The organism is Roseobacter weihaiensis, assembly GCF_020622345.1.
In the GTDB taxonomy this organism is placed as follows: Bacteria; Pseudomonadota; Alphaproteobacteria; order Rhodobacterales; family Rhodobacteraceae; genus Roseobacter; species Roseobacter weihaiensis.
On the sequence record NZ_JACNMO010000007.1, the window covers coordinates 168681 to 224636 of the forward strand.

Below are 55956 nucleotides of genomic sequence, written 5' to 3' on the forward strand. Positions count from 1 at the left end.
GGCCGGCTGCTCGATCTGATGGATCGCCGGGCCGTGCGCCTGGATGAGGCGGTGTTTCTGGTGCTGGATGAGGCAGACCAGATGCTGGACATGGGCTTCATCCATGATCTGCGGAAGATCGCAAATGTGATCCCGAAAGAGCGCCAGACGATGCTGTTTTCCGCCACGATGCCAAAGCAGATGAACGAGCTGGCGCAAAGCTATCTGCGCAGCCCGATCCGGGTGGAGGTCTCGCCCCCCGGCAAGGCCGCCGACAAGGTCACCCAAGAGGTGCATTTCATCGCCAAGGCGGAAAAATCGAACCTGCTGATCGAATTGCTGGACAAGCACCGCGAAGAGCGGGCGCTGGTTTTCGGGCGTACCAAGCACGGCTCCGAAAAGCTGATGAAGTCGCTGGTCAAGGCGGGCTATGCGGCTGGATCCATTCACGGCAACAAAAGCCAGGGTCAGCGGGACCGCGCCATCGCCGCCTTCAAATCGGGGGAGATCAAGGTGCTGGTGGCCACGGATGTGGCGGCGCGGGGTCTGGATATTCCGGATGTGAAACACGTCTACAACTACGATTTGCCGAATGTGCCGGACAACTATGTGCACCGAATCGGGCGAACCGCGCGGGCGGGCAAGGACGGGGCCGCGATTGCCTTTTGTGCGCCCGATGAAATGGGCGAGCTGAAAGCGATCCAGAAGACCATGGGGGTCAGCATTCCCATAGGCTCTGGCAGGCCTTGGGAGGGGGCGGATATTCCGGCCGGCGAAACGCCCAAGGGGCGCGGACGGGGCCGGCGGCCCGCCAATACCGGCGGGCGTCCCGGCACCCCCGCCGGGCAGCCCAAGAAACCCGGCAGCCGTCGGCGGCGGCGCAGGGGCGGCAAACCGGGGGGCGCTGCGGCCTCCTGAAAGCGGCATAGGGGCGGCACGTCGGCGTGAGAGGGGCAATTGACATCCGCGCGCACGCGTCTTTGATGCAGCCATGGACCGCAAATCGCACATGGACACCTTCGGGGCTGTCGTACTGATCGCCTTTGCGCTGCATCTGGCGTTCAATCAGGTGGTCATCAAGGTCACCAATGGGGGGTTCGGGCCGATTTTCGCCGCCGGGCTGCGCTCTGCCGGGGCGGTGGCTGTGCTGCTCCTGTGGATGCGGCTGCGGGGGATTCCGCTCTGGGTGCCGCGCGCGGCTGTCCCCGCCGGAATTCTCGCGGGGTTGCTCTTTGCGCTCGAGTTCATGGTACTGTTTTCCGCGCTGGATTTCACCACGGTCAGCCGCGCCTCGGTGATCTTTTACTCCATGCCGGTCTGGCTCGCGATTGCGAGCCATTTTCTGATCCCCGGCGACGCGATGACGCGGCTCAAGGGGCTGGGGCTGGTAATGGCCATGGCCGGTGTGGCGCTTGCCCTTCTGGACCGCAGTGATGTCAGCGCCAGCCTTGCGGGAGACCTGATGGCGCTGACCTCGGCCCTGTGCTGGGCTGCCATCGCGCTCTGCGTCAAGATCACACCGCTGAGCACCGTGCCGCCGGCGCAGCAGCTGATGTTTCAGGTTGTGATCTCCGCGCCTGTGCTGCTTTTCGCGGCCCTGCTCACGGGCGATCTGATGCGCGACCCGCAGCCGATCCATTATGCCGGCATCGCCTTTCAGATCATCGCTGTCGCGAGCCTGGGGTTTCTGGCGTGGTTCTGGCTGCTGACGATCTACCCTGCGTCCTCGGTCGCCTCTTTCAGCTTTCTGTCGCCGATTTTTGCGGTGATCCTGGGCTGGCTTTTGCTGGATGAGCAAGTCGGGCCGCAGGTCTGGGGGGCGCTCGGGCTGGTGTCGGGCGGCATTTATCTTATCAACCGCCGATCCCGCAGGGTTTAAGTGCCGCAGAAGGTGGCGGCGACGCGTTCGTCCTTGGTGGGCGCGCGCATCAAACCTGTATCCTGCGTGTCAAAGGGATCCGTCAGGGCCGCCATCAGGCGGTGAAAAGGCGCGTAGTCCGCGGCGACGGCGGCCTGGATCATTTCTTCGATCCGGTGGTTGCGCGGGATCACGCGGGGCGAGGCCGCCTGCATGGTAGCTTGCGGGTCTTGCTCCGTTGCGAGCCGGGCGCGCCATCCTTCGGCCCAGGCGTCAAAGGCATCCCGGTCCACGAACTGGTCTCTCGCGTCTGACCGGGCCAGCGCGTCAAAGGTATTGGTGAAATCCGCCCCCTGGTCCTGCATCAGGGTCAAAAGCCCCTCGATCAGCGGCACGTCCTCGGGCGTGGGGCCCGTCAGACCGATCTTGGCCCCCATCCGGCGCAGCCACGCCGCCTCTGTCTGGCCCGGCATGGCATGCACGATCTGCGTGGCTTCCGCCACGGCGGCCTGTGGATCGTCGAGCTGTTGCAACAGGGACGTGGCCAGCTGTGCCATGTTCCACACCGCGATATGCGGCTGGTTGGAATAGGCATAGCGCCCGGCCCGGTCGATGGAGCTGAACACCGTATCGGCGTGATAGTCGTCGATAAACGCGCAAGGCCCGTAATCGATGGTCTCGCCCGAGATGGCGCTGTTATCGGTGTTCATCACCCCGTGGATGAAGCCCACCGACATCCATCCGGCGATCAGCTCGGCCTGTGCGGCACAAACCGCGCGCAGCAGGCCCAGCGGGCCGTCCGCCTGCGGATAGTGCCGCGCGATGGCGTAATCGGTCAGTTGGCGCAGCTCGTCGATCTGGCGGCGGTGGGCAAAGACCTGGAACGTGCCCACGCGCAGGTGGCTGGCGGCCACGCGCGTCAGCACCGCACCGGGCAGCACGGTTTCGCGGATAACGTCTTCTCCGGTCAGCGTGGCGGCCAGCGCCCGCGTTGTGGGAATTCCCAGCGCATGCATCGCCTCGGAGACGACATATTCGCGCAGCACCGGCCCAAGCCAGGCGCGCCCATCGCCCATCCGCGAATAAGGCGTGGGGCCGGAGCCCTTGAGCTGAATGTCATAGCGGCGACCGTCGCTGCCGATCACCTCGCCCAGCAGCAGCGCCCGCCCGTCCCCAAGCTGCGGGTTGTAACTGCCAAACTGATGACCGGCGTAAAGCTGCGCCAGCGGGGCGGCCCCCTCGGGCAGGTCCACGCCTGAAAAGACGGCGGCGCGCTCGGCCTCTGTGGCGGCGGACAGACCCAACAGCGCGCCGAGGCTTTCGTTATAGGCAATCAACTGCGGCGCGCGCACCGGAACCGGGTTCTGGCGGGTGTAAAAGCTGCGCGGCAGACGGGCGTAGCTGTTGTCAAAAGGGGCGGTAATGCTCATGGCACCAATATAGGGCGCGGGCGGAGCCGCCGCTACCCGCCGGTCTCAGAAGGTTTTGGTCATCAGCATGTAATCCGCCCGCGGCGTGAACCCGGCACGGGCGTAGAGGCGCTGGGTCGCCTCTGCGGTGCGGTTCACCTCAAGGTGCAGGGCTTTCAGACCGGCCCCGGCCAGTGCGCGCGGCAAGGCCTGCAGCGTCTCTGTCGCAATGCCGCGGCCGCGCACACCGGGCCGCACGTAGATCTCGTCGATGAAACCGTCAAGGCCGCCGAATTCCAGGGACCAGCCGAAGGTGACGACAAGATACCCGATGGGCGCGCGCGGCGGCCCGATCAGGTAGGCGGCCCCATGCGGGATCCCCTCCAGCAGCGGCTGCAGCCCCTTGCGACGCTGGTCGGCGGGCAGGGTAATGCCCTCTTCGGCGTGGAAGGCCCCCACCAGCGCGTCGAGCTTTTCAAGGTGATCGGGCCGGGCAAGGGTCAGGGCGGCACTCATAACCGGGCCAGCCGCTCTGTCAGCAGGTCAAAGAAGCCATCCGCGTCCAGATCACCGATGAAATACGCATTCTTTTGGCGGTCCGTGACGCCCCACCAATCGGCAACGGTCATGCCGAGGGTCAGCTCCGAGCGGGTTTCGATTTCGACATTGACGTGCCGCCCGGTGAAGAGGGCCGGTTTGATCAGATAAGCGGTGACGCAGGGGTCATGCAGGGGCGCCCCCGCAGAGCCGTATTTTTCCTTGTCGAACCGTTCGAAGAAATCGGTCATTTCGGCCACCGCGATGCCGACGGGGGTGCCGAGGGCGCGAAAGGCGTCATTGCGCGGCGCGGTGACCAGCGCCTTATGCGTAACGTCCAGCGGCATCACCACAGTGGGAGCGCCGGATTTGAACACGATATCAGCGGCTTCCGGGTCGACGTAAATGTTGAATTCTGCGGTTGGCGTGATGTTGCCCACCTCGAAATAGGCCCCGCCCATCAGCACGATCTCTTGCACCTTCTGCACGATATCGGGGGCTTTTCGGAACGCGGTGGCGATGTTGGTCAGCGGGCCCAGCGGGCAGAGCGTGACCGTGCCGGAGGGGGCCGCGCGCAGGGTCTCGATGATGAAGTCCACACCATGCATCTGCTGCAGAGGCATTTGCGGGTCCGGCAGGTCCGGGCCGTCGAGCCCGGTTTTGCCATGCACATGTTCTGCCGTCACAAGGGCGCGCGCCAGAGGACGATCACACCCCGCATAGACCGGGACATCGGTTTTGCCCGCCAGTTCACAGATGATCCGCGCATTCTTGGCCGTGAGGTCCAGCGGCACGTTCCCGGCAACACAGGTGAGGCCCAAAACGTCCAGTTCCTGCGGGCTGGCGAAGGCCAGAAGGATGGCGACTGCGTCGTCCTGACCGGGGTCCGTATCGATGATGATCTTGCGAAGTGTCATGCGCTCTCTTTGCCGACCGGGCGGGAAAGAGTCCAGCGGCCATGCACGCCAAATCCGCGCCACATTGCATCGCTAGACCTGACCGGGTGGAAGAGATTTACGCATATCGGCTGCCAGAAAGGCGGCCTTTTACTTGGTTTGCGATGATTGTGTTTTTGGTGCTCTTTGCGCTGGGGCTGTATCACGACGCGCCCGGCCCGTTCTACCTGCCATTGGTCGCGGGCGGCGCTATGGCATTCTACATATTGATAAAAAACCACAGCAACGGGCTGAAACTGACGCAAGAGCATCTGATCCTTCCTGCCGGGGTGTCCCCGCGCAAGGTCCCTCTGGCGGAGATTGCCAAACTGGACTGCGTCACGCGGAGCCACAGGACGGATATGACGGTATATCTGATTTCAGGCGCGGTGCTGCACGTGTTTTCGAGCGATATCCCGCCAAGGCGGTTCTTTGTGCGGGCCTTGCGGCGGGCCGGGGTGCCGGTGGTTGAACGCTAGCGCTTGCGGGTCTCTGCCTTGACCGCCTCCCAAAGCGCATCCATCTCTGCCAGATCGCTGTCGGCCGGGGTTTTGCCCCGTGCCGCAAGCCTGGCCTCGACCCCTTCGAAACGACGGGTGAATTTCGCATTCGCCGCGCGCAGGGCAGCTTCCGGATCGAGCCCGAGGTGGCGGCCAAGATTGGCCATGACAAAGAGCAGATCGCCGAACTCCTCCTCGATCTCCGCCTGGGTCAGGCTGTCGCGCGCCTCGACAAGCTCTGCGGCCTCCTCGGTGATCTTGTCGAGCACCTCATCGGTCGAGGGCCAGTCAAACCCCACCCGGGCGGCCCGTTTTTGCAGCTTCAGCGCCCGCAGCAGCGCCGGCAGCCCGATTGCCACCCCGTCAAGCGTGCCCTGTTGTGCTTTCCCGGCACGCTCGGCGGCCTTGATCTTTTCCCAGTCCGCAGTTTGCTGGTCGGCGGATTTATCGCGGGCCTCATCGCCGAAAACATGCGGGTGCCGGGCCACCATCTTGTCGCTGATCGCGCGGACCACGGACTGGAAGGTGAAATGGCCGGCCTCTTCGCCCATGGCGGTGTGATAGACGGTCTGCAACAGCAGATCGCCCAGCTCGCCCTCCAGCTCGGGCCAGTCGCGGCGTTCTATTGCATCGGCCACCTCATAGGCTTCTTCGATCGTGTAGGGGGCGATGCTGTTGAAATCCTGCTCAATATCCCACGGGCAGCCGGTTTCGGGATCCCGCAGGCGGCGCATAATCTCCAGCAGGCGGTCAATTCCGGCGTTGGGATCGTGGATCAGATCATCTGCCATTGCAGCTTGTGCCTCTTCGGTGTCAGATGCAGATGACAGAACATTCTCCAAGGAGTCCAGACCATGCCCGTTGTTAACCGGATTGCCGACATGAGCGATGACATGACCGCGTGGCGGCGGCACCTGCATACCATCCCGGAACTGGGGCTGGAGTGTCACCAGACGGCGGCCTTCGTGGCCGCGCGACTGCGCGACTTTGGCGTCGATGAACTGCATGAGGGGATCGCCAAGACCGGCATCGTGGCGATCATCAACGGGCAGGGGCCGGGGCCCACGATTGGCTTGCGCGCGGATATGGACGCGTTGCCGATCGAGGAGGAAACCGGGCTGGACTATGCCTCGACCCATCCGGGCAGGATGCACGCCTGCGGCCATGACGGGCATACCGCGATGCTGCTGGGTGCGGCGAAATACCTGGCGGAGACGCGCAATTTTTCCGGTCGTGTGGCGCTGATCTTTCAGCCCGCCGAGGAATTTGGCGGCGGCGGCGAGGTGATGGTGCAGGAAGGTATCATGGACAGCTTTGAGATCGGTCAGGTTTACGCCATTCACAACGCGCCGGGCAAGGACTTTGGCAGCTTCAACACGCGGCCAGGGCCGATCATGGCGGCCGCCGACACGTTTCACATCCACATCACCGGCAAGGGCGGCCATGCGGCCCGGCCCCATGATGCCGTCGATCCGGTGGTGGCGGCCTGTGCCATCGTGCAGGCGCTTCAGACCATCGTCAGCCGCAACCGCAACCCGCGCGACTCGCTGGTGATCTCCGCCACGCAGATCCACACCGGCACCACCGACAACGTGATCCCCGAGACCTGTTATATCAACGGCACCGTGCGCACCTTCGACAAAGCGGTGCAGGCGCTCGTGGTGCGCCGGATGGAGGAGATCATCGCGGGCCAGGCCGCCAGTTTCGGGCTTGAGGCGCGGCTGGAGTTCGAGTTCGGCTATCCACCCACGGTCAATGATGCGGCGAAGGCGGCGTTTGCCGCCGAGGTGGCGCGCGAGGTCGCGGGCGAGGCGGGCGTCAACCCGGAGGTGGAGCCTGTCATGGGGGCCGAGGATTTCTCCTACATGCTGGAGAAGCGGCCGGGTGCCTACCTGATGCTGGGCCAGGGCGACACCGCAGGCGTGCACCATCCAAAGTACAATTTCAACGATGAGATCGCCCCCATAGGGGCCTCGTTCTTTGCGCGCATGGTGGAGCGCGCCCAGCCCGCGACCGGAGCCTGATGGATGGCGCTGGAAGACGCAAAGACCCAGATGGATCACGCCTTCACGCGCGACGACCCCAAAGGCCCGAGCTTTGAGCTGACCTTTGGCGGCGCGCTGTCGTTTCTGCGGCGCAAGTATACCAAGGATCTGACGGGTGTGGACATTGCGGTGACCGGGGTGCCGTTCGATCAGGCGGTGACCAACCGGCCCGGCACAAGGCTGGGGCCGCGCGCGATCCGCGAGGCCTCCAGCCTGCAGGCACCCGATGCGCCCTACGGTTGGCCCTTTGATGTGCTCAGCGAGCGGGTGGTCGTGGATTACGGGGACCTGGCCTTTGACTATGCCAATGTGCCGGCCTTTCCCGAGGCGCTGACCGCGCATATTCGCGGGATTCTTGACGCCGGTGCGGCCAGTGTCGTGCTGGGGGGCGATCACTATATCAGCTTTCCGATCCTCAAGGCCTATGCGGAGAAATACGGCCCGCTCAGCCTGTTGCAGTTCGATGCGCATACCGACACATGGGCGGACGAGGACCTGTCCCGCGTGGACCACGGCACGATGTTCTACAAGGCGGTGAAATCGGGGATCGTCGACCCGGCCACGTCGGTACAGGTCGGCATTCGGACCACCAACGCCGATACGCTGGGTGTGAACATCATCGACGCACGTGAGGTCCACGGGAGCGATCCCGCCGCGGTGGTGACCAAGATCAAGTCCATTCTCGGCGACCGCCCCTGTTATCTGAGCTTTGACATTGACGCGCTCGACCCGGCCTATGCGCCGGGCACGGGCACCCCGGTCTGGGGCGGGCTGACCAGCGCGCAGGCGGCGGCAATGCTGCGCGAGCTGGCGGGGATCAACATCGTCGGTGGCGATATTGTGGAGGTCTCGCCGCCCTTTGATACCACCGGCGCGACCGCGATTGCAGGCGCGCATGTGGCCACCGAAATACTCAGCCTGCTGGGCTGGCGGATGCGTGAAGAGACATAAGCATGAGTACCAAGAACCAACCTATCAGCGGCAATGATCTGGCGCGCTTTTCCGGGCCGGGCAGTTTTATGCGGCTGCCGATGGTCAATGACCTCAAAGGGCTCGACGTGGCCTTTCTGGGGGTGCCCATCGACATCGGCACCTCCTGGCGCTCGGGCACGCGGTTCGGCCCCAAGGAGGTGCGGTCGCAAAGTGCGATGATCCGGCCCTATCACATGGGCACTGGCGCGGCCCCCTTCGACAGCCTGCAGGTGGCCGATATCGGCGATCTGGCGATCAACACCTTTTCGCTGGCCCAGAGCCTGAAGATCATCGAGGAAAGCTACAACGCCATTCTGGACTATGACGCCATGCCCATCGCCATCGGGGGCGATCATTCGATCACCCTGCCGATCCTGCGGGCGATGCACAAACGCCACGGGCCGGTGGCACTGGTGCATGTGGATGCCCATGCGGATGTGAACAACGATATGTTCGGTGAGCGTGAAACCCATGGCACGGTCTTTCGCCGCGCCCACGAGGAAGGGTTGATCCTGCCTGAAAAGACCTATCAGATCGGTCTGCGCGGCACCGGCTACACGGCCGAGGATTTCGCCGAGGCGCAGGGCTGGGGGTTTCAGCAATTCCCGGCGCAAGAGCTCTGGCATCGCAGCCTGTCCGGCCTGGGCGGCGAGATCCGGCGCGACATCGGGCCCGAGACGCCGGTCTATGTCACCTACGATATCGACAGTCTCGATCCGGCGTTTGCGCCGGGCACCGGCACGCCCGAGATCGGCGGGCTGACCACCCCGCAGGCGATGGAACTGATCCGCGCGCTCAAAGGGCTTAATATCGTCGGCTGTGATCTTGTAGAAGTCTCGCCCCCTTACGATATATCAGGAAACACGGCGCTTGTCGGGGCAAACATCCTCTTTGAGCTGCTGTGCGTTCTGCCGGGGGTCCGGTACCGCTAGGCAGGGTTCTGGCGGAAGGTCATGAAAGGGGTCTTGAAACATGCGCTTTGTGCTGCTGATTTTGATTTTGCTGGTTGTCGCCGGGCTGGGGTACATCCGTCTGGCCCCGAGTGATGCGGCGCGCTGGCACGTGCCGGTCGAGGAGACGGAGAGCGCCGATTTCGACGGCGGTGCCGTGCGGGTGGTTGAAGCCTCGCCAGAGGATTTCGCCGCCGCGGCGGCCTTCATGGAGGCGCTGCCGCGCACGCAGGTTCTTGCCGGCAGCACGGACGCAGGCCGGGTGACATACATCACACGCTCCGCAGCCTTCGGATTTCCCGACTACACCACGCTGGAGTATGCGGACGGCACGCTCAAGGCCCATGCCCGGCTGCGGTTTGGCCGGTCAGATATGGGCGTCAATCGCGAACGACTCGAAGGGTTGCTCGCCGCGCTCCAGGGATGAGGACAGGCAGCCCTGCTGGACCTCGCGCCACATCGGCACATTCAGCGACATCTGGCACTGCGCCATGAACATACGCCCGTCGACGTTCAGGCAAATCGTCTCGCCCAGTTCAATGCGGCCGCCGGATCGGTCGGTGCAATAACACTCGACGGTTTTCCCGCTGGGGTAGGTCACGTCTGCGGCGGCAGGCAGGGCCGCGAAAAAAAATATGAAAGCAAGTCGTTTCATGGGGTAATGCTAGCATGGAATGTGCCCTTGACCAAAGGCTTTCAATATCGGATTGCAGGGGCATGATCCCACGCTCAAGACTTAAGCAGATTACCGATCGTTTTCAGTATCTGGAGGCGGCGATGGCGGCCGGAGACGGGGCGGCCGATATCGCCGCACTGGCCAAGGAGTATTCCGATCTGCGCCCGGTGGTGGAGCAGATCAGTGCCTACGAGCAGTTGCTGAACGACCTGGCCGAGGCGCAGGAGATGCTGGCGGACCCTGACATGGCGCCGCTGGCCGAAGAGGAACTGCCGCGCCTCAAGGCGGCGCTGCCCGAGGCCGAGACCGCCTTGCAACTGGCGCTGTTGCCCCGCGACAAGGCCGATGCCAAACCGGCGATGCTGGAAATCCGCCCCGGCACCGGCGGGGATGAGGCTGCCCTGTTTGCCGGGGATCTTTTGCGCATGTACCAGCGCTATGCGGAGGCGCGTGGCTGGAAGATGGAGATCATAGAGCTGCAGGAGACCGAGCTTGGCGGCATCAAGGAGGTCGTTGCCCACGTCAAGGGCGAGAATGTCTTTGCCCGGCTCAAGTTCGAAAGCGGCGTGCACCGGGTGCAGCGGGTGCCCGCGACCGAAAGCGGCGGGCGGATTCATACCTCGGCGGCGACCGTTGCGGTGCTGCCCGAGGCCGAAGACGTCGATATCCAGATCGCGCCCAACGATCTGCGGATTGATACGATGCGCGCCTCCGGGGCCGGGGGGCAGCACGTCAATACCACCGACTCCGCGGTGCGGATCACCCATGTGCCCTCGGGCATCGTCGTGACCAGCTCCGAGAAATCGCAGCACCGCAACCGCGAGATCGCGATGCAGGTGCTCAAGGCCCGCCTCTATGATCTGGAGCGGAGCCGGGCGGACAGCGAACGCTCCGCCGACCGGGCCGCCCAGGTGGGCTCCGGCGACCGCTCGGAACGCATCCGCACCTATAACTTTCCGCAAGGCCGCATGACCGATCACCGCATCAATCTGACACTCTACCGGCTCGATGCGATCCTGCAGGGCGATCTGGATGAGATCGTGGATGCGCTGACGGCAGATGCGCAGGCCCGGCAGATGGCGGAGATGGGGCAGTGACCGCTGCCGAAGCGATGGTGGCGGCCATGGCGCGGCTGCGCGCGGCAGGCGTGCCGGACCCCGCGCGCGACGCGCGGGTGCTTCTGGCCCATGCCGCCCGGGTCGATGCCGCGCGGGTCACCCTGATCGCGCCCGAGGACATCGCACCGGACATTGCCGAGCGCTACGACCACCTTGTGGCCCTGCGCGCGGTGCGGGTGCCGGTCTCCCAGCTCATCGGCTCGCGCGAGTTCTACGGGCGGCGGTTCGATATCTCCAGCGAGGTGCTCGACCCGCGCCCGGAGACGGAGACCCTTGTGGAAACCGCCCTTTGTGGTCCCTTTGACCGGGTGCTGGACCTTGGTGTCGGGTCGGGCTGCATCTTGGTCACGCTGCTGGCAGAGCGGCCGGAGGCCTCCGGCGTGGGGGTTGATATCAGCGAGGTGGCCTGCCTTCAGGCCAGCGCCAATGCGGTGCTGCATGCGGTGGCGGACCGGGCCATGCTGCAGCAGTCCGACTGGTTTGACAGGGTAGAGGACCGGTTCGATCTGATCGTCTCCAATCCGCCTTATCTGGCGGCCAGTGAAATGCAGCACGTCCAGCCCGAACTGCGCGATCATGAGCCGCGCGCGGCACTGACGGATGAGGCGGACGGGCTGAGCGCTTACCGGGTCATTGCCGCGGAGGCGCAGGGGTACCTGAGTGCCACGGGTCGCGTCCTGGTTGAAATTGGCTGGCGGCAGGCCCCCGACGTCCAACAGATATTCCAGGAGCAGGGCTGGGGAGAGATAGCGATTCTCCCTGATCTGGGAGGTCGGGACAGGGTGCTCTGCGCGTCCAAGCCCGGCTGAAACCCACCGGAATTTCAGGAAATTTAACCAAAACCGTGCCAAACTGCGGTTTTCCTCTTGCAGCGATGCGCCTGCCATGCATATTCAAGGATGTTGCAGCGGTGGATACTTCTCTGATGTGGTCCCGCGCGGCATTATGCCCAACATATCGAAAGCCGGAGAATATGCTGCACGAGGCGCATCCGGTTCCACGATCAACAGCACGAAGGCTGAGCAAGCTTCATGAAATCATCGCGATCCCGGTCCCGCTCAAAGGGCAACCGCAACAGGTCCAATAATCAAGGCGGTAACGTTGTAAACCGCGTCTTTGACAGCTCGGGTCCCGAGGGGAAAGTGCGCGGGACACCGCAGCAGATCATTGAAAAGTATAACCAACTGGCGCGTGACGCGCAGCTGAGCAATGACCGTGTCGCCGCTGAGAACTTTCAGCAGCACGCCGAACATTACACGCGCCTGCTCAGCGAGGCGCAGCGCGAAATCGACCAGCGCCGCGAGGAGCAGGAACGCCAGAACCGCGAGCGCCAGGCAGAGCGGGACCGCGAACGCGCCGAACGCCAGGAACGCGAAGCGGCGCAGGCCGCCGAGGAACACCCCATCGCCCCGGCGCCGGTTCAGGAGGGGGACAGCGGGCTTGTCGAGACACCCGAAAGCCAGCCCAAGCCCAAACGGACACCGCGCCGCAAGCCACGCCCCAAGCCCGCACCCGCAGCAGAGGCGGAGACATCGTCGGACGGCGGTGGAGATGACGCTCCGAAGGCGGCTGAGTAAAATCCGCGGCGCGCTACCGGGGGGTCTTTTAGGAGGCGGCGATCTCACGGGCCAGCGCACAGAACCCCTCAACAGAGATCTGTTCGGCGCGATCCGTGGGCTTCAGCCCCGCTGCCCGCAGCCTGTCTTCGACATCCGGTGCCAGACCCTTGAGCGCTGCGCGGAGCATCTTGCGCCGCTGATTGAAAGCCATTGCAACCACCCGGCTGAGGATCGCGGGATCAGCGGGATACCGGGGGCAGGGGAGCGCTGTCAGGTGGACCACACTGCTTGAAACTTTCGGCGGCGGGGTGAAAGCCTCGGGGGGCAGTTGCATCACGATCTGCGCATCCGCCCGCCATTGCGCGAGGATCGCGAGCCTGCCGTAAGCCTTGCTGCCCGGCTGCGCCACGATCCGTTCCGCGACTTCGCGCTGAAACATCAGCGTCAGGCTTTGCCAGAACGGGGGCCAGACCTGCGGCGTCAGCCAGCGCACCAGGAGTTCAGTGCCGACGTTGTAGGGCAGGTTGGCCGCCACGCGGATGGGGGGCGTCAGCGACGCCAGCGGATCGATCTCCAGCGCGTCGCCTTCCAGCACCGTCAGGCGGTCGGGATAGGCAGCGGACACCTCCGCCAGCGCGGGCAGACAGCGTGCATCCTTTTCGATCGCCAGCACGTGTCGCGCGCCCTCCGCCAGAAGCCCCCGTGTCAGCCCACCCGGACCGGGCCCGATTTCGAGCACGTCACAGGCGGTCAGATCTCCGGCCTGCCGGGCGATCTTGGCCGTCAGGTTCAGGTCCAGCAGAAAGTTCTGGCCCATGGATTTGCGCGCCTGCAGATGGTGGCTGCGGATGACCTCCCTGAGCGGGGGCAGGGCGTCAATCGCGCTCATCGGGGATACCTTGCGTTTCACCCACGGGAGGCTGCCATCGCCGCGGCCAGTTTGAGGGCCTGCGTCATGCTTGTCGAACTGGCGATGCCCTTGCCCGCGATGTCAAAGGCTGTGCCATGATCGGGCGAGGTGCGGATGAAGGGCAGGCCGAGCGTGACGTTCACCCCCAGATCAAAGTCGAGCGTCTTGATCGGGATCAGCGCCTGATCGTGATACATCGCCACAGCCGCGTCATACCCGGCGCGGGCGCGGGCGTGAAACATCGTGTCGGCGGGCAAAGGCCCCCGGAGGTCCAGCCCTTCGGCGGCCAGTTCGGCAATCAGCGGTGCGATCCACTGTATTTCCTGCCTGCCCATGGCCCCGCTTTCGCCGGCATGGGGGTTCAGCCCGGCGACGGCGATCCGCGGGGCGTCGATGCCGAACTGATGGCGCAACGCGTCATGGGTAATGCGGATGGTGTCGCGCAACACCTCCGGGGTGAGGTGGCGGGGCACGTCCTCCAGCGCGATGTGGATGGTCGCAGGCACCACCCGCAGGGCATCCGAGGCCAGCATCATGACCGCCCGCGTGTCACCCCCTGCAAGGGCCTGCAGATACTCCGTGTGTCCCGGATAGGCAAAATCCGCCCCGTCGATCAACGCCTTTTTGTGAATGGGGCTCGTGCAAAGCGCGCTGGCAGCCCCGCGCTGCACAAGGTCCACGCAGGCGGCGATGACGTCGATCACGCCCCTGGCGTTGGCCGGATCAGGGTGTCCGGGTCTGTTGTCGCACGCAAAGTCATGTCGCAGGACCGGCAGCGCCTGGCCCCCCAGCGCAGCGGCCTCGCCGATGTCGTCGATGATCTCGAAGGGCGTCCCTTCCGGCAGATGGCGCGGATCGCCCATCCAGGCCATCACAATCTCCGATTTCAGGTGTTGCCAGGCGCCCAGGGTGATCTCAGGGCCGATCCCGGCTGGTTCGCCACAACTGATGACGATCGGCGCCAGCGCGGAGGTCATTGGAAGGTGATACGGGCGTCCGCGCGAAGCCGCTCAAGAAAGCTGTCGGCCAGCGCGTTCAGGCGGCTGGTCCGCAGGGAGGCAACCACATCCTCCCGCGCGACATCTTCGTTTGCCGCGGCTGTCCGGCCACACAGCATCAGGAACATCAATGTCTGGCCATTTGACCGGGTCAGGGCGACTGAGCTTTCCCCGGCATCAAGTTTGCTCAGTTCGAGCGCGACATCGGTTGGGATCTCGGACGGTGGCTTGCTGCCGCGCTCCAGGGTTTCGGGGGGCTGGCCCTGCGCGACCCCGTAGAGATCATCGCAGACATCAACCCTTGCCCGCACCTCTTCGGCAGCGGCGAGCCCTGCGGGCGTGCGACCGCCGGGGATGTAGTATGCGGCGTAATCGATCGCGGCGTATTCGCGGGTCGGTGCGCCGGTTTCTTCGATGCCGCGCAGTTGAAACAAGGCCACCGCGTTGGGGATGTTCAAGGGGTCGGTGACCTCACCTGGTGCGAGACCCAGCAGCAGGGGGCGCAGAACCGGCGGCAGATTGCTGAGCGATTGCCAGGGCAGGCGGCCTCCTTCGTCGCGGGTTGCAGTCGCGGAATACTCGCGCGCATAGTCGGAGAATTCGGCCTCGGAGGTGGTCGTGGCGATCTGTCGGGCGATGTCCTCGACTTCCTGCGCCCTGTCTTCGGGGGCCGGGATGATGATTTCCGAGACCAGAACGCGGATCGTGGTGTCCGCACTGGTAGTGCCGAGCGCCTGATCGACCTCATCTTCATTGACCTGTACCCGTCCGCCAAAGCGTGCCGAGACATAGTCACGCCAGGCAACGCCCACGCTGACAAAGCTTTCAAACGTCTCGGGGGCGATGCCGTTTTCCGCCAGCAGGGTCTTGAACTCTTCGACTTCAAGGTTCACCCGCGCGGCAAATTCGGACATGCCGGCGTCGAGGGATTCCTGGGTCAGCTCGAGCCCCGCTTCGGCGATTGCCTGCTCGCGCAGCCGTTCATCGATCAGCGTCTCGATCACCGATTGGCGCCCCGATCCCGGTGCGTTGAACAGGGACAGAAACCGCTGTCGCTGCGCAATCTCAAACTCTGTTATCACCCCCTCGTTCACTAGGATGGAAGGGCTGAACTGGCTTTGGGCAAAAGACGGCACGCCGATGGTTGCCGCTGCCCACAGCAGGATCGCAGCGCAAAGGTTTTTCAGGTTGGTCATCTATCCATCATCCGCAAGTTCTGGAGTACGTGTTTGACCCGCTCAGGGCGGAGAACCCCCGCAACCCGATGCTTAAGCCGAAACGGGTCGTGGGCTCAAGGCTTGAAGAGGAGGTATATCTGCGCTGGACCGAAAAACCGATCTCCACACATTCGTTGAAGTAGGTCATCCCCAGGCTGGCGGTCGAGGCGCGGTTCTCGATCAGATCATAGCGCCAGTCCGCATTGGCTGCCCAGTTTTTATCAACGTTGAACAATCCGTTCAGGTAGACTTCCGAGGTGTCGAGCAGGCGGTCCTCGCTGGGGTCCTCCACCAGCCACAGATAACTGCCCGAGACGCGTCCGCGCCGGTGGTCATAAGAGCCGCGCACCTCCGCCTTGGTGAAATCAAAGCTGTCGTCGAAAAGGGTGCGGGCGGTCAGGGCCCAGCCGTTTTCGGTCTTCAGCTGCCCCGCGACAAGGTAGTCAGAGCTGAGGCCAGAAAGCCCGCTGGCTTCGGTGAAACTGTCATCCGACTGGTTTCGGACAACCTGTCCCAGCGTCAGGTTTCCCTGCCACCCGGTCGGGGCAAAGCGCGCCCAGTTTACGCCATAGGCCCCGACCGTCCCGCGCTCGCGGCGGTCCGGGGCGGGAAAGCGCGACAGCGCCAGGAGGTTGCCTTCGTCGAAGTCGACCAATGTGCTTTCCTCGTTGGGAATGTCGAGCTGCGAAGATCCGGTCCAGGCCAGCTGCGCAATCGGTTCGAGAAACTGCGTGGCCCCGGTGCTGTCCACGCGGGTCATCGGGTAGCGCAGGGCCACGGTTGTATAGGGGGTGAACTGTGTCTGGTTCTGGTTGGTGGTGCTGTCTTGGGTGATGTTGAAAATGTCACCGGCCAGGCCGATCGTGGTCTCTGCGCGTGCGCCGCCCGGAATGGTCCAGCCGCGCAGCCATTCTGCCTGGGTGTTGAACCGGCTGACATCGCGACCATCGATATCCCTTTCGGAATACCGGATGTGGTTGTGTGCATTGGAACTAAAGCGCAATTCGCCCCCGATGGCCGCCGGGAAGAAGCGCCGTTCATAGTAGAGATCCCCGACGATGGAAGGGCTGGTGGAGCCGCCTTCGCCGTCGCGCAGAGAGTTGAAATTTACAAGGCTGCCAAAGATCAACTCGTCACGTCGGTAGCGGCTTATCGCAACCTGGCTGTCGAGGCGGTCCTTGCCGGAATAGCCGTAGTCCTGCAGGTAGTCGTCGTCAGACGTCAGCTCCACATCGAAAACCAGCCTGAAGTCGTTCCTGAGCGCAAAATTACCTTGGCCAAAGACATAGCCGCGGGTCTTGCCCTCCATCAGGTCATCACGGGAGACGGCACCGTTGAAGATGATATCACCATTGGTGAAGGCCTGGCGGTAGCGCAACTCCACCGTTCTTGTCCGGCTTGACAGGTAGGGTGTCACGGTAAGATCGCGGTCATCGCCCAGCGTGATAAAATAGGGAATCTTGATGCCAAAACCCAGATCCGAGGTGCTTTCGTAGGTGGGGAACAGGAAGCCTGTCGCGCGCTCAACCGTCGGGTCCGGCAGCCGCAGGCGGGGTAAGTAGAACACCGGGACATTGCGGATGCGAAACTGCGCCTGGTCGAAATAGAGCTGCCTTTCCTCCCGGTCATGGATCACGCGGCGGGCGCGGATCTGCCAGAGCGGCGGTTTGCCGTCATCGCAAACCTCGCAGGAGGTGACGGCGGTTCTGCTGAGCTGGCTGTAGCGGTCGTTGACCCGCTGCATCTGGGCCGCCGAAAGCTGCAACTGCTGGTTCATCACCACCCGCGCCCCGGTCAGGATACCGCTGCGCAGGTCCGGCTCAAGCTCGGCGGCGCTGGCCAGCACGGTGATGCTGTCGCCGTCCTGCATCCGGATCGGTCCTTGGATGACCAGCGCGCCGCTCACCCGGTCATACCGGATTTCCTCCGCCTCCAGCCGCACGCCGTCCTGAAAAACCTCTACGTTGCCGCGGGCCACCAGCTCTCTGTCTGCTGCGATAAAGACGTCATCGGCCACCAGCACCGCTGCTGGTGCGGCATCTTCCTGGCTCAGAGCGATCACGGGCCAAAGCGTCAGGGCGAGCAGAACGACAGCACGGATCACCTAGCCGTCCTCCGCATGCAACAAGGGGCCGAACGCGAGCAGAACCGAGGCGACGGGCGGGGCCCAGGCGGCCAGATAAACCGGAAGCTGCCCGTTTTCCCCTAAAATCATTGCAAAACTTCGAACGAAATACAACGCAAACCCCAAAAGTACCGCTGCAAGCACGGAAAGCCCGGTGCCGCCAAAACGGGTATGGCGCATGGTAAAGGCGCTCGCAACCAGAACCATCGCCACCAGAAACAGCGGCCGGGCAATTTCTGACTGAAACCAGACCCGATGCTGCAGCGAGGAGAACCCCGCCTGATCCAGTTGCCGGATGAAATCGGGCAGGTCCCAGATCGAGATCGTGTTGGGGCGGCCAAAGCTTTCGCGGATGTGCTCCACGGTCAGCGTCGACGGGATGGCCAGCCGGTCGTGCAGGGTCGCGTTGCCCTCGGCATTGGTGCCGCGGGCCAGCGGCCATTCCTTGGCGTTGCGCAACAGCCATTCGCCCGCCTGCAATTCGGCGCTGTCTGCCCGGATGCGTCGGAAAGGTGTCCCGGTTTCCTCGTATTCAAGGAAGGTCACATCATAAAGCACCGAGGCATCCGGGTTGGACCGCAGGGCACCGATCACCATTTGACCCTCTTCGGTGCTTTGGCGCAGCCAGAGCCCTTCGGTTGAGATCGAAAAGGTCGACGCACCGCCCGTGCGGTACCCCTGGGCCAGTTCGCTGTATTTTTTCGAGGTCCCGGCCACGATCGGGTTGAGCATGGTGGTGGCCAGCGTGCCGAGCACCAGCACCACCCCGACCGGCGCCACAAGCGCCCCCAGCGCGGAGCGCCCCACCGCGCGGGTGGCCACCAGTTCGGACGAGCGCGCAAGGCTGGTGAAAAAGGCGACTGTCGCAATCAGGACAATCAGCGGCAGGATCTGGTTCACCGTCTCCGGCGTGTTGAGGATGACCAGTTCGAAAATCCCGCCCGCGCTGACCCCCCGGTCCGCAAAGCGGCGGGTCTGATCGACCAGATCGACCAGCGCAATCAGCGCAAAAAGACCAACAAAGACGATGCCAAACCAGTTTGCAAAACGTCGCGCGAAATAAAGATGCAGGATCATCCGGCTCTCCGCATCAGGCGCAGCAGCACGCCGCGCGGCTTGGCCGCAAACCACAGCATGGTCACCACAAGGCAGGCCCCGAAGGCAGAGGGCAGATAGAGCAACGGCCACAGTTGCGGATCGCTGCGGACCGGGCTTTGCAAGGTGCTGCGGACCCCGTCGATGGCCACCAACAGCGCAAAGGCCAGTGCAACCTCGCGCCAGACGCCAAAGCGCGAATAGCCGCCGATCATCAGCGTGGAGAACCCGATCAAAGCAGCCACCACACAAAAGAGCGGGTCGGCAAAGCGCGCATGGAAGCTCACGGCGATCTTTCCGATCGTCTCCCCGGTTGTGCGCGACAGCGCGTCCCAGGGTTGCAGCAGCTTTACCGTGGTCATTCTGTCGGGGTCCAGTCGCTGGCTGGCGTCATTCTGCACCAGAGCCGAGATATCAAAGGAAAAGTCGCGGAAATTCGCCGTCGACAGGCGCTCATTGGCCGTTGCAAGACGCTGGGCGATGCCGTCCACCATGATCAGCGTCGTGCTCTCTTCGTTGCGGATCAGGTAGGCTTCTGCCGCCGTGTAGATCACTTCTTCGATCTCGCTGCGCCGGTCTGAGAGAAGCACATCGCGCAGGACGCCGTCGTCATCGATTTCCTGTGTATAAAAGGTGACCCCTGCGGAGGGGTGCAGGAACCGGCCTTCGGTCAACAGCCGTGCGGTGGCGTTCTGAGCGACCTCGTTCTGGCGATGGCTGAGTTGTTGCTGGGCCAGCGGCATCAGCACGTGGTGCAGCGCCGAGGCCATGACAAACACGATCAGACCAAAGACCAGCACCGGCCGTGCCAGTCTGAACGGGCCTGATCCGGTCGCCTGAAGCACCGTCAGCTCGCTTTCGTTGTTCATCCTGTTGGTGACATAGACCGCAGCGGCGAAGGTCGCGATGGGCAGGACGGTGGTGATGAGCTTGGGCAATCCCAGGGCGGTGAATTCCAGAAACACCAAGGCAGACTGGCCATCGCTGATAAGCTGGTCAAAGAGCGACACGCCGCGGTTGATCCACAGGATCGCCACCAGCACAAGCGCAAAAAAGCCAAAAAGCACCAGCAGTTGCGACAGTACGTATCTGTCGAGTCTGACCACTGCGATTCCCTCATTCGTCGTTTCGTATCGTTGCGGTCACGTTAGACCAAAGCTCGGGCCGGGAAAACTGCTATCTGGTCATTGCCGTTCAGGCGCGCTACGACCATGACCGAACCCACTGCAAGAAGGCTCTCGTTATGACCATGCCCACCTCTGTGACCTTTACTGAAACCGATATCGAACGGCTCGGAGATCATGCCGGGCGCGTGGCCGTCGTTGTCGATGAGACCGGCAAGATGGATGTGTCAGCGCGCCGGGTGAACCGGCTTACGAAAGGTGCGCTGAAGCGGGCGCTGGAGGCAAAGGCGACAGAAGGGCTGAAGCCCGGCACCGTCTTCACGCTGGCCTATCCTGCCGGCATGGCCGCAGATGCGGTCGATGTCCTGTGTGTGCCGCGCAGCGCCCCTGTGCACAAGGCCCGCGCGGCCGGGGCGATTGTCGGCAAACAGCGCGGCAAGGCGGATCTGCTGTTGGCCACCGGGAGTTCCAAGTGGGCCGCGCAGATTGCGCTGGGGGCCGTGCTGCGCGACTACAGTTTTCAGGCGCACAAGACCGATGCTGAGGCCAAGGCGGGCAGCATCGAGGTGATGTGCAACGACAAGGCGGCGGTCTCGGCGGCGGCAGAGCCTCTGATGGCGGTGGCGGAGGGGACATTCTTTACCCGCGATCTGGTCAACGAGCCGGCCAACATCCTGACTACCACGAGTTTTGCCGACCGGCTTGTCGAGATGGAAAGCATCGGCCTCAAGGTCGAGGTGCTGGAAGAGGACAAGCTGGAAGAGCTGGGGATGCGCACGCTGCTGGCGGTCGGGCAGGGCTCGGCCAGCCCCACCAAAGTGGTGGTGATGCAATGGAACGGCGGGGCCGAGGGCACGGCCCCGCTGGCGCTGGTCGGCAAGGGCGTGGTCTTTGATACCGGCGGCATCAGTCTCAAGCCCGCCGCCGGCATGGAAGACATGACGATGGACATGGGCGGCGCTGGCACGGTTGCGGGTGTGATGCGCACGCTGGCCCTGCGCAAAGCCAAGGCCAATGTGGTCGGCATCGTCGGCCTGGTCGAGAACATGCCCTCGGGCACCGCGATCCGCCCTGGCGATGTCGTGACCTCGATGAAGGGCGATACGGTCGAGATCCTGAATACCGACGCCGAAGGCCGCCTCTTGCTGTGCGACGCCATGTGGTACACGCAGGAACGGTTCCAGCCTGCGGCGATGATTGATCTGGCGACCCTCACAGGGGCGATCATCATCGGTCTGGGGCATGAGAACGCAGGCGTGTTCTCCAACGACGACACCTTTTGCAAGGCGTTCCTGAAGGCGGCGGAAGCCGAAGGCGAGGGGGCGTGGCGCATGCCGCTCGGGCAGGCCTATGACGACATGCTGAAATCCCCGATCGCGGATATGAAGAACATCGGCGGGCGCCCCGCGGGGTCGATCACGGCGGCGCAGTTCCTGCAACGTTTTGTCAAGGAGGGGGTGCCGTGGATTCACCTCGATATCGCCGGCGTTGCCTCGGTCAAGTCTGACACGCCGCTGGCGCCCAAGGGGGCCACGGGATGGGGCGTGCGTGCGCTCGACCGGTTGGTCGCGGACAACTACGAGACGGAGTAGACCCTTGGGCAAGGCCATGTTCTACCACCTCACGCGCCGCCCGATGGAGGACACGCTGGTCATGCTGCTGGGCAAGGCCCGGCAGGCGGGCTGGCGCGTTCATGTGCGCGGCCGATCAGAGGAGCGCATGGCCTGGCTCGATGAAAAGCTCTGGCAGGGGTCCGAGGACGGGTTTCTGCCCCATGGGCTCGCCGGCGGGCCACATGACGCGTTGCAACCGATCCTGCTCAGCACCGGCACGCAGGGCGCCAATGCCGCGACCTGTCTGATGTCCATCGACGGGGCGGAGGTGAGCGCATCCGAGACCGAGGCGCTTGAGCGTGTCTGCGTGCTTTTCGATGGCAACGATGCGGAGGCGCTTGAGCGCGCCAGGAACCAGTGGCGGGCGCTCAAGGAGGCGGGCGCGCTGGCGGAATACTGGTCGGAGGAAAGCGGCGCGTGGCAGAAAAAAGCGCAGACGCAGGATTAACGTACCAGCGTCAGCGTATCGCCCGCGATCTCGATCCGGCCCCATTTCTGCAGGTAGGTCATGCCCATGAGCGAGCTGCCCATCTCGCCTTCGTTGACCACCGCACTGACGTTTTCATCGATGAACGGGCCGATAGACATGCGCTCCAGCCGCACCGGGGCGGTACGCACCTCGCCATTGGCGGTCATGGCGCGCCCGAAGTAGCTTAGCCCCTCGGGGTCAATGCCCGCCGCCACCGCATCGCTTTTGGTCAGGACCAGGGAGGTTGCCCCGGTATCAAGTACAAAACTGACCGGTGCGCCGTTCACCTCCGTTTGGATGTAGTAATGTCCGTTCGGGCTGCGCGGCACAACGATGCGACCCTCATCGGCAAAGACAGACTGCTGGGGCCGCACGGTCTGCGAGATATCCCCCCAAAGCCCATAGGCCGCGATGGCGCCGCCAAAGATGAACGCCCAGATCGCGGCCTGTTGCAGGCTCTTGTTCCACGAGCCGCGCCCCTGCGCAAAAAACCAGCCTGCCACCATCAGTCCCAGCAGGATCAGATAAATAAGGCGGCCTGTGTCGAAACTGTCCAAAGGAAGCTCTCCTGTATGTCTCCCTAGAATATAGGGAAGGTGCGCCAGATGTCAGCCCGCGCCGGGGCCAAATCCAAAGGCGGCCAGGCCGTCGAGCACGAACTGCACCGACAGCGCGGCCAGCAACATGCCCAAGAGCCGGGTGACAACCGTGATGCCGGTCTTGCCCAGGGCGCGTTCGATCAGGCCGCTGACCATGAAAAACCCCATGACGATCAACAGCACCAGCCCGGTCACGCCCAAGACCATCACAGAGCCCTCCAGCCCCGGGCGCTGGCCCATCAGCAGGATCACCGAGGCGATGGCACCGGGACCGGCAATCAGCGGGATCGCCAGGGGAAAGACCGACGGGTCGTCGTGGTCATCTTCCTCGGACTGGTTTTCGCGCCGCTTGGTGCGCCTTTCAAAGAGCATATCAAGGGCGGTCAGGAACAACAGGATCCCCCCCGCCACGCGGAAGGCGGGCATCGAGATGCCGATAAAGCTCAGCAAAGCTTCGCCAAAGCCGGCAAAGGCCAGCAGGATCAGCGCCGCAATCAGGGTGGCGCGTATCGCAATCCGGCGGCGTGCCCGGTCCGGCATGCCTTGGGTGAGCGCCACGAACAGCGGGGCAAGGCCGATGGGATCGATCACGACAAACATCGTCACGAAAGCTGTAATCAGAAAAGCAGTATCGACGGTCATGGGTTTTCCTGTCCGTGCCTTTGCTGCGCGCGCAGGCTGTTGTGATCCAGCGGCTTAGGCGAGCTTGCCTGCAAACGCAAATGATCTGCGTGGGAAAGGTTGGTTCTTGATGGAGGCCGCTGAATCGCCTGTTTGATCTATGTCAATAAAAGTAGACACTATATATGTCAGAAATATCTTACACAGTGTCGGAGGTTCCCCATGCGCATCGTCTTTATTCACCCCAATTATCATTCTGGCGGGGCTGAGATTGCAGGGAACTGGCCGCCGGCCTGGGTCGCCTATCTGGCGGGCGCGCTGAAGCGTGCGGGCTTTGATGATGTGCATTTCATCGATGCGATGACCAACGATCTGGCCGATGACACGCTGGCCCGAAAGCTGCGGGACCTGCGGCCTGATGTGGTGGGCTGCACGGCGATCACACCGTCGATCTATGTGGCCGAGCGGGTGATGGAAATCGCGCAGGAGGTGGCCCCGAATGCCCTGCGTGTTCTGGGCGGGATCCACGCGACCTTCATGTACAAGCAGGTTCTGTCAGAGGCCCCCTGGATCGATGTGATCGTGCGCGGTGAGGGAGAGGAGATCATCGTCGATCTGATGCGCGCACTTGAGGATGGCCGCTGGCCGTCGGCGCGCAAGACCATCAAGGGGCTCGCTTTTCGCGATGGCGAGACGATCATGGCAACGCAAGCCGCCGCCACGGTCAAGGACCTCGACGCCATCGAGCCGGACTGGTCCCTGCTGGAGTGGGACAAATACATCTACATCCCGCTGAACAAGAAAGTCGCCATTCCCAATATGGCGCGGGGCTGTCCTTTTACCTGTTCGTTCTGTTCGCAATGGAAATTCTGGCGCGATTACCGCGTGCGGGATCCCATCAAGGTCGTCGATGAGATCGAAACACTGGTCAACGAACATGACGTCGGCTTTTTCATCCTTGCCGATGAGGAGCCCACCATCAACCGCAAGAAGTTCATCCAGTTCTGCGAGGAGTTGATTGCCCGCGGCCTGCCCGAGAAGGTGCAATGGGGCATCAACACGCGCGTGACGGACATCTACCGCGACCGCGAATTGCTGCCGCTTTACCGCAAGGCGGGGCTGGTGCACGTGTCGCTGGGCACCGAGGCGGCCGCGCAGCTCAAGCTCGACCAGTTCAACAAGGAAACCACCGTTGAGCAGAACAAGGAAGCCATTCGGCTGTTGCGCGAGGCCGACATCTTTGTGGAGGCGCAATTCATCGTCGGGCTCGACAACGAGACCAAGGAGACGCTGGAAGAGACCTTCCAGATGGCCTGGGACTGGCAACCCGACCTGGCGAACTGGGCGATGTATACGCCCTGGCCTTTCACGCCGCTGTTTCAGGAGCTCAAGGATCAGGTCGAAATCTTTGACTTCTCCAAGTACAATTTCGTCACACCGATCATGAAACCTGCCGCCTTGACGCGGGGCGAATTGCTCGACGGGGTGATGAAGAATTACCGGCGCTTTTACATGCGCAAGGCGCTGTTTCACTATCCGTGGCGGGGAACGGGATACAGGCGCCGCTATCTGCTGGGCTGTCTCAAGGCGTTCCTCAAGGCGGGTGTCAGCCGCACTTTCTACGATCTGGGCAAGGCGGGATACTGGGGACCGCAAACCAAGGACACGGTGGATTTCGACTTTGACGAGAGCCGCACAATAGCCGAGGCGCAGCTCGAAGACTGGGAGGCCTCGGCCGATCGCGCCAAACGTGCCGCAGAGCGCCGGGAGGCCATCCGGGCGCAGGGCAAGGCCCGCGCCGTGGCGCGCAGCGCGGATTTCAAGATGCCCAACGGCGCGCAGGTGAAAGCCTGCGGCGGCGGCAGCCAGCAAATGGAAGAGGCGGATGCCTGACGGGCCCTGCCAGCCTGACCTCAAGAGCACGGCGCGCATCGGGCCCAATGCGATCCTGCAACTGGCAGGCCCGGTGGAGAGGCTTTTGGGTGCAGGGGTGATGGCGCAGCTTCTGGACCTTTGCCGCGTGCCGATGCCGTCGGGCAAGGGGATGATCCCCGAAGACGAGGTAGGCCGGGTGCACCGCGCGATGTGGCAGCTTTTCCCCGCGCAGGCGCGGGAGCTGTCGGAACAGGCAGGGGCGGCCACCGCACGCTATATCCGCACGCATCGCATGCCCGCGACCGCGCGTCTGGCGTTGAGACTTTTGCCGCGCGCGCTGGGTGAGCGGGCGCTGACTCGTGCCATTGCCGCGCATGCCTGGACCTTTTGCGGCTCCGGCACGCTCGGGACCGCACGACAAGGGCGTGAGATTCATTTTATGCTGCGCGACAATCCTCTGGCAGATATCGACCTGCACAACCCGCATCCCTGTCACTGGCATGCGGCGGTCTTTGAAGAGCTTTTCAGTGCCGTGCTCGGACGCCCCTATTTCTGCGAGGAAGTGTCCTGCTGTGGTTGCGGGGGCGATCTCTGCCGCTTTGTCGTCCGGCGGCAGAAAAAACGCGCGCATTTCAAGGGGCTGGAAGTCTAGGCCGCGCCCGCTTTTTCGAGCCGCTCCAAGGCGGTCATCCATAGGGTTTCGGCGCGCTCCAGCGCCTCCATCACTTCGGCGTATTTCTTGTTCCAGACCGCAAGTTCGCCATGTTTGTTGTCTTCATAAAGGGCAGGGTCAGCGAGTTTCTTGGCCAGCTTGTCGCGCATCTCGTTGAGCTTTTCGACGCGGGCTTCGGATTTGCGGACATCGGCCCGCAGGGCGAGGATTTCATCGCGGGAGGCGGTCTTGGCTTTGACCTCGGGTCTTGGCTTTGCGGCCCCCTTGCTGACGGGCTTTGAGGGCGTCAGAAGCATCTTGCGATAGCTGTCGAGGTCATCTTCATAGGGCACCACGGTGCCGTTCGAGACCAGCCAGAGCCGGTCTGCCACCATTGACAGCAGATGCATGTCGTGGCTCACGAGGATCACGGCACCGGAATAGGCCGTGAGAGCCTCCACCAGGGCCTCGCGGCTCTCGATGTCGAGGTGGTTCGTGGGCTCATCGAGGATCAGCAGATGCGGGGCATCCAGCGTGGCCAGCAGCAGCGAGAGCCGTGCCTTTTGCCCGCCCGAGAGCCGCCCGACCTCGGTCTCGGCCTGCTCCGGCCCCAGGCCAAAGCCCGCCAACTGCGCGCGCAGCTTGGAATGCAGCACCCCCGGACGCGCCGAGATCATGTGCTGCAGCGGGGTCTCGTTCACATGCAGCTCTTCCACCTGATGCTGGGCGAAGAATCCGATCCGCAGCTTGTTGGCCTTGATCGCGCGCCCCTGCATCAGCACCAACCGGTCCGACAGCAGCTTTGACAGGGTGGATTTGCCCTGGCCGTTCTTGCCCAGCAGCGCGATCCGGTCATCCTGATCGATCCGCAGGTTCAAACGGCTCAGCACCGGGGTTTCGGAATACCCCACGGCCCCGCCTTCGATGGAGATGATGGGCGGTGAGAGCTCTTCGGGTTCGGGAAAGCTAAAGACGCGTTTGGCGACCTGTTCGGGGCTCGCGATCATATCCATCTTTTCGATCATCTTGAGCCGCGATTGCGCCTGTTTCGCTTTCGACGCCTTGGCCTTGAACCGGTCGACAAAGGCCTGCATGTGATCGCGCCGGGCCTGCTGTTTCTTGGCCATCGCGGCCTGCAACGCGCGCTGTTCGGCGCGCTGGCGGGCGAACTGGTCATAGGGGCCCTGATAAAACGTCAGCTTGCGGTCTTCGAGATGCAGGATCGCGCCCACGGCCCGGTTCAGCAAGCCCCGGTCGTGGCTGATGATGATGACCGTGTGCGGATATTTGGCGAGATAGGCCTCAAGCCAGAGCGCGCCTTCCAGATCGAGGTAGTTCGTCGGCTCATCGAGCAGCAGCAGATCGGGCTGGGCAAAGAGCACCGCGGCCAGCGCCACCCGCATTCGCCAGCCGCCCGAAAAATCGGAGCAAGGCTTGAGCTGTTCGTCATCGTCAAAGCCCAGACCCTTGAGGATCGTGGCGGCGCGGGCCTCTGCCGACCAGGCATCGATGTCGGCCAGCCGGGTCTGGATCTCGGAGATCCGCGCGGGGTCCTGGGTGGTATCGGCTTCGCGCATCAGGGACGCGCGTTCGGTATCCGCCTCCAGCACGGTATCCAGCAGGGAGGTTTCGGACGAGGGCACTTCTTGCGCGACGCCGCCGATCTTGGCGCGGGAGGGCAGCGACAGATCACCCCCGTCGAGGGCCAGTTCGCCCCGGATCAGCTTGAAGAGCGTGGTCTTGCCCGCGCCGTTGCGCCCGACCAGACCAACCTTGTGCCCGTCCGGGATGACGGCACTGGCCCCGTCGAACAGCGGGCGGCCTTCGATCGAAAAACTGATATCGTTTATGCGCAACATACGCCCTGCACTGGACCACACGGGAGGTCATGTCAATGCGATCTGTTCGGTGCGCGGCGCTGGCCCGAATAAACCCCTTTTCCATGCAGAACCCCCATGATAGACGCGCCGCAAATCAACCCCCTGCAGGAGACCTCTCATGGCCCTTGAGCGCACCTTTTCGATCATCAAACCCGATGCCACACGCCGTAATCTGACGGGCAAGATCAACGCCAAGTTCGAGGACGCCGGTCTGCGCATCGTCGCGCAAAAGCGCATCCACATGACCAAGCAGCAGGCCGGGGTGTTCTATGCCGTGCATGCGGAGCGTCCGTTCTACGATGAACTGTGTGAGTTCATGGCGTCCGCCCCGGTTGTTGTTCAGGTGCTGGAAGGCGAGGACGCGATCACCAAGAACCGCGAAGTCATGGGGGCCACCAACCCCGCGGACGCGGCGCCCGGCACCATCCGGGCGGAATTTGCCGAGAGCGTGGGTGAAAACTCCGTGCATGGCTCGGACGCGCCCGAAACCGCTGCGGTCGAGATTGCGTATTTCTTCTCCGGCATGGAACTTGTCGGTTAAGCTCATCAGAGCTTTGAGACGCAGAAGGGGTCAGCCGTTGGGCTGGCCCTTTTCTGATTGGGCGCGGACGCCGATCTGATCCATCATCCGTTCAAAACTGTCGAGGTTCTTGTCGAAGGCCTGTGCCTTGATGGCGTCGAACCGCGCGCGCAGCGCCTTTTTTTCGTCGCCCTTGCAGTCATTCCAAGGTCGGTTTTGCAGCCCCATCACCAGAACGTAATATCCGATGAAGTGCGGCCTTGTCCCATGCCTCAGGAGCCTTGCATAGGCCTCGTCCGCGCCCAGTGTCCGCAACTGCTCTGCCGAGGTGATGCCTGCCGCGCGACAGGCCGCCTCAAAGGCAGGACCGAGGTTGCGGATCGATGAGATGGGATCAGACATGGGCAGGTTCTAGCGTGGTTTGCGCGACACTGCCACTCTGACTGTATCGATCAGATGCTTGCGTAATCGGTAATGGGAGGGGATGGTGGCGGGGTCTTGGGCGATGTCGGGCGCGGGGGCTGCGATGGCGGTGTCTTGCGGGTCATGGTGCTGCTTTCCTTTTTGGCGTGGAGCATTTGAATGCAAGGCAGCAGAGCATCGGTTACGGCCGCTCTGGCGGCTCTGGCATGGCAATACTGTGACAGTTCGTGAAATTTAGTCCGAAATGCAGTATTCCGTGCGCTGCTCATAGAGCTGGCCTGCGGGCAGCAGGATGCTGGGAAATCCCTCGTGTCGCAGGGCGTCCGGCCAGCCTTGTGGTTCCAGTGCGATGCCGGCACAGCGGCCAAGACGCTGCCCTGGATGAAGGGCGGCAGGGGCGGGCTCAAGGCCTGCGCCGTTGTAAATCTGCAGGCCGGGTTCGGTTGTGTCAATCTGCAACCGGAGGCCCGGCGGTGCCGACAGGATCGCAGCCGTTTCTAAGGTGGGACGGCGGGCAGAGGCCAGACAGGCGCAAGCATCCAGCATCAGATCTGTAGGAACGGCGCGGGCGGTGCGGAAATCGTAAGACGTGCCGGTGACACTGGCGATCTGGCCAGTGGGCAGGGTCTGGTCGTCCACGGGCAGGTAAGTCTCCGCCATGACCTGCAGCCGGTGGCCGCCGACCGTGGGGCTGCCGTCGAGGTTCCAGTAGGGGTGATGGGCCAGGTTCATCGCCGTGTCACGGTCACTGATCGCGGTCAGCGTCAGGCCCAGGACGCCATCATCCGTAATGCGATAGGTGGCGGTGATCTCACGCACGCCGGGCAGGCCCATCGCGCCATGGTCCAGATGACAGCGCAGGACCACATGGCGCAAGGACTGTTCTGCGATATGCCAGATACGGGTGTGAAGCCCCTGCGGGCCGCTATGCAGGCAGGTCGCGCCCTCGTTTGCGGGCATCTGCCAAACTTTGCATCTGATCGTGACCTCAGCGCCCCCGACCCGATTTGCGACAGGTCCGACAACAGCCCCGAAATACGGCAACGCGCGGCTGTAGGTCGCGGGCTCCGGCGCGCCGAGAACGAGGCTGTGGTTGTGCCCCGCAAGCCAAAGGCCGGAGAGAATTGCGCCTTGCGTCAGTACATGCGCGCGCAGGCGCTTCGATTGCAATACGATCATGGGCCGATCTCCTCGTATTTCTGCGCAATACCAGAAAACCGGACATTGAAAAGCCGTGCGAGTGTGTGGTGCCTAGATGGCCAGCCGACCCACATCGGGGGTGAGGCGCGCATCGATGTATGTTTCCGTCGCCGCTGCATGTCCAACGCCTGCATTGAAGACGAACCGCTTGAGCAACTCGGTCTGAAACTCAAACTCTCGGGCGCGCAGAATGAATTCCGGCGCGTTCGTGCCCTTGCCGAGGTTCATCTGCTCAAAGGTTTGGCAAAGGTTGAAGATTGGCAGGCATATTTCTGCAAGCACGTTCACCGCCAGCTTTTCGCTATGTGTCGCAGAGGTCTCCTGAAAGCCCAGATCGGTCAGAAACGCGTTGTTGATGCCGCCAATGAACTCCTTGAAACGGAAGATTGCGTTGCGGACCCCGTCCTTGGCTTCCATGATCATGATATGCAGGCCGGAGAGAATCAACCCCGGCACCTCTACCAGAAATTCGGGCAAGGCCAGAACTTGCGCACCGCCCGGCAGTCTTTTCAGACAGGACCTGATGGCGTCTGCCAGGCGCCCGACCAGAACCCCTTCGATATCGGTTGTCTCTTGAAACGAAACCCGGTTTCTGAAGCTGCGCCCGATTACCTCGCAGGAGCGGATCGACACAACGTCGGCCGCTTTGAGTGTGAGGTTGAGAGTAATTGTACGATCCGAAAGATCGGAGTGAATAGACTGGGTCTGAGGTAAAGCTTTCATGAATATGCACCGCGCATTAAGAAAAACACCTAGATCATGCGCCCATTCCCTCGACGATCTGTAAATGCACCGTACGGTGCCTGTTGCGTGTCGGATCAAAAGAGGCTTTGTCTTTCTCTGCCAATCATTCTAGTGGAAAACGACTAATACTTCGCAACCCAAGGTTGCCAATTGCAGACTATTCAGTGTTAACCTAAGAGTAATCAGCCCGAAAGAGGGCCGGGACGAACAGGGGCAAGAACTTTGAGCACAGACGAAAAAGACATCACGATCATTGGTATTGGATCATCTGCCGGGGGGCTGGAGGCGATCCGCGAACTTGTGGCGACCCTGCCGACCAACTTGAAGGTCGCCTATGTCGTTGTTCAACACATGTCACCGCATCATAAAAGCCTGATGACCGAACTGGTTGCACGTCAGACCAGCCTCAAGGTCAAAGACGTACAGGACGGCATAAAGCCCGAGCCAAGTGTCATCTATGTCACGCCGCCCAACACAGATATCATCTATGATGCGGGCAAGCTGTGCCTTGTTGAGCCCAGCCATGAGGTGGCCTCGCCAAAACCGTCGGTCGACCGCTTCTTGCTCAGTCTGGCCGACACGCATGGCGAGCAGTCGATGGCGATTATCCTGTCGGGCACCGGTACCGATGGGGCCTATGGCGTGCAGGCGATCCGCGAAGCCGGCGGCATCACCATCGCGCAGGATACCGAAAGTGCCAAATATGACGGCATGCCAATGGCCGCCATGCAAACCGGATGTATCGATCTGGTGTTGCGGCCTTTCGAAATCGGCACGCATCTTCAGAAAATCCTGACGTCGCCCCGTGATTTTGACGCCTTCCGTCAGGAGACGTCGGAAAGCAGCCCCTCCGCGGATCTGTTGCAGATCCTCTTGGCGCGGACACGGGTGGATTTTCGCGAATACAAACAGACAACCATCAATCGGCGCATCGAGCGGCGGATGGTGGCCCTGGGCATTGAAAGCCACGAAGAGTACACACAGTTCTGCCGGGTGAACCCGAATGCGGTCGATGCGCTTTTCAAGGATCTGCTGATCTCGGTCACCCGCTTTTTCCGCGACAAGTCAGAATTTGAACAGCTCAAGGACATGTTGCCGGCCTTGCTGAAGAAGGACTCAAACACGCCGTTTCGCGTGTGGGTGGCGGGATGTGCCACTGGGGAAGAGGCCTATTCGATCGCAATTCTTCTGGCCGAAGCGCTGGGCGGACCTGCGGTGCAGCTCAAGGACCATGTCCAGATTTTTGCAACGGATATCGATAAGGACGCGCTGGAGGTTGCCCGCAAGGGCGTCTACGGGATGGCGGCGCTCAATGATATTCCCAAGGCGCTGGCGGATCGCTATTTCATCAAGCAAAACGATGGCATTCGCGTCATAGACTCGCTGCGTTCCGCCATTCTGTTTTCGGATCACAACGTGTGTCAGGACCCGCCGTTCCAGAAAGTGCAGCTGCTATGTTGTCGCAACTTGTTGATTTATTTTGGAAATGCGCTCCAGCATAAGGTTATGTCGCGGTTCCACTACGCGATGACGGAAAGCTCTATGATGTTCCTCGGGACGGCTGAGACGGTCGCCGGATCGGATGAGATGTTCATTCAGGACAGCAACTCCGCGCATATCTACCGCCGAAGATCGATTCGCAGGTCCGAGCATACGCCTTTTGCCAATACGCGCAGCCTGCCAAAATCCCGCAAAATTGCGCAGGTGCCGGTCACCCAGTCGCAGGCGCATTCCACCGACCGCCAGATGTTCGAGGCGCTGGCCCTGTCTTTGGGGAAAAACTCGGTCCTGGTGACGGATGAGTATTCGATTGTTCGGGTCTATGGCAACGTGAGCTCCTTTATCGAAATGAACGAGACCAGCAGCCTGAAGATGCACATCGATCTGCTGCGCAGGCCCTTTCGGGAGGAGGCTCGCAGCCTTGTGACGCTGGCGCTCAAACATGGGGAACACCGCAGCGGCGTGCGCCACCTTTTGGCCGAGGATGATGACGCCGAAATCCGGCTCGACGTCTATCCGATCATCGCGCGAGAGTTGAACGAACGCGTGGCCCTGGTGGTCTTTAGCGAGGTGCAGATCGACCGCGCCAAGGAAATCACCAATGGCAGTGGACAGGCCAAAGAGGATAGCGGCTTTGACAGTGACCGCATCCGGTTTCTCGAGGATGAGGTCGCCACCACCCGTGAAGCGTTGCAGCAAACCATCGAAGAGCTGGAAACCTCGAACGAGGAACTGCAATCGCTGAACGAGGAATTGCAATCCACCAACGAAGAGTTGCAGGCCACCAATGAAGAGCTGGAAACCTCCAATGAGGAATTGCAATCCACCAACGAGGAGCTGATCACCGTCAACGAGGAACTTCAGGTCACCGCGGCCGAACTCAGCGGACGGACGGGCGAATTGATGTCGGTGTTGGAAACGGCCCCCTTGTCGATCATGGTGCTCGATACCGCGTTGCAAATCTCGCAGGCAACCAATGCGGCCGCCCAGATGTTCAGCCTGGCGCGCCCGATCTCCAATCCGCATATCAGCCAGTGTGTCCTGCCGGAGAGCTATCCGTCGCTGGCACCGATTTGTAATGAGACCCTCAAGCTGGGCGAACCGATCTCCAAGGAATTCACCTCGGGTGGCTCCCGCTTCAAGCTGACCTGCTCGCCGTTTTTTGACATGCGCGGTCAGATGAAGGGGGTGACGATGGTGGTGTCGGAATTCCCGGGGCTGGCCCAAGAGCTTGATCTGATTCTGGATCATGGCGAAATTCATATGCTGAACCGCGCGAAAGACGGAACAATCCTGCGTATCAGCGAAAAGTCGGCCAGCTTCCTTGGTACCACGCGGCAAAAGGCGGAGGGGTCGAATTTCTTCAAGTTTGCCTCTAAGCAGCTTGCCAAGCAGACACGGGATCGGGATGCAGCCCTGCTGAAATCGAAAGACGGCAGCCTGAGAGAGGTCATCCAGATGACTTCTATCGAGGATGGTCAGGAGGTTTGGGTGAATTCCGAAACCTCCCTATTTTACGACCCGGCGTCCGAGGAGCCGTCGATCTATACATTCGGGCAGGATATCTCCGAGGTTGTCGAGACCCGGGATCGGGCCGAGGATGCACTCGCACAGCTGCTTTTGCTGCAGCAATTGGCCAAGATCGGCTTTTGGTCCGTTGATTTGGAAAACAATTCGGTTTTCTGGTCGGATGAGGTTTTCCGCATCCATGGACAGGACCCCAAGACCTTTACGCCGGATTTTGACAAGGCGGTTGAATTCTATCACCCCGCTGACCGGGAGAAGGTGCGCAAGCAGGTCAACCAGGTGCGCAAGAAGGGTGGCGAATTCCATCTCAAGAACCGTTTGATTAACGGCAACGGTGAAACGATCAATGTTGAGACTTTTGGCCTGGCACGCAAAGATCCGTCCGGCAAGGTAGGGCGTGTGATCGGTGTGTTTAGGGCGTTGGACTAAACATTCTGTGTGGCTTCAAGCTCATCGCGAACTCTGGATCGTCAGCAACCAACGCACGATATCAGCGATCGCGGCACTCGCTTCAAGGGTTTGCCCGTCGCCCGCCATCATCGTTGTCTTCGGTCCCTCGAAGAACCAGCCATAGACCGGCATGTTGCTGCCATGGCCCGGCAGGCTGGCACGCCCGTCGATTTGAGCCACGACACGGGCGGTCGGAAAGATGCCATTGTTTTGCTTTTGCAGGATTGTCAGATCTGCGGGAACGACGGTGAGGGCATCCGCCATACTGCCTGTGCCACGCGCATCAGCACCATGGCAGACAGCACAATGCAACTGGAAGAGGCGGTGGCCCGGATCATGACTATCCGCCAGGGATGACGTGCCGCACAGAACAAGCAGCGGCAAAATGTATCGCACCATGGTTTCCTCCCCCCATGACAGCACTGCGTGCAGTTTTTCAGGTTCATTCGGGCAGGTCAAACGATTGCGCTACCGGATCAGTTCAATCACCTCGCCAAAGGGCGGTGGCGTGCGGGCGGGCAGGGGCGTGGCCCAGACTACCGGTGCTGCCGGGGCGGGCCCATGGAGGCCCAGCATATCAGACAGAATGACGATCAAGGACGGGGACAGGCGTGACGCGATGCTCAGAACCTCCACGAAAGAGGTGCCTCCCTCCCGTCGAAAGGTGAGGGTCTCGAACACATTTTGCCCCGTCAGCGGGGTCAGGATGTGGTGGGCATAGACCGCTTCGTCAAAGCATAGAACGTGGGTTTCGACCGTGCTTTTCCGGGTGATGCTGCTCACTTCCCCCGCGAAAAGCGACAGAATGTCGGGGCTGATCGAGCCGGAGGTGTCGATGCCGACAACAACCCGCGGACCTATGGACCGGCGATCGGTTGCGGGCTCGAAAACCGGGGAGGGGCCACCGCGGCGCAGGGCGTCGCTTTCGGCGGCAACCCAGGCGGACCGCGGCCTGCGATAGGACCGTCGCGGGGCGTCGGTGACCGCCTTTGCCAGCAGTCGGCGCAGGCGATGCTCCCAAGGCGTGCGGCTGACGCGGATGTCGCTGAGCTGGCGCAGGACCGTGCCGATGCCGCGCCCGGCGGCCCCAGCCGTTTGCGCCGCCCGGATCAGATGGGCCTGCCATGCAGCGTCTTTCTGATCCGTGTCCGCAGCAGGGTTGTCCGGTTCCAGGTCGGAGTCAAAGGCCTTGGCGGCCTGATAGTCACCCTGTTTCTTTTTCTTTTTGTTTCCAGCGCTTGCAAGGCGAAGGTAAAGTCGATCTACATCCCAGATGCTCAAGAGGTCTTTGCCATCCTCAGCGGGATCGGAGATTACGTCTGCGATCAACTCCGAGAGCGTCACCGCTGGACGTGGCAGGGCATGCCCGGCGCGGAGCAGGCATTCATTGACGATGGCATCGGCGCAGAGATTGTAGGTCAGCGGATCGAACTGGGCACCAAACCGCGCCTGCATGGCCTGCTGCCGGGCCTCATGTCGGAAGGCGATGTGCAGGACATGATGCCCGAGGACACCGATCTGCTCCCGCAGGGGAAGGTTCTGAAACATCGTCCCGATATGGATCGCGTCGCCGGAGGTGATCGTCCGGGGGCCGTCAGCATCCTTTGTGTCGCACCAAAGGGCCAGCGCCGCGAGGCCGGGGTCCACGTCCGGCAAATGCGCAAGCGCGCGCGTCACACGGGTGGAGCGCCGCGTCAAGGCGCTAGTCCAGCCCCAGCGCCTGGCGGTCTGCCGCGTAGCGCGCATAGGCTGCCGACCCAGTGAACGCGTCCTGAAGCCCGTCCCGAAACGCTTTGGCCATCAGCATCTCGAAGCCGAAGGCGCTCAATTCCGCCAAGGGGAGCTGTGCGAAGGCTGGCGTGTCGCGATGACGGGCGACGTGCCGGATCTGTTCCATGATGTCGATGATCTCTGAGAGGGTGTGCGGGTTGGCCGCACCGACCAGCCCGAAAACCACGGCATTCATCCCGTGCAAGCTTTCGGGAAAGAGTGAAAACCTTTCTTTTTCAGTTGCCTGCAGGATGTCATTGATCTGAACCGACGCTTGGATTTCATCTGCAATAACGGCAAACTCGGCCGCGGCGGCGTCGCCCACGGTACCCGCAATCAGCGTCTGCCTGGTGGCACGGTCAGGGACAGCGCTCATGATCTCGCTGACCCGCTCCCAGGCACGGGGCGTGCAGGTGATGAGGTGACCCCGGCGCAAGCTCTCTTCCGTGGTCTCCAGCAGATCGGGTCGGCTGCGCAGAAAGGCGGTCACTGCGGGCGACAGCCCCTTGAGGGCGGCATAGGTCTCCAGCCAGTCCTTGGGATCGGCCTGCACGTGCAGATGGATCAACCTGTCAGAGAGAGCGGTACCCATTTCATAGGCAATGGCGCCATCCTCGACCGTATTGCCTGCCGCCACGATCAGCACGCTGTCCGGCAACAGATGCTGTCCGACCCGACGTTCCTGCAGCAACCCATAGACGGTGGGTTGCAGATAAGGCGAGGCGGCTGTCAGCTCGTCCAGAAACAGGATCGCCGGGGCCTGTGGATCGTCGGGCAGGTCTTCGGGGCGGTACCAGACGGTCTTGCGCTGGTCATGGTCGTAGTAGGGCAGGCCCCGCAGATCCTGCGGCTCGATGGTCGTCAGGCGCAGATCAAAAAGCTTGGCGCCGATCACGTCGGCGAGCTGCTGCACGATCTGGGATTTGCCTACACCGGGACGCCCGTGCAGCATCCATGAGGCGGTCAGGCGGCCGTCTGCCTGCGCTTGCCAACCGGCGTGCAGTACCTCCAGCGCGCGGCCTGCAGAGATCGGGGGGGTGTTCAGGCTCATGACGTGACCTCATTTCCGGGCCGCGGGGTCGGGGGCGTTTCCCGCAGTGCCGCCATCCGGGCATGGGCCGAAATTGTCCCGGTCTCCAGCGTGACCATGTGGATCGATGTCGCCTGGCGCAGGGTGACCGCGTGCAGCGCCTTTTCGGTCAGGGTCTCGTCAAAAAGCGCCTCCCGCAGCCATTGACGGGCTTGCGGGTCCAGGTCCAGCACCGCCGGGTCAGGCGCGGGCTTTTGCACCGACACCAGGGTCAGCGGTGTCACGCGGGCCAATTCCGACTGTTCAACGACCAGATGAAGCTCGCCCGCTGCCATCCCCCGGCGTGCCGCGATCCGGGTCAGCACCCGGGTTCCGTTAAAGCGCAGGGCGTCCAATGTGCGGGCCATTTCATCCTCTGTGACAAGCGCTTCACGCTTTTCCTTTGGCATGTTGAAGACCCGCGTTTCGACAAAGGCAATGAGGATCAGCATCGGAATCGGCGCTTGTGAAATCGGCAGCGCAAGGTCGGGCCAGATCAGCATGGCGACCACGAAGGGCATCAGTGCGCCCAGAAACCGCAGCACCTGCACCTCGAAGATCAGCCGCGCCACCATGCGGCCTGTTGCCTCGCGGCGTGGAATCAGCGAAATCCGCCCTATCATTCGCTTGGGCACGCTCCGTGTTTCCAGCGCCTTGTGGTTGTAAAGTGTTGAAGGGCATACGATGAACATGATTTCTCCCCTCCGCTACCTAGTGCGCCTGATGGGTGCCGTCGAGCCACCTTTCCCGGGCACCCTGCGGAGGAGGGATGCGCCATGACCCGGTTTGCAAAGAACCTTGCTGCGTTTGTCTTGTGGGCGGTCGCCGCTCTGGCGGTGATCCTCAGCATCTGGCAGCTCGAAGCGGAGCGCGCGACGGTCTCGGAGGAGGTCATTGAGACGCAGGCCGGCGCGGTATCGCTCTACCGAACCGAGACCGAAGGCCCGCTGGTCGTCATCACGCACGGCTTTGCCGGGTCGCGGCAGATGATGCAGTATATCTCGCGCGATCTGGCGCGGGCGGGCTTTACGGTCGCGGCATTCGATTTTCTGGGCCATGGCCGTAACCCGGATCGGATGTCCGCGGATGTCTCGCGCATTGAGGGGACAACCCAGCAACTGGTCGGGCAGACCCGCGCGGTCGTGCAGGCGCTGCAACAGGAGGCCGGATTGGCGGGCCCGCTGGCGTTGCTGGGACATTCCATGGCGACCGATATCATCATCCGCGCCGCTGAAGACATCCCGGACGTGGCTGCAATCGTCGCCATCTCGATGTATTCGGATGCCATCACCGCCGATTTTCCGGAGCGTCTGCTGATCCTGTCCGGCCAGTGGGAGGACCGCCTGCGCGCCGTGGCGCTCGACGCGGTGGCGCTGGTGGGCGACCGCGCGGAGGAGGCCGAGACCGTGCGCAACGGACTGGTTCTGCGCCGGGCGGTGTCGGTCCCGCGGACCGAACATGTGGCGGTGCTTTTTGCCCCTCTGACCATGCAGGAGACCCGCGCCTGGCTGAACGATGCCTTTGCCCGACCGCAAAGCGGTCAGACGCAGGCGCGGGGGCGTGCCATTCTTGCGTTGCTTGTGGGGCTGGCGATCCTGATGTGGCCGCTCACGCGGCTCTTGCCTGCGCGGAGAGGACCACAGGCCCCGGTGCCCTTGAGGACGTTTCTGGTCGGTGTCCTGATGCCGGTACTCCCCGCGATGGCGGCGGCGGTGTTGCTCGGAGGCGGTTTGATGCAGACAGCGGCTTTCGGGGCGCTCTTGTTGTTCTTCGCGATCTGGGGGAGCGTTGCATTGATCGTCCTTGTGGCGGCGGGCTACCGTCCGCAGTTGCCCCGTTTGGGCGGCATCGCGCTTCTGCTGCTTTGGGGGCTGGGGGCCTTTGCGCTGGCGCTTGATCGTTATGCGGCAGCCTTTCTGCCGACCGGACCACGGGTGCCCTTGATGCTCTGGCTTTTGCTGGGGACGGTCCCGTTTGTACTGGCAGACCGCGTTTTGGCGGCGGGGGCACCGCTCTGGCGGCGGGTCACCCTGCGTGTCGTGCCTGTGGTGGCCTTGTCCGGCAGCATGATCGTCTTTCCACAGAGCATGGGTGTGCTCTTTACGGTGCTGCCGGTGATGGTGTTGTTCTTTGTGGTCTATGGCACGATGGCACGGGCCGTCGCGGTCAGGACTAACCCCGAGACGGCAGCCCTTGCCCTTGCGGTGATCCTGGCCTGGTCGATTGCCGCCAGCACACCGCTTTTTGTGGGCTGATCTGCACCGGTATTCCATGCCCTGTGGTCAGGTTTCAAGGGGGAGCGCTGGGTTCTCCGCCCGCACCATAGCGGCGGCGCGCGGCGCTCTCGCGCAGCAGCCAGCGGGCGACGCGGGTCTGGGCGGCGGGCGCAGTCCGGCCTTGCCGGCGCAACAGGTAGTAGCCCGATGTCGTCTGCAGCGCTGCGTCGCCAAAGGGCCGGATCAGCTGGCCGCGCTCCAGATGCCGGTCGACAAGATGACCCCAGCCGAGCGCGATGCCAAGACCACTGACCGCCGCCTCAATTGCCAGCGGATAGGTGTTAAAGAGCGTCTGGCGGTCCTCGACGGGCCGTCCCATGCCCCGACCCTCCAGCCACTGGCGCCAGTCCATCCACTCCGGGTGGGTGCTGCTGACCTCGATCAGGTCGAGCTGTTGCGTCGTGGCGACCGAAAGCGTCTCGGGCCATTGGTCTCGATAGGCGGGGGCGCAAACCGGAAAGACCGTCTCGCCAAAGAGCAGTTCCGCGTCGTAGCCGGGCCAGGTGCCCTCACCGCGCAGGATCGTCAGCGCTCTTTCGTCCGAGAGGCATTCGGCATCGCTGTCGGAGGCCGTCAGCTTGATCCGGAGAGCGGCGTTCTCGCGATGAAAGCGGGGCAGCCGGGGCAGCAGCCAGAGCGATGCGACCGAATGCGTTGCGGCCAGATCGACGGTATCTTCCGCGCCGCCGGGCAGGATCGTGTCGGCGGCGGCTTGCAGCGCGTCCAGAGGGGGGGCAATCGCCTCGAAATAGCGTGCACCCTCTCGTGTCAACGTGACAGACCGGTGCCCTCGGGTAAACAGAGCGCAGCCGAAGTGCGCCTCCAGCAACCTGACTTTCCGGCTCACCGCGCTTTCAGCGATGTGCAGGTGTTCCGCGGCGCGCGCAAACCCGCCGAGCCGGGCGGCCGCCTCAAAGGCGATCAGGTAGTCGAGCGAGGGGAGAGCGTTGCGCTTGCGGGTCATGCCCGCAGCACAACATTCTTTGGCTCTCATTTCTAGGGGCAAAGGCCTGAAAAATTCTGTGCAGAGGATTGTTGGTTTTGCGGCACTCTGGGTCTGGGGCGTTGATCCGCGTCCAAATCGTTTTGCCATGCCCGTTTGGGGAAGGGACTGATAGTGACACCAGTAATCCGGCGTGCACAGCAGGGCATACGCACCGCGTCGACCTGTGCGACACGGCAGGTGATGCGATGAGCGCGACTGACACGCCCCGGCATGTCTGGGAGCGTAACGGGGTGCGCATGCCCGGCCTGCCGATCCTGCCACCGGGGGTGGAGCGTCATCCCGTCCCTGGTGGAGGCTCGCGCGCAGTGCCGGTCTATCGCGGCGACCGCATCTCGATCCAGGACCTCGATGGCCTGCAACCGGCTGAGCTGGTTTTCTTTGCGCCGGACAAGTCGTCCGATGCGGGCTATCTCGGGGCGCGCGGGGCCGGACGGCCGGAGCGCACGATTGAGACGCTGTCACAGGGGGGCCCGTCAGGGTCCAGGGTTCTGCACGCGCTGGAGGCGGCGGGGTTTGATCTGGGGCTCGGCGATGCGATCCACGTCTTTGATGAAGGCTCGCGTCCGGGAGAGACTGCCGACTTCGTGGCTCACCGTGATGGTCTGCTGATCTGTGCCGCGCCGGGGGCGCCGATGCAGCCGCAGCACCAGAACCCACCCAGCGATCTGGCGCTCTACGTGTCCCGCGCCGACCCCGCCATGACCAAGGCAGCCCATGGGCCGCCGGACCCCTTGGCCGACCCGCTTGAGGATCTCAACATCCAGCCCGGTGCCGCAACCGCCTATGAGGTCAAGGCCGGTCAGTTCATCCAGATCCTCGACGTCAAGGGGCGCGAATGCAGCGACTTTCAGGCGTTTTCCCTGCGCGCGCTCGACAAGGGGCTGGAGCGGGAGATCGACCCCACCACCACCCGCAGCCTGATGGGGTCGCTCTATCCGCAGCCAGGTATCTTTTCCAAATACTGGAGCGTCGATCACGAGCCGCTCATTGAGATCGTGCAGGACACCTGCGGGCGGCATGACACCTTCGGTCTGGCCTGTACCGCGCGCTACTACGAGGATCTGGGCTATCCGGGTCACGTCAATTGCTCGGACAATATGAACCTCGATCTGGCGCGGTTTGACGTGCGTCCACGCGGGGGGTGGCCCGCCATCAACTTTTTCTTCAACACGATGCTGGACGACACCAACGCCATCGGCATGGACGACCCCTGGTCGCGTCCCGGCGATTACGTACTGCTGCGGGCGCTGACCGATCTGCTGTGTATCTCGACGGCCTGCCCCTGCGACATTGATCCGGCCAACGGATGGAACCCGACCGATATCCAGGTCCGAACCTACAAACAGACCGAAGACTTCCAAAGGTCCGTCGGCTACAGAAAATCCACGGAGGCGGATGTGGAAGACACCAAGAAAACGGCATTTCACGCGTGCTTTGCCGCGCATACCCGCGATTTTGTCGAATATAACGGCTACTGGCTGCCCAACAGCTTTCCCACCATCGGCACGATTGGCGAATACTGGGCGGTGCGCGAGAAAACCGCGATCATGGACCTGTCGCCCCTGCGCAAATATGAGGTCACAGGCCCCGATGCCGAAGCGCTGATGCAGCTTTGCGTGACCCGCAACATCAGAAAGCTGGCCGTGGGGCAGGTGGTCTACACGGCGATGTGCTACGCCCACGGCGGCATGATCGATGACGGCACGGTCTACCGTCTGGGCGAGATGAATTTTCGCTGGATCGGGGGGAATGACACCTCGGGCCTCTGGCTCAGGGAGCAGTCGGAGAAACACGGGCTGAACGCATGGGTGCGCAATTCGACGGACCAGTTGCATAACATCGCGGTGCAGGGGCGAAACAGTCGGGATATCCTCGCGCAGGTCTTCTGGACGCCGCCCACCCAACCGACCATCGAAGAACTGCCGTGGTTCCGGCTGACCATCGCTCGGGTCGGTGATTTTGACGGCCCCGCTGTTGTGATCTCGCGCACGGGCTATTCTGGCGAGCTGGGGTATGAAGTCTTCTGCCACCCCAAAGATGCCGCAGCGGTCTATGCGGCGGTCTGGGATGCGGGGCGGCCTTACGGGCTGACACCGCTGGGGCTGGCGGCGCTGGATATGATGCGGATCGAGGCGGGTCTGATCTTTGCCGGGTCGGAGTTTGACGACCAGACCGACCCCTTTGAGGCGGGCATCGGTTTTACTGTGCCGCTGAAGTCCAAGGAGGACGACTTTATCGGTCGCGCCGCCCTCGAAGAGCGCAAGGCGCATCCACATCGCAAGCTTGTGGGGCTGGCGTTGACGGGGGGCGTCGTCCCCGCACCGGGCGACTGCCTGCGGATCGGCAAGGCGCAGGTAGGCGAGGTGACCTCTGCCATGAAATCGCCACTGCTGGGCCAGGTCATTGCGCTTGGAAGGGTCGCGGCAGCCCATGCGGAGATCGGCACCGAGATCGATGTCGGTCAGCTTGACGGGCATCAAAAACGCCTGGTGGCGCGAGTGGTGCCCTTTCCTCACTTCGATCCGCAAAAGAAGCGGGTCAAGGGGTATTATGGCTGATTGCGTTTTCCAGTGTCGGTCTGCGCTGCGGCTCGCAAGCGCGGGCTTGGTACAGATCGCTTCCTGTGCTGCTTTACGGTCTTATAGAAAAAACAAACGCCCTGACCCATTCGGGCAGGGCGCAGGATAGATATCGCTGGGTGAGGGGACTTACTTCGGCAAGGGCCCGATCAGCATGACCATCTGACGGCCTTCCATTTTCGGAAAGTTCTCCACACGGCCTGCGTCTTTGGTATCTTCGGCGACACGTTCCAGCAACTCGCGTCCAAGGTTCTGGTGAGCCATCTCGCGACCGCGAAAGCGCAGCGTGATTTTCACTTTATCACCGTTCTCCAAAAACTTGAAAACATTGCGCATTTTCACATCGTAGTCATTGGTGTCCGTGTTCGGGCGGAACTTGACTTCCTTGATCTCGATGATCTTCTGCTTCTTGCGGGCTTCGGCTTCTCGTTTCTGCGTTTCGTATTTGAATTTGCCAAAGTCCATGATCTTGCACACGGGCGGGTTGGCATTGGGCGAAATCTCCACAAGGTCCAGTCCGGCCTCATCCGCCATTTCCATGGCGCGGTCCGGTGACACAACGCCTACGTTTTCGCCATCCGCGCCAATCAGGCGAATGTCAGAACCTCGGATTTTTTCGTTCACGCGCGGGCCGGTATCTCTTTGTGGCGGCGCGTTATGGGGTCTGCGAGCGATGATGGTCTTCCTTCGATAGTTGTTGTGGGCCGTGCCTTTAAATTAATCGCAGCGGAGTTTTACTTCAAGCAGCAAATAAGGGCGCAAACAGGTTCCAGACCCTGCAACGCCTCGCTTGGACTGTGTACATCGGTGTGTCAACGCGCAAAATGAAAAAACGCGCTGCGGGATTTCTCCGCACCGCGTCCCTTAACCGGTTTCCATCTGTGCTCAGCCGACAAAGGCTTTCTCGACCACGTAATGCTTGGGATCCGAGTTTGCGCCTTCTTCCAGCCCGAACCCTTCCAGAATCTCTTTGAGGTCCGTGTTCAAGCCGATGGAGCCGCAGACCATCGCGCGGTCTGTTTCGGCCGAGATCCCGTCGATGCCCAGATCTCTGAAAAGGGTGCCGTCCTTGAGCAGCGTGGTGATACGCCCCATCTTCGGGCTCTCTTCGCGTGTCGTGGTCGGGTAATAGGTCAGCTTGGCGAGGTTTTCCGGGCCGATCAGCTCGCCCAGCAGCTCATCGCTCCTGATCTCTTCGATCAGACGGCGGCTGTATTCCAGCTCTGCCACGTCCCGGCAGGTATGCGTCACGATGACCTCGTCATAGTCCTCGTAGGTTTGCGGTTCCCGCAACAGCGAGGCAAAAGGCGCAAAGCCGGTGCCGGTCGCAAAGAACCAGATGCGTTTGCCGGGCAAGAGCGCATCATGCACCAACGTGCCAACCGGCTTGGGCCGCAGGATGATCTCGTCACCGGGTTGGATGTGTTGCAATCTTGAGGTCAGCGGGCCGTCCTGCACCTTGATCGAGTAGAACTCCAGCTCTTCGTCCCAGGACGGTGAGGCAATGGAATAGGCCCGCAGCAACGGTTTTTGTTTGCCTGTCTTGGGATCAGGATCCCCCATCAGCCCGATCATCACGAATTCGCCCGACCGGAACCGCAAGGATGCAGGCCGCGTCACGCGAAAGGAAAACAACCGGTCCGTCCAGTGCTGGACGGCGGTGACGGTCTGGGCGTCGGGGAGGGTGGGCACTTTGGTGGCGGTGGCTTGGGTCACGGAGGAATGCTCGGTCATGAATCTGTCAACGCAGGCTTACACCTGCCCGTCCTTTTTAGAAAGAGATATGTGAAGGGAAAAGGCGGACGCTTTGACGCGTCAGCCGGTTTGCCTGCCGCGCAGGCGGTTCTGGTAGTCGTGGCTTTGCCAATCTGCGCGAAACAGCCATTGATCCTGCGGTTGTCGCGCGGCCAGTTCATCGTCGATCTCGACCTCGTCGAAGCCTGACCGGCGCGCCATCGCGTATTGATCGGCCAGCACGTGCCCGCGGGCCCGCAAGCGCCCGGTAAAGCCACGCAGCCGCAGCGCGCGGGCGATGGAAAAACCGCGCCCATCGGCGGAGGAGGGAAAGTCGACCCGCACCATCTGCAGCCCGGCACAGAGCGGGATTTCCGCCGGATCGGCGTCCGAAGGGACATCGAGGGCTTCGGCATCATTGGCGACCCCCAGGGCTGCAAAGCCGTGGGTCCAGTCGTCCTGGGTAAATCCGGTGTCATTTACGAGTACAGTCATGTTGAAGCTCCTGAGCGGACGGCCTTGCCATTTACAAAGTGGATGCCGCATTCTTCTTTGTCCAAGGTGCGCCAGCGGCCCGCGCGCGGGTCCTCGCCGGGCATGACGGGGGAGGTGCAGGGTGCACATCCGATGGAGGGGTAGCCCTTGGCCACCAAGGGGTGGCGCGGCAGGCGGTTTTCATCGATGTAGTCTGCCACGTCGCTTGGCGTCCAATAGGCCAGCGGGTTGACCTTGATCCGGGGCGTGCCCGCCTCGACCTCAAAGAAGTCGAGACCTGCCCGTTGCCCGGATTGAAAGCGTTTCCGACCCGTGATCCAGCCGCCATGGTGTTGCAACGCGGCCTGCAGGGGGCGTGTTTTGCGCTGGGCGCAACAGGCATCGGTGTCCGTGCGGTGCAGTAGCCCCGTCGGATCGGCCCGCGCGATATCCGCATTGCGGATGATCCGCAGATTGCGCAGGCCAAGACGTTCCGCCACCTCCTGCTGGTAGACCAGCGTTTCGGCAAAGAGCATTTCGGTGTCGATGAACAGGACCGGCACCTCCCGGTTCACCATCGCGGTGAGATGCAGCAAGGCTACGGAGTCGGCCCCGAAGCTGGACACCAGCGCCAGATCGGGCACAGCCTCGAAGGCCACGCGCAGCACATCCGTTGCGCCGTGGTGGCGCAATCGGCTGTTCAGATCGCGGACGCGTGCCTGCTGCTCCCCTGACCCTCCGTCGGTGTTTTCCGAAGGGGCAAGGGGCGGGGTATCAAGCGGCATCGGCCTGGGCCTCGGGGTAGAGGGCGGTTTTGAACGGCGCGAGACCCAAGCGGCGGTAGGTCTGCAGGAATGTTTCCGCAGGTTCTGTGCGCAGCTCGAGGTAGGCCAGCACCAGCCGTTCGATGGCCGGAATGATCTCTTCGGCGGAAAAGCCGGGGCCTGCGCGTTCGCCGATGCTGGCATCTTCGGTGCCATCGCCGCCCAGCGTGATCTGGTAGTTCTCCACCCCTGCACGGTCGAGGCCGAGAATACCGATATGGCCCACGTGGTGGTGTCCGCAGGCGTTGATGCAGCCGGAGATCTTGATCTTCAGTGGCCCCACATCGTGCTCCAGCTTCAGCGCGTCAAAGCGCGTCGCAATCTCCTGCGCAATGGGGATCGAGCGGGCCGTTGCCAGCGCGCAGTAATCCATGCCGGGGCAGGCGATGATGTCGGAAATTAGGCCGATGTTGGCCGTCGCCAGACCCGCCTCCTTCAACGCGGCGTGGAGCGCGGGCAGATCGGCCTTGTGCACATGCGGCAGGATCACGTTCTGCTCGTGGCTGATGCGGAGCTCGTCATGGGCAAACGCACGGGCCAGATCCGCCATCACGCGCATCTGTTCCGAGGAGGCATCGCCGGGCGTGGCCCCATGCGCCTTGAGGCTGATCGACACGATGGCATAGCCCGGCGCGCGATGTGCGGTCAGGTTCGTGTCGGCCCAGGACCGGAACACCGGATCATTGGTGTAGGCGGCCTCGAAAGGGGCCAGCGATTTGATCTTGAACTTCGGTGCGGCGAAATCGCTTTCGATGGCGGCCAGCATCTGCTGATCGACACCGGTGAACTGCGGCCGGATCAGCGCATAGCGCTCCTCGACCCGGGCGCGGATCTCTTCGATGCCGTTTTCATGTACGGTGATCTTGATCCGGGCCTTGTACTTGTTGTCGCGCCGCCCCAGCACATTGTAGACGCTCACGATGGCTTCGAGATAGGGCAGCAGGTCCTCGCGCGGCAGGAAATCCTTGATCACCTTGCCGATCATCGGGGTCCGGCCAAGGCCGCCGCCCACGATCACCTCGAACCCGGCCTGACCCTCGCGTTCGATCATGCGCAACCCGATGTCATGCGCCTTGGTGACGGCGCGGTCATGCGGGCTGCCGGTGACGGCCACCTTGAACTTGCGCGGCAGAAACTGGAATTCGGGGTGGTCGGTGGACCACTGGCGAATGAGCTCGGCCACCGGGCGCGGGTCGGCGATCTCATCTGCCGCTGCACCGGCAAAGTGGTCCGCCGTCACATTACGGATCGTATTGCCGGAGGTCTGGATCGCGTGCATCTGCACCTCGCCCAAAGCGTCCAGCATATCCGGCACATCGCGCAGTTCGGGCCAGTTGTACTGGATGTTCTGGCGCGTGGTGAAATGGCCGTAACCCTTGTCCCATTTGTCCGCGATATCGGCCAGTACATGCATCTGGCGGCTGTTGAGCGTGCCGTAAGGGATCGCCACCCGCAGCATATAGGCGTGCAGTTGCAGGTAGAGACCATTCATCAGGCGCAGCGGTTTGAACTCGTCTTCGGTCAGCGAGCCGTCGATGCGACGCTCGACCTGGGCGCGGAACTGGGCGTTGCGCTCTTTGATGAACGCGGCGTCAAAATCAGTGTATCTATACATGCTCACGTGTCTCCTGCTTGCCATGGGCGTAGTTGGACGGACCGCGCGACCGGAACGCCTCGCGGAAATGCGCGGGGGTGGGGGTGTCATCGCAGAGGTCCACATCCGCCAGATAGGCGCCCACGATCTCGCCCGTCTGCTGGGTGGCATCGATCAGCCGCAGCGCGGCATCCGCCTCATCGGTCAACACCTCCGCCTCCGCCAGATCGCGGGTCCAGCCGCTGGCGGTCTGATAGATCACATCGCCTTTGAGCAGGTGATTTGCGGTGACGACTTTGGGGGTAAAGGGTTTGGGCATCAGAGCGCCTCCTGTGTTTGCGAAACCGGCGTGTGAAAGAGCGGATCCGCGCGATCTTCGATATGCGCCGCGGCTGCTTCACGCGGGGCAAGGCCGTAAAGTGTGAGTGCCGGGCCCGACATCTGCGCGGCAGAGAGGGCGGCGGGCAGGGCATCCAGCGTCGTCTCCAGCACCCGCTGATCCGGGCGTGAGGCGTTCTCGATCACGGTGACCGGGGTGTGGCGGTCCGCGCCATGCATCAGCAGGCGCCCCTGGATGAACCGTGCGGATTTCTTGCCCATGTAGATCGCGGCCACCTCGCCGGGACGCGCCAGCGTGGCCCAGTCGTGATCGGCAAAGCCTTTCATGTCATGCCCGGTCAGGAAACGGACCGAGGAATTGCGCTGCCGCCGGGTCAGGCTTTGCCCGATGGCGGCGACCGAGGCGGAGGCGGCGGTGATCCCCGGCACGATGTCCCAGCCGATCTGATGCGCGTCCACCGCGTCGATCTCTTCGTCCAGCCGCCCGAAAACCGTCGCATCGCCGGATTTCAGACGCACGACCTGTGCCCCGGTTTGCGCGTGCTCGACGATCAGCGCGTTGATGTCCTCCTGCGCCATGGAAGGGCCAAAGCCTTCCTTTCCGGCGTTGATCATCAGTGCCTCGCGGCGGGCGAGCTCCAGAATGGGCTGGCTGATGAGGCGGTCGTAGATCACCACATCGGCCTCATCCAGCACCCGGCGGGCCTTCATCGTCAGCAGGTCGGGATCGCCCGGCCCCGCCCCCACGAAATGCACGTGCCCGGGCCGGGCCTCGCGGTGCAGATGCGCCTCCAGCAGGGTATCGAGGCTGTCCCGGACGGCAGGCTCGCCCTCTTTGATCGCTTTCGGGCCCGCCGAGAAATAGTAATCACGCCAGAAATCACGCCGCGCCCGGCCAAAGGGCAGGGCATCGGCGAGCTTGCGAAAAGACTTGCCGATCCGTGCCAGCGGGCCAAGCGCTGCTGGAAGACGGCTTTCCAGATCCGCCTTGATGGCACGCGCCAGCACCGGGGCCGCCCCTTCCGTTCCGATCGCGACGGTCACGGGATCGCGGTCGACAATGGCGGGCGTGATGAACTGGCTATCCTGCAGGTTGTCGACGATATTGACCAGCGCCCCATCGGCGCGGGCAATTGCTGCAGTCCGGGCATCTTCCGCCTCATCTTCGTCAGCGGCGTAAAACAGGGCCGCGCAGAGCGTGTCACCGGGGGCCATCGCCCGGCGGACCAGTGTCAATCTGCGCTCATCTGCCCAGCGTTCGATCTGACTTGCAGGGTCTGGCGAGAAGACGGTGATATGTCCCGCGGTTTTGAGCAGAAGCCGGAGTTTGGCCAATGCAGCCTCACCCCCGCCCGACAGGACAATGCGTCGCCCGTGCACCCGCAAGAAAACTGGGAAATGATCCATGATGGCTGCCTCTTGAATTTCTTTCACCCAATATAGGAAATAATTCCGCATATTGGCTATATGTCTGACTTGATAAGGACGAATGTTCCGTTTATGTCGCAAAATAGAACAGATGACTGATAGAAGGCTAAAATCGAGAATGGCAGTTCGGATTGATGAAACGGATCGGAAAATCCTCAAGGCGCTGCAGCGCGATGCAAGCCAGTCGCTGGATGAGATCGCCTCTGAAGTGGGGTCGTCAAAGACCCCGGTCTGGAACCGGATTCGCAAGATGCGGGAGGCAGTCGTCATCGGCCAGCAGACCGTTGTGCTGGATGCGGAAGCCCTTGGGTTCGAGGCCTGTTTTTTTGTCCTGATCCGCACCTCCGAGCATGAGGCGGACTGGCAGGCGGCGTTTCTGAAGGCGCTGCGCGACCGGCCAGAGGTGCAGGAGGCGCACCGCTTGGCCGGAGATATCGACTATATTCTCAAGGTCAGGGTTCAGAATGCGCGCGCTTATGACGCTTTCTACCAGGCGCTGATCTCAGAGGTCCGGGTGCATAATGTGACCGCGCTTTTGTCGATGGAAGAAATCAAATCCACCACCATGCTGCCGCTGTGATCTGATCCAGCGGAGCGGCTGCGCCGCATGACAGTCTTGGACCGTGTAGAGCCGTGACGCCAAATGCTGGATTGGCCTGTCCTGACTTGCGGCAGATCTGCCAACAGACCTGGCGTTCAGTCTGGCCATTTTGAGCCAAACAACAAAGAGCATCGATCCGATATCGGCAGGGTGGAGCTGATCCGCTGGTCGCTTGATCGCAATGAAACTCCGCTTCTGTTATACACTGATGACGCCACCGAGCCTTGCACGTCGGCTCACCCGTCATGATCCTGACAGGAGACAACAACGTCATGCGCCTCTACCTTCTTTCATTCGGCACCATGCAACCGGGCGACATACCGGTGGCCGGCTACCTCGTCCAAACGGACAACGGGACGAACGTTCTGGTGGACACGGGCTGGCCCCGCTCTTACGTGGAAAATCCGCAACACCCGCCGGGTCTGACACTCGAAATCGCGCCCGAGGACACTGTTGTTGCCCGTCTGGCCTCCATCGGCCTCACGCCTTCTGATATCGATATCCTGGTGTGTTCACATCTGGACGACGACCATTCCGGCAATCACGACCTTTTCCCGGGGGCCGAGTTGGTTGTGCAGCGCGAACACTATGAGCTTGCCAAGGGCGGGCATCCCCGCTTTGCCACGAACCGCGAAATCTGGGATCTTCCGGACTTGAACTACCGCTTGATCGAGGGCGATACGGCGTTGACTGCCGGGGTGGAGCTGTTGGAGACCGGTGGGCACGTTCCCGGTCATCAGTCCGTCCTCGTGCGCCTGCCCAAGACTGGACCGGTTCTTTTGGCGGTGGATGCGGTGATGGACCAGTCCATGGCGGACGCCGATACACGCGAGATGTGGGTGACGGACTGGAGCGAGTCCCCGGACGACGAAGCGCGGATAAGAGCGAGCACGCAGAAGATCGCCGAGGTGGCTGCTCGGGAGCGGGCGGCGCTGGTTGTCTACGGGCACGACGCGCGCCAGTGGGCCGAATTGCGCCGCGCACCGGAATATTACGAATAGGCATTCTTGCGATCTTCAGGGCGCAGGGCAGCAAACGGTCGTTCACACGGTTTGGAGTTGGCGCATGGGGTCTTGCGAGACCTTTGCCGCGTGACCCATCTAGGTCGGCTGTCCGGTTGGGGAAATGTCTTGGTGTGAAGCGGGAAATCCCCGGTGTTGCGCATGTGCGCCGCGGGGTCTGTCATGTCAGAGTGTGACCTGCAGGGCGTCGAGGCCGTGGAAATGATAGGTCCCCGCATAGCGCGGCGGTGACACCAGACGCAAGGACGGCACGGCCTCGAAAAGCCGTTGCAACCCGATTTGCAGTTCCAGCCGGGCCAGCGGTGCACCGACGCAGAAATGCAGACCGCCGCCAAATGCCACATGCGGCGGGGCCTTGCGGAACGGGTCAAAGCGATCCGGGTCCGGGCAAAGCCGGGGATCGCGCCCGGCGGCCCCCAGCATCAGCGCCACCTGCTGGCCTGCCTCAAGCCTGTGCGGCCCCAAGGCAACGGGGGCGTAAGCGTAGCGGGTGAACATATGTAGTGGCGGGTCATAGCGCAGTACTTCCTCCACCGTGGCGGCGATGTGATCGGGGGTGAGTGCCGCTGGTGCCGTGCCCTGTTCCAACAGGGTTTTCACTGCGTTTCCAAGGGTATGCACAGTGGCTTCATGGCCTGCATTCAAGAGCAGGATGCAGGTGCCGATCATCTCCTCGCGGGAGAGCTTCCGGCCGTTTTCCTCGGCGGCGATCAGCTCTGTGATGAGGTCGTCCTGCGGGTCCGTGCGCCGGGCCTCGATATAGTCGGACAGGAACGCCGTGAACGCTGCGGCCGCCGCATCGGCAGCCTCTTCGATGGCACGGGTGCGTCCGGCCTGGTACATCGCGACCATCGTATTTGACCAACGCAACAGATCCTCCGACATCGTTTCGGGCACGCCCAGCAGACGCGCGATGATCCGGACCGGCAGCGGGGTGCAGAACGCGGGGATCAGATCAAACGGCCCCTCGGGGAAACCGGCGATCAGATCGGTGCAAATCTCGTGGATGTCGGGCACCAGCGCTTTGATCCGCCGCGAGGTGAAGGCGCGCAGCACAAGCCCGCGCAGCCGGGTATGGTGCGGCGGCTCCAGATCGAGCATAGAGACACGTTCCACCGCGTCAAAGGCTGCCAGATGTTTCGGAGCCTTGCTGCGTTGGGCATCGGGCAGGGCGCGGCCCAGACGGCGATCCCGCAGCAGCGCCTGCACTGTGGGCGCATCAAAAACCGCCACCATGTTATAGTCCTGCCAGAACCGGACAGGATCACCCGCAAGTACGTCCGCGTAGAGCGCATAGGGGTTCTGGACAAAGCTGTCGTCGAGTGGGGATTGGTGCAGGGTTTTCATGACCCCTTTAAGACCGACGGCGCCGGGCATGGCAAGAGGCGGTCAGGCCGCACTCAGCGCCGCGACGATTGGCGAGAAATCCTCCGCCGTCAGACTTGCCCCGCCCACCAGCGCGCCATCGACGTCCGAGATGGCAAAGATATCGGCGGCATTGCCTGCTTTGACCGACCCGCCATAGAGTAACGTGATGTCCTGACCGGCGGCACCAAAGGCGGTTTTGAGATCCTGGCGCAGGGCCGCGTGAACCTCGGCAATCTGCGCCATGGTCGGGATCTTGCCTGTCCCGATGGCCCAGATCGGTTCATAGGCCACCACCAGCGTGGCGCCTGTGCTGCCTGCCGGAACCGAGTGTTTCAGCTGAGAGCGGATCACCGGCAGGGCTTGTCCCGCCTCGCGTTCTGCGAGGCTTTCGCCAAGGCAGACAATCGGGATCAGGTTGGCGGTTTGCGCAGCGGCGGCCTTGTGCATCACATCCGCATCGGTTTCGGTATAGGCCGCGCGCCGTTCAGAATGGCCGACGATCACATAGTCTGCCCCGGCTTCGCGCAGCATGACGGCTGAAATATCCCCTGTAAAAGCGCCCTTTTCCGCGGTGTGACAGTCCTGTGCCCCGATGCGGACGGCGCCGCTGGCACATCGCTCAACGGCGGGCAGGATCAGATGCGCGGGGGGGCAGATCGCGATGTCACAGCCGGCATCCCCGAACGACTGCGAGAGGCTGTCCAGCATTTCGAGACTGGCCAGCTTGCCGTTCATTTTCCAGTTTCCTGCGGCCAGTTTTCTGCGCATCACGCTCTCCTTCTTGAGTGTCGCCACTTGGTAGCAGCCTGCGCCCGGTCCGGCAAACGGGTTTGAAATCTTGCAACCCGGCGGGTACTGTGGCAGGCCATAGTGCACAGATCGGAGGCCGAGATGATCCCCAGGCTGGATGTGCGCAAGATTGCCGATGAGAACGTGGCAACCATCGCGGCCCTGCGCGAGGCGGCAACGGTTACCGGCTTTGCGACGGTTCATAACACCGGGTTGAACGCGGACCGGGTGCGCGAAATCCTTGCGCTCTACCGGGCATTCTTTCTGTTGCCCGAGGCTGAAAAAGCACGGGTCGACATGGCGCGCACCGGCGCCAACCGGGGCTGGGGGCGATCCGGGTCAGAACAGGTCGACCCAAATGCCAACCCGGATTACAAACAGTATTTCGACAGCGGGTTTACCCTGCCCGCAAATGATCCGCGCAGCGCGCTGGAGGTCTATGCGCCCAACCTCTGGCCTGAGACGCCGCGCGCTTTTCGGCCTGAGATCGAAAGCTATTACGGGCAGGCCTGCGATGTGGCGATGGGCGTCCTGCGGGGGGTGGCCAAGGCGCTCTGCGTGCCCGCCAGCTATTTTGACGATGCGTTCGAGGCCCCCATGGCCTTGCTGCGGGGCAATTACTATCCGGCGCGACCCGGCCGGGCGACCCATCAGGACTTCGGCATCGCGACCCATACCGACTACGGCTGTCTGACGCTGCTCGCCACCGATGGCGCACCGGGACTGGAGGTGCGCAAACGCGGCGGTGGCTGGATCCCGGTCAGCGCGCCGCCGGGGGAGTTTGTTATCAACTTTGGCGAGATGATGCAGATTTGGAGCGACGGTCGGGTCAAGGCGACCCCGCACCGGGTCATCGGCACGCTGCAGGAAAGACTGTCAGTGCCGCTTTTCTTCAACCCGTCCGTAGAGACCAATATCGCCCCGATGGGGTCGGGCAAGGTCATTTTGGCGGGCGATCATCTGGCCCGCCGGTTCAACGAAACCTACGTTCATCTCAAGACAGAATAAGCGGTTTCAGCCGAATTTGATGGATTCGCCGCAGCCGCAGGCTTCGGTCACGTTAGGGTTGTTGAACCGAAATCCGGACTCCAGCAAGCTCGTCTCATAATCGATTTCGGTACCAAAGAGAAACATCTGCGCCATGGGCGCGATCATCACGCGCGCGCCGTCCTGTTCGACCAATTCATCGTTGGGATCGGTGTCCTCGACATATTCCATAGTATATTCCATGCCCGCACAGCCGCCTTTTTTCACACCGATGCGCAGCCCCGCGTGACCTGCGGATTTCATCAGCTTTGCCACCTGCGCAGCAGCTTTGGGGGTCAGTGTCACGGCCTGCTTGCCCGGAATGCCAAACATCGCAAATCTCCTTTGACGCTAATTTAGTCTCTTACGGGACGCGGGACAAGCGGGCGGGCGGGATTTCCTGCAACCGTGGTCTCGGGCGGCACGGATTTGGTGACAACCGCGCCGGCACCCACCACGGCATCGTCGCCGATGGTGACGCCGGGGAGGATAATCGCACCTCCACCGATCCAGACATTCCTTCCGATTTCAATCGGTTGGCCGAATTCCTGTCCGGTGTCTCGTGTGGCACCATCGCGCGGATGATCGGCAGTCAGAATCTGAACGTAAGGACCGATCTGCGTTTTGTCGCCGATGCGGATCGTGCACACATCCAACAGGACACAGCCGTAATTGAGAAAGACGTCGCGTCCCAGATGGACATTGTAACCATAGTCCATATGCAGCGGTGCACGCAGAGCACAACCTTCACTATGACTTCCAAGCCATTCATCTAAAATAGATTTTCGCTCTGCACTATCCGATACGATGGTCGTATTGTATCGACGCTGTATGTCCTGGTTCCGGGCCCGGTCCCGCACCAATTCTACATCGCCGGGTTGATAGAGTTCGCCGGCAATCATCTTGTCTTTTTCCGAGCGCATCGGCGACGCTTACATGAATCCCAGTTCGAGCCGCGCCTCATCCGACATCATGTCCATGCCCCAAGGCGGCTCCCACACAAGCTCGACATTGACTTGTTTGACACCGGCAATCGGTTCTACCGCATCTGCGACCCACCCCGGCATCTCACCTGCAACCGGGCAGCCGGGCGCCGTGAGAGACATCTTGATTGCTACTTCACTTTCGTCATTGATATCAATGGTATAGATCAGCCCCAGTTCGTAGATATTGACCGGGATTTCCGGATCGTAAACGCTCCGGCAAGCCTCGACCACTTCATCGTAGAGCGGATGGTCTGTTGTGGAGGGCGCAATCAGCGGCGCGCCTTCGAGCGGTTCGGGTGCATTGTTCATCGAGGGCCTCACTCATGATCCTTAGCGTTTATATAAGATTTGGGGCATAAGGGTAAAGGGGCGCAAGCCTGTTTGGTGAAATGTAGCTGTTTGTAGCGGGTGTAGCGGGACAACGATTTCTGCAGTGAATGACAAAGATTTCTGCAGCAAACGATTTTTTTAGAACAAGGCTTAAAGTCTCGTTCAAGCGACAGCCAAACCCACAATACCCCCCGCATAGCATCAAACGTCCTCGTCAGGCCGTCTGCAAGGATCACCCCATAGGTGCCCGAGGGCAACCGGACCTTCGTCGAGAGTCATGCCAAGGTCGGCAGAGCGGACAGTCTTGCATATTCCGTATCGCTTACCCTAGGTTCGAGACGTCACCAACTTAAAGCTCGCAAAGCAGAAGAACACCCCCAACCCAGTCTCGATCCATCGCCGGGCTTTCGCGAAACCAGACACCATGGGTTTGGTCGAGAAAGCGAGTGCATATGCAATGTGCCCGCCGAACGAGATCAGGCTGGTTCCTAACACGATCAGGCCACCAATCCACCATGGTGCTCCGGGGGACAATCCAAGCGAAATCGTCGCGGTCCAAGTCAGCGCGGCCTTTGGGTTGGTCATTTGGATGAGTAAACCGCGGCGATAATAAGCGCTACCACCCCCACTCAGACATAGAGCGTTCGCCGTTAGATCGCGA

55 protein-coding genes and 1 pseudogene (2 of these 56 running past the window's edge) are annotated in these 55956 nt (G+C 62.3%); 21 read left to right on the top strand and 35 right to left on the bottom strand.

Annotation, left to right across the window (positions count from 1 at the left end):
* Positions 1–897: the 3' portion of a DEAD/DEAH box helicase gene (locus H7847_RS10445; protein ID WP_227269425.1), read on the top strand. Its footprint begins 399 nt before the window's first position; only the last 897 of its 1296 coding nucleotides appear in the window; its start codon lies beyond the left edge, outside the window; it ends in the stop codon at positions 895–897.
* A 73-nt stretch (positions 898–970) separates the two neighbouring features.
* Positions 971–1858: a DMT family transporter gene (locus H7847_RS10450; protein ID WP_227269426.1), complete on the top strand. Its 888-nt coding sequence runs from the start codon at positions 971–973 to the stop codon at positions 1856–1858.
* On the opposite strand, the gene H7847_RS10455 is transcribed toward H7847_RS10450, so the two are convergent.
* From H7847_RS10455 to H7847_RS10465, 3 genes are read right to left on the bottom strand one after another with little or no spacing between them, the layout of a single operon-like run.
* Positions 1855–3267: a protein adenylyltransferase SelO gene (locus H7847_RS10455; protein WP_227269427.1), complete on the bottom strand. Its 1413-nt coding sequence runs from the start codon at positions 3265–3267 to the stop codon at positions 1855–1857. The two genes, H7847_RS10450 and H7847_RS10455, sit on opposite strands and share 4 nt — an antisense overlap.
* A 45-nt stretch (positions 3268–3312) precedes the next feature.
* Positions 3313–3762, bottom strand: a complete 450-nt coding sequence (locus tag H7847_RS10460; RefSeq protein ID WP_227269428.1) for a GNAT family N-acetyltransferase — start codon at positions 3760–3762, stop codon at positions 3313–3315.
* Positions 3759–4700: a nucleoside hydrolase gene (locus tag H7847_RS10465; protein ID WP_227269429.1), complete on the bottom strand. Its 942-nt coding sequence runs from the start codon at positions 4698–4700 to the stop codon at positions 3759–3761. The genes H7847_RS10460 and H7847_RS10465 overlap by 4 nt, the downstream gene beginning before the upstream one ends.
* A gap of 143 nt (positions 4701–4843) precedes the next feature.
* Here H7847_RS10465 and H7847_RS10470 point away from each other — a divergent pair, with 143 nt between their 5' ends.
* Positions 4844–5197: a hypothetical protein gene (locus H7847_RS10470; protein ID WP_227269430.1), complete on the top strand. Its 354-nt coding sequence runs from the start codon at positions 4844–4846 to the stop codon at positions 5195–5197.
* Here H7847_RS10470 and mazG read toward each other — a convergent pair.
* Entirely contained in the window at positions 5194–6009 is an 816-nt protein-coding gene (gene mazG / locus H7847_RS10475) for a nucleoside triphosphate pyrophosphohydrolase (RefSeq protein ID WP_227269431.1), read from the bottom strand. The two genes, H7847_RS10470 and mazG, sit on opposite strands and share 4 nt — an antisense overlap.
* 63 nt (positions 6010–6072) lie before the next feature.
* On the opposite strand from mazG, the gene H7847_RS10480 reads away from it, so the two are divergent.
* From H7847_RS10480 to H7847_RS10495, 4 genes are read left to right on the top strand one after another with little or no spacing between them, the layout of a single operon-like run.
* Complete coding sequence (locus H7847_RS10480; protein WP_227269432.1) at positions 6073–7242, top strand: M20 aminoacylase family protein; 1170 nt, start codon at positions 6073–6075, stop codon at positions 7240–7242.
* A 3-nt stretch (positions 7243–7245) separates the two neighbouring features.
* Positions 7246–8214, top strand: a complete 969-nt coding sequence (gene speB, locus H7847_RS10485; RefSeq protein WP_227269433.1) for an agmatinase — start codon at positions 7246–7248, stop codon at positions 8212–8214.
* A 2-nt stretch (positions 8215–8216) separates the two neighbouring features.
* On the top strand, positions 8217–9167 hold the full coding sequence (gene speB, locus H7847_RS10490; protein ID WP_227269434.1) for an agmatinase: 951 nt from the start codon (positions 8217–8219) through the stop codon (positions 9165–9167).
* 40 nt (positions 9168–9207) lie between these two features.
* Positions 9208–9612 carry a DUF1499 domain-containing protein gene (locus tag H7847_RS10495; protein WP_227269435.1) on the top strand — a complete coding sequence of 135 codons (405 nt, stop codon included), beginning with the start codon at positions 9208–9210 and terminating at the stop codon, positions 9610–9612.
* On the opposite strand, the gene H7847_RS10500 is transcribed toward H7847_RS10495, so the two are convergent.
* Positions 9553–9840 (bottom strand): hypothetical protein, encoded by a 288-nt coding sequence (locus H7847_RS10500; RefSeq protein WP_227269436.1) that lies wholly within the window; start codon positions 9838–9840, stop codon positions 9553–9555. The two genes, H7847_RS10495 and H7847_RS10500, sit on opposite strands and share 60 nt — an antisense overlap.
* Positions 9841–9902: 62 nt before the next feature.
* Here H7847_RS10500 and prfA point away from each other — a divergent pair, with 62 nt between their 5' ends.
* From prfA to H7847_RS10515, 3 genes are all read left to right on the top strand, one after another.
* A complete protein-coding gene (gene prfA / locus H7847_RS10505; protein ID WP_227269437.1) occupies positions 9903–10958 on the top strand; it encodes a peptide chain release factor 1 in 1056 nt (351 codons plus the stop codon).
* A gap of 14 nt (positions 10959–10972) precedes the next feature.
* On the top strand, positions 10973–11788 hold the full coding sequence (gene prmC / locus H7847_RS10510; RefSeq protein WP_227269484.1) for a peptide chain release factor N(5)-glutamine methyltransferase: 816 nt from the start codon (positions 10973–10975) through the stop codon (positions 11786–11788).
* A 222-nt stretch (positions 11789–12010) separates the two neighbouring features.
* Positions 12011–12556 carry a DUF4167 domain-containing protein gene (locus H7847_RS10515; protein ID WP_227269438.1) on the top strand — a complete coding sequence of 182 codons (546 nt, stop codon included), beginning with the start codon at positions 12011–12013 and terminating at the stop codon, positions 12554–12556.
* Positions 12557–12584: 28 nt separating this feature from the next.
* On the opposite strand, the gene rsmA is transcribed toward H7847_RS10515, so the two are convergent.
* Genes rsmA through lptF form a run of 6 tightly spaced genes read right to left on the bottom strand, consistent with a single transcriptional unit; the run spans position 12585 to position 19989 of the window.
* Entirely contained in the window at positions 12585–13427 is an 843-nt protein-coding gene (gene rsmA / locus H7847_RS10520; RefSeq protein WP_227269439.1) for a 16S rRNA (adenine(1518)-N(6)/adenine(1519)-N(6))-dimethyltransferase RsmA, read from the bottom strand.
* A gap of 17 nt (positions 13428–13444) precedes the next feature.
* A complete protein-coding gene (pdxA, locus tag H7847_RS10525) occupies positions 13445–14425 on the bottom strand; it encodes a 4-hydroxythreonine-4-phosphate dehydrogenase PdxA (protein WP_227269440.1) in 981 nt (326 codons plus the stop codon).
* Positions 14422–15642: a peptidylprolyl isomerase gene (locus H7847_RS10530; RefSeq protein ID WP_227269441.1), complete on the bottom strand. Its 1221-nt coding sequence runs from the start codon at positions 15640–15642 to the stop codon at positions 14422–14424. The genes pdxA and H7847_RS10530 overlap by 4 nt, the downstream gene beginning before the upstream one ends.
* A 7-nt stretch (positions 15643–15649) precedes the next feature.
* Positions 15650–17767, bottom strand: a complete 2118-nt coding sequence (locus tag H7847_RS10535) for an LPS-assembly protein LptD (RefSeq protein ID WP_227269442.1) — start codon at positions 17765–17767, stop codon at positions 15650–15652.
* The gene (gene lptG, locus H7847_RS10540; protein ID WP_227269443.1) at positions 17768–18865 is read right to left on the bottom strand and encodes an LPS export ABC transporter permease LptG; all 1098 of its coding nucleotides are present in this window, start codon (positions 18863–18865) and stop codon (positions 17768–17770) included. It abuts the gene before it with no gap.
* Complete coding sequence (gene lptF / locus H7847_RS10545) at positions 18862–19989, bottom strand: LPS export ABC transporter permease LptF (RefSeq protein ID WP_227269444.1); 1128 nt, start codon at positions 19987–19989, stop codon at positions 18862–18864. Before lptF ends, lptG begins: the two co-directional genes overlap by 4 nt.
* A 137-nt stretch (positions 19990–20126) precedes the next feature.
* On the opposite strand from lptF, the gene H7847_RS10550 reads away from it, so the two are divergent.
* Positions 20127–21599, top strand: a complete 1473-nt coding sequence (locus H7847_RS10550) for a leucyl aminopeptidase (RefSeq protein ID WP_227269445.1) — start codon at positions 20127–20129, stop codon at positions 21597–21599.
* A 4-nt stretch (positions 21600–21603) separates the two neighbouring features.
* Positions 21604–22068: a DNA polymerase III subunit chi gene (locus tag H7847_RS10555; RefSeq protein ID WP_227269446.1), complete on the top strand. Its 465-nt coding sequence runs from the start codon at positions 21604–21606 to the stop codon at positions 22066–22068.
* On the opposite strand, the gene H7847_RS10560 is transcribed toward H7847_RS10555, so the two are convergent.
* Both H7847_RS10560 and H7847_RS10565 read right to left on the bottom strand, forming a co-directional pair.
* Entirely contained in the window at positions 22065–22646 is a 582-nt protein-coding gene (locus tag H7847_RS10560; RefSeq protein WP_227269447.1) for a retropepsin-like aspartic protease family protein, read from the bottom strand. The two genes, H7847_RS10555 and H7847_RS10560, sit on opposite strands and share 4 nt — an antisense overlap.
* Before the next feature lie 51 nt (positions 22647–22697).
* Positions 22698–23330 (bottom strand): MarC family protein, encoded by a 633-nt coding sequence (locus H7847_RS10565; RefSeq protein WP_227269448.1) that lies wholly within the window; start codon positions 23328–23330, stop codon positions 22698–22700.
* A 201-nt stretch (positions 23331–23531) separates the two neighbouring features.
* Between H7847_RS10565 and bchE the strand changes: the two genes are divergently transcribed.
* The gene (gene bchE, locus H7847_RS10570; protein WP_227269449.1) at positions 23532–25202 is read left to right on the top strand and encodes a magnesium-protoporphyrin IX monomethyl ester anaerobic oxidative cyclase; all 1671 of its coding nucleotides are present in this window, start codon (positions 23532–23534) and stop codon (positions 25200–25202) included.
* Entirely contained in the window at positions 25195–25836 is a 642-nt protein-coding gene (gene bchJ / locus H7847_RS10575) for a bacteriochlorophyll 4-vinyl reductase (RefSeq protein WP_227269450.1), read from the top strand. The genes bchE and bchJ overlap by 8 nt, the downstream gene beginning before the upstream one ends.
* Here the strand turns inward: bchJ and H7847_RS10580 are convergent.
* Entirely contained in the window at positions 25833–27695 is a 1863-nt protein-coding gene (locus tag H7847_RS10580) for an ABC-F family ATP-binding cassette domain-containing protein (protein ID WP_227269451.1), read from the bottom strand. The two genes, bchJ and H7847_RS10580, sit on opposite strands and share 4 nt — an antisense overlap.
* Before the next feature lie 139 nt (positions 27696–27834).
* Here H7847_RS10580 and ndk point away from each other — a divergent pair, with 139 nt between their 5' ends.
* A complete protein-coding gene (gene ndk, locus H7847_RS10585) occupies positions 27835–28257 on the top strand; it encodes a nucleoside-diphosphate kinase (protein WP_227269452.1) in 423 nt (140 codons plus the stop codon).
* 30 nt (positions 28258–28287) lie between these two features.
* Here ndk and H7847_RS10590 read toward each other — a convergent pair whose 3' ends face one another.
* The 3 genes from H7847_RS10590 to H7847_RS10600 form a co-directional block, all read right to left on the bottom strand.
* Positions 28288–28638 carry a TfoX/Sxy family protein gene (locus H7847_RS10590; protein ID WP_227269453.1) on the bottom strand — a complete coding sequence of 117 codons (351 nt, stop codon included), beginning with the start codon at positions 28636–28638 and terminating at the stop codon, positions 28288–28290.
* 255 nt (positions 28639–28893) lie between these two features.
* Positions 28894–29838, bottom strand: a complete 945-nt coding sequence (locus tag H7847_RS10595; protein ID WP_227269454.1) for an aldose epimerase family protein — start codon at positions 29836–29838, stop codon at positions 28894–28896.
* Positions 29839–29910: 72 nt separating this feature from the next.
* Complete coding sequence (locus H7847_RS10600; protein WP_227269455.1) at positions 29911–30582, bottom strand: hypothetical protein; 672 nt, start codon at positions 30580–30582, stop codon at positions 29911–29913.
* Positions 30583–30825: 243 nt separating this feature from the next.
* Between H7847_RS10600 and H7847_RS10605 the strand changes: the two genes are divergently transcribed.
* The gene (locus H7847_RS10605) at positions 30826–34059 is read left to right on the top strand and encodes a chemotaxis protein CheB (RefSeq protein WP_227269456.1); all 3234 of its coding nucleotides are present in this window, start codon (positions 30826–30828) and stop codon (positions 34057–34059) included.
* Positions 34060–34080: 21 nt separating this feature from the next.
* On the opposite strand, the gene H7847_RS10610 is transcribed toward H7847_RS10605, so the two are convergent.
* From H7847_RS10610 to H7847_RS10625, 4 genes are all read right to left on the bottom strand, one after another.
* Positions 34081–34479, bottom strand: coding sequence for a c-type cytochrome (locus H7847_RS10610; RefSeq protein ID WP_227269457.1), 399 nt, complete (start codon positions 34477–34479; stop codon positions 34081–34083).
* A 69-nt stretch (positions 34480–34548) separates the two neighbouring features.
* Positions 34549–35778 (bottom strand): vWA domain-containing protein, encoded by a 1230-nt coding sequence (locus H7847_RS10615; protein WP_227269458.1) that lies wholly within the window; start codon positions 35776–35778, stop codon positions 34549–34551.
* A 4-nt stretch (positions 35779–35782) separates the two neighbouring features.
* Positions 35783–36901 carry an AAA family ATPase gene (locus H7847_RS10620; RefSeq protein WP_227269459.1) on the bottom strand — a complete coding sequence of 373 codons (1119 nt, stop codon included), beginning with the start codon at positions 36899–36901 and terminating at the stop codon, positions 35783–35785.
* Positions 36898–37611, bottom strand: coding sequence for a hypothetical protein (locus H7847_RS10625; protein WP_227269460.1), 714 nt, complete (start codon positions 37609–37611; stop codon positions 36898–36900). Before H7847_RS10625 ends, H7847_RS10620 begins: the two co-directional genes overlap by 4 nt.
* Before the next feature lie 84 nt (positions 37612–37695).
* Between H7847_RS10625 and H7847_RS10630 the strand changes: the two genes are divergently transcribed.
* Positions 37696–39174, top strand: coding sequence for an alpha/beta hydrolase (locus tag H7847_RS10630; protein ID WP_227269461.1), 1479 nt, complete (start codon positions 37696–37698; stop codon positions 39172–39174).
* A 34-nt stretch (positions 39175–39208) separates the two neighbouring features.
* Here H7847_RS10630 and H7847_RS10635 read toward each other — a convergent pair whose 3' ends face one another.
* Positions 39209–40159, bottom strand: a complete 951-nt coding sequence (locus tag H7847_RS10635) for a LysR substrate-binding domain-containing protein (RefSeq protein WP_227269462.1) — start codon at positions 40157–40159, stop codon at positions 39209–39211.
* Positions 40160–40386: 227 nt separating this feature from the next.
* On the opposite strand from H7847_RS10635, the gene H7847_RS10640 reads away from it, so the two are divergent.
* Positions 40387–42759, top strand: a complete 2373-nt coding sequence (locus H7847_RS10640) for a DUF1989 domain-containing protein (protein WP_227269463.1) — start codon at positions 40387–40389, stop codon at positions 42757–42759.
* 150 nt (positions 42760–42909) lie between these two features.
* Here the strand turns inward: H7847_RS10640 and infC are convergent, their stop codons facing one another.
* The 7 genes from infC to cysG all read right to left on the bottom strand — a co-directional run bounded on the left by infC (position 42910) and on the right by cysG (position 49152).
* A complete protein-coding gene (gene infC, locus H7847_RS10645; protein WP_227269464.1) occupies positions 42910–43404 on the bottom strand; it encodes a translation initiation factor IF-3 in 495 nt (164 codons plus the stop codon).
* A 261-nt stretch (positions 43405–43665) separates the two neighbouring features.
* Complete coding sequence (locus H7847_RS10650) at positions 43666–44514, bottom strand: ferredoxin--NADP reductase (protein WP_227269465.1); 849 nt, start codon at positions 44512–44514, stop codon at positions 43666–43668.
* 81 nt (positions 44515–44595) lie between these two features.
* Positions 44596–45009, bottom strand: coding sequence for a DUF934 domain-containing protein (locus tag H7847_RS10655; RefSeq protein WP_227269466.1), 414 nt, complete (start codon positions 45007–45009; stop codon positions 44596–44598).
* Positions 45006–45773, bottom strand: a complete 768-nt coding sequence (locus tag H7847_RS10660) for a phosphoadenylyl-sulfate reductase (RefSeq protein WP_227269467.1) — start codon at positions 45771–45773, stop codon at positions 45006–45008. Before H7847_RS10660 ends, H7847_RS10655 begins: the two co-directional genes overlap by 4 nt.
* Positions 45763–47427 (bottom strand): nitrite/sulfite reductase, encoded by a 1665-nt coding sequence (locus H7847_RS10665; RefSeq protein ID WP_227269468.1) that lies wholly within the window; start codon positions 47425–47427, stop codon positions 45763–45765. Before H7847_RS10665 ends, H7847_RS10660 begins: the two co-directional genes overlap by 11 nt.
* Positions 47420–47725, bottom strand: coding sequence for a DUF2849 domain-containing protein (locus H7847_RS10670; RefSeq protein ID WP_227269469.1), 306 nt, complete (start codon positions 47723–47725; stop codon positions 47420–47422). The genes H7847_RS10665 and H7847_RS10670 overlap by 8 nt, the downstream gene beginning before the upstream one ends.
* Positions 47725–49152, bottom strand: coding sequence for a siroheme synthase CysG (gene cysG, locus H7847_RS10675; protein WP_227269470.1), 1428 nt, complete (start codon positions 49150–49152; stop codon positions 47725–47727). The genes H7847_RS10670 and cysG overlap by 1 nt, the downstream gene beginning before the upstream one ends.
* A gap of 139 nt (positions 49153–49291) precedes the next feature.
* On the opposite strand from cysG, the gene H7847_RS10680 reads away from it, so the two are divergent.
* Together H7847_RS10680 and H7847_RS10685 are read left to right on the top strand one after the other, a co-directional pair.
* Positions 49292–49753: an Lrp/AsnC family transcriptional regulator gene (locus tag H7847_RS10680; RefSeq protein ID WP_227269471.1), complete on the top strand. Its 462-nt coding sequence runs from the start codon at positions 49292–49294 to the stop codon at positions 49751–49753.
* A 293-nt stretch (positions 49754–50046) separates the two neighbouring features.
* The gene (locus tag H7847_RS10685) at positions 50047–50775 is read left to right on the top strand and encodes an N-acyl homoserine lactonase family protein (RefSeq protein ID WP_227269472.1); all 729 of its coding nucleotides are present in this window, start codon (positions 50047–50049) and stop codon (positions 50773–50775) included.
* 186 nt (positions 50776–50961) lie between these two features.
* Here H7847_RS10685 and H7847_RS10690 read toward each other — a convergent pair whose 3' ends face one another.
* Together H7847_RS10690 and tpiA are read right to left on the bottom strand one after the other, a co-directional pair.
* Positions 50962–52143, bottom strand: a complete 1182-nt coding sequence (locus H7847_RS10690) for a cytochrome P450 (protein ID WP_227269473.1) — start codon at positions 52141–52143, stop codon at positions 50962–50964.
* Between the two features lie 42 nt (positions 52144–52185).
* Positions 52186–52932 carry a triose-phosphate isomerase gene (gene tpiA, locus H7847_RS10695; RefSeq protein ID WP_227269474.1) on the bottom strand — a complete coding sequence of 249 codons (747 nt, stop codon included), beginning with the start codon at positions 52930–52932 and terminating at the stop codon, positions 52186–52188.
* Positions 52933–53055: 123 nt separating this feature from the next.
* On the opposite strand from tpiA, the gene H7847_RS10700 reads away from it, so the two are divergent.
* Positions 53056–53961, top strand: a complete 906-nt coding sequence (locus tag H7847_RS10700; protein WP_227269475.1) for an isopenicillin N synthase family dioxygenase — start codon at positions 53056–53058, stop codon at positions 53959–53961.
* A 6-nt stretch (positions 53962–53967) separates the two neighbouring features.
* Here the strand turns inward: H7847_RS10700 and H7847_RS10705 are convergent, their stop codons facing one another.
* The 4 genes and pseudogenes from H7847_RS10705 to H7847_RS10720 form a co-directional block, all read right to left on the bottom strand.
* Complete coding sequence (locus H7847_RS10705) at positions 53968–54312, bottom strand: HesB/IscA family protein (RefSeq protein ID WP_227269476.1); 345 nt, start codon at positions 54310–54312, stop codon at positions 53968–53970.
* A 23-nt stretch (positions 54313–54335) separates the two neighbouring features.
* Positions 54336–54902, bottom strand: a complete 567-nt coding sequence (locus H7847_RS10710; protein ID WP_227269477.1) for a sugar O-acetyltransferase — start codon at positions 54900–54902, stop codon at positions 54336–54338.
* A gap of 9 nt (positions 54903–54911) precedes the next feature.
* Positions 54912–55274, bottom strand: a complete 363-nt coding sequence (locus tag H7847_RS10715) for an SUF system Fe-S cluster assembly protein (RefSeq protein ID WP_227269478.1) — start codon at positions 55272–55274, stop codon at positions 54912–54914.
* 348 nt (positions 55275–55622) lie between these two features.
* Positions 55623–55956: pseudogene (locus H7847_RS10720) on the bottom strand (LysE family translocator); it runs 305 nt beyond the window's last position.

Bases quoted from the DNA above. Each gene is read 5' to 3' on its own strand.
- H7847_RS10640 (WP_227269463.1), top strand. From the start codon at position 40,387: ATGAGCGCGACTGACACGCCCCGGCATGTCTGGGAGCGTAACGGGGTG.
- speB (WP_227269433.1), top strand. From the start codon at position 7,246: ATGGCGCTGGAAGACGCAAAGACCCAGATGGATCACGCCTTCACGCGC.
- mazG (WP_227269431.1), bottom strand. From the start codon at position 6,009: ATGGCAGATGATCTGATCCACGATCCCAACGCCGGAATTGACCGCCTG.
- lptG (WP_227269443.1), bottom strand. From the start codon at position 18,865: ATGATCCTGCATCTTTATTTCGCGCGACGTTTTGCAAACTGGTTTGGC.
- H7847_RS10495 (WP_227269435.1), top strand. From the start codon at position 9,208: ATGCGCTTTGTGCTGCTGATTTTGATTTTGCTGGTTGTCGCCGGGCTG.
- H7847_RS10580 (WP_227269451.1), bottom strand. From the start codon at position 27,695: ATGTTGCGCATAAACGATATCAGTTTTTCGATCGAAGGCCGCCCGCTG.
- H7847_RS10595 (WP_227269454.1), bottom strand. From the start codon at position 29,838: ATGATCGTATTGCAATCGAAGCGCCTGCGCGCGCATGTACTGACGCAA.
- H7847_RS10455 (WP_227269427.1), bottom strand. From the start codon at position 3,267: ATGAGCATTACCGCCCCTTTTGACAACAGCTACGCCCGTCTGCCGCGC.
- H7847_RS10590 (WP_227269453.1), bottom strand. From the start codon at position 28,638: ATGTCTGATCCCATCTCATCGATCCGCAACCTCGGTCCTGCCTTTGAG.
- H7847_RS10690 (WP_227269473.1), bottom strand. From the start codon at position 52,143: ATGAAAACCCTGCACCAATCCCCACTCGACGACAGCTTTGTCCAGAAC.
- bchE (WP_227269449.1), top strand. From the start codon at position 23,532: ATGCGCATCGTCTTTATTCACCCCAATTATCATTCTGGCGGGGCTGAG.
- prmC (WP_227269484.1), top strand. From the start codon at position 10,973: ATGGTGGCGGCCATGGCGCGGCTGCGCGCGGCAGGCGTGCCGGACCCC.
- bchJ (WP_227269450.1), top strand. From the start codon at position 25,195: ATGCCTGACGGGCCCTGCCAGCCTGACCTCAAGAGCACGGCGCGCATC.
- H7847_RS10530 (WP_227269441.1), bottom strand. From the start codon at position 15,642: ATGACCAACCTGAAAAACCTTTGCGCTGCGATCCTGCTGTGGGCAGCG.
- speB (WP_227269434.1), top strand. From the start codon at position 8,217: ATGAGTACCAAGAACCAACCTATCAGCGGCAATGATCTGGCGCGCTTT.
- tpiA (WP_227269474.1), bottom strand. From the start codon at position 52,932: ATGCGCAGAAAACTGGCCGCAGGAAACTGGAAAATGAACGGCAAGCTG.
- ndk (WP_227269452.1), top strand. From the start codon at position 27,835: ATGGCCCTTGAGCGCACCTTTTCGATCATCAAACCCGATGCCACACGC.
- H7847_RS10460 (WP_227269428.1), bottom strand. From the start codon at position 3,762: ATGAGTGCCGCCCTGACCCTTGCCCGGCCCGATCACCTTGAAAAGCTC.
- H7847_RS10515 (WP_227269438.1), top strand. From the start codon at position 12,011: ATGAAATCATCGCGATCCCGGTCCCGCTCAAAGGGCAACCGCAACAGG.
- H7847_RS10550 (WP_227269445.1), top strand. From the start codon at position 20,127: ATGACCATGCCCACCTCTGTGACCTTTACTGAAACCGATATCGAACGG.
- H7847_RS10680 (WP_227269471.1), top strand. From the start codon at position 49,292: ATGGCAGTTCGGATTGATGAAACGGATCGGAAAATCCTCAAGGCGCTG.
- H7847_RS10620 (WP_227269459.1), bottom strand. From the start codon at position 36,901: ATGAGCCTGAACACCCCCCCGATCTCTGCAGGCCGCGCGCTGGAGGTA.
- H7847_RS10655 (WP_227269466.1), bottom strand. From the start codon at position 45,009: ATGACTGTACTCGTAAATGACACCGGATTTACCCAGGACGACTGGACC.
- prfA (WP_227269437.1), top strand. From the start codon at position 9,903: ATGATCCCACGCTCAAGACTTAAGCAGATTACCGATCGTTTTCAGTAT.
- H7847_RS10465 (WP_227269429.1), bottom strand. From the start codon at position 4,700: ATGACACTTCGCAAGATCATCATCGATACGGACCCCGGTCAGGACGAC.
- rsmA (WP_227269439.1), bottom strand. From the start codon at position 13,427: ATGAGCGCGATTGACGCCCTGCCCCCGCTCAGGGAGGTCATCCGCAGC.
- H7847_RS10685 (WP_227269472.1), top strand. From the start codon at position 50,047: ATGCGCCTCTACCTTCTTTCATTCGGCACCATGCAACCGGGCGACATA.
- H7847_RS10660 (WP_227269467.1), bottom strand. From the start codon at position 45,773: ATGCCGCTTGATACCCCGCCCCTTGCCCCTTCGGAAAACACCGACGGA.
- H7847_RS10470 (WP_227269430.1), top strand. From the start codon at position 4,844: ATGATTGTGTTTTTGGTGCTCTTTGCGCTGGGGCTGTATCACGACGCG.
- H7847_RS10665 (WP_227269468.1), bottom strand. From the start codon at position 47,427: ATGTATAGATACACTGATTTTGACGCCGCGTTCATCAAAGAGCGCAAC.
- H7847_RS10650 (WP_227269465.1), bottom strand. From the start codon at position 44,514: ATGACCGAGCATTCCTCCGTGACCCAAGCCACCGCCACCAAAGTGCCC.
- H7847_RS10710 (WP_227269477.1), bottom strand. From the start codon at position 54,902: ATGCGCTCGGAAAAAGACAAGATGATTGCCGGCGAACTCTATCAACCC.
- cysG (WP_227269470.1), bottom strand. From the start codon at position 49,152: ATGGATCATTTCCCAGTTTTCTTGCGGGTGCACGGGCGACGCATTGTC.
- H7847_RS10700 (WP_227269475.1), top strand. From the start codon at position 53,056: ATGATCCCCAGGCTGGATGTGCGCAAGATTGCCGATGAGAACGTGGCA.
- H7847_RS10670 (WP_227269469.1), bottom strand. From the start codon at position 47,725: ATGCCCAAACCCTTTACCCCCAAAGTCGTCACCGCAAATCACCTGCTC.
- H7847_RS10705 (WP_227269476.1), bottom strand. From the start codon at position 54,312: ATGTTTGGCATTCCGGGCAAGCAGGCCGTGACACTGACCCCCAAAGCT.
- H7847_RS10600 (WP_227269455.1), bottom strand. From the start codon at position 30,582: ATGAAAGCTTTACCTCAGACCCAGTCTATTCACTCCGATCTTTCGGAT.
- H7847_RS10630 (WP_227269461.1), top strand. From the start codon at position 37,696: ATGACCCGGTTTGCAAAGAACCTTGCTGCGTTTGTCTTGTGGGCGGTC.
- H7847_RS10450 (WP_227269426.1), top strand. From the start codon at position 971: ATGGACCGCAAATCGCACATGGACACCTTCGGGGCTGTCGTACTGATC.
- H7847_RS10715 (WP_227269478.1), bottom strand. From the start codon at position 55,274: ATGAACAATGCACCCGAACCGCTCGAAGGCGCGCCGCTGATTGCGCCC.
- H7847_RS10480 (WP_227269432.1), top strand. From the start codon at position 6,073: ATGCCCGTTGTTAACCGGATTGCCGACATGAGCGATGACATGACCGCG.
- pdxA (WP_227269440.1), bottom strand. From the start codon at position 14,425: ATGACCTCCGCGCTGGCGCCGATCGTCATCAGTTGTGGCGAACCAGCC.
- H7847_RS10565 (WP_227269448.1), bottom strand. From the start codon at position 23,330: ATGACCGTCGATACTGCTTTTCTGATTACAGCTTTCGTGACGATGTTT.
- H7847_RS10500 (WP_227269436.1), bottom strand. From the start codon at position 9,840: ATGAAACGACTTGCTTTCATATTTTTTTTCGCGGCCCTGCCTGCCGCC.
- H7847_RS10610 (WP_227269457.1), bottom strand. From the start codon at position 34,479: ATGGTGCGATACATTTTGCCGCTGCTTGTTCTGTGCGGCACGTCATCC.
- H7847_RS10625 (WP_227269460.1), bottom strand. From the start codon at position 37,611: ATGTTCATCGTATGCCCTTCAACACTTTACAACCACAAGGCGCTGGAA.
- H7847_RS10635 (WP_227269462.1), bottom strand. From the start codon at position 40,159: ATGACCCGCAAGCGCAACGCTCTCCCCTCGCTCGACTACCTGATCGCC.